Origin of the sequence: Noviherbaspirillum autotrophicum (assembly GCF_000818395.1) — a bacterium.
GTDB lineage: Bacteria > Pseudomonadota > Gammaproteobacteria > Burkholderiales > Burkholderiaceae_D > Noviherbaspirillum > Noviherbaspirillum autotrophicum.
In genome coordinates, this window is sequence record NZ_JWJG01000028.1 from 1140575 (window position 1) to 1196593 (window position 56019).

The following is a 56019-nucleotide window of genomic DNA, read 5'->3' on the forward strand; positions in this document are numbered from 1 at the left end:
CGCTGGCAACTGATTTCACGCTGTTATCATTCGGGGACAAAATGTGTCTCCGGATGAACAGAAACGGACCAACTTAAAGTAGTTTATTCACAGAGGTGAGGCTGTGCATCGCAGCAGAAAAATTTATTTTTATCTATTTTTCTGATGCGCATTCGATTTCTAAGTATTTGATTTTAAACGCGTTATTTTTTGCATTCCAATTTAGCATTTTGTTAAAACCCGCATAAAATCTGGCTTCGCGGGCTGTCAAGAGGGGTTTGTCCACAAAGTTATCCACAGACTTTGTGGATAGTTGAAAAACCACTTATGAAACGGGTAGTTAGATCATTTTCTAAGGAATCGCTTTAAGTTTTCGATGCGAGTATTTCATTACTCGCTAGTAACCCTCTCTCTTGACAGACATTGCAATGTCAACGGTAAAAATGCCTCATGGCTTTTATTAACGATCGTGCAAGAGATTCAGTTAACGTCAATGTGCGCAAGATCAGAGCGATGGAACTTAAAGGCGCCATTCCGGCACAACTTATTCACAAAAACAACTTGCATAGAAACTGCTACAACGCAACAAATTTTTTCTCTGAAATATTTTTTTGCTATTAACCTGATTTTTTAAGTCTTTGATTTTAAAGGACGTTTTTCTTGCTTTTCAATTGGGCAATTTGTTGAAACCCGCATGAATTCTAGGGTTTCCAGCTGTCAAGAGGAGCTTGTCCACAAAGTTATCCACAGAGTTTGTGGATAGCTGAAAAAACCCTTAAAAAACTAGGATTTATCTGCCTTCTTCAATCATTACATTAAGTCGTTTGTGACCCCTCGCATCCTTCGCCTCGCGCTCGATACCCCGCTGGACCGCTATTTCGACTATCGCTGGAATGGCGAAGGCGAGCAGCCGCAGCCCGGGCAGCTGGCCTTGGTGCCGTTCGGGCAGCGCAAGGTGGTCGGGCTGATAGTCGACGTCGATGACGCCACCGACGTCCCTGCCGACAAGCTCAAGGAGGTCATTGCGGTGCGCAGCCAGCTCGCGCCGTTGTCGCCTGAATGGCTGGCACTGTGCGCCTTCGCGGCCGACTATTATCAGCGTCCGCTGGGCGAGGTTGCCGTGCCCGGCCTGCCGAAAAACCTGCGCGCGGAAAAGACCACGTCGCTGGACCGAGCGCTGAAAAAGATCAGGCAGGCCGAGCGCGGCAACGACGCGGCGCCGCATGCCATGCCGGCACTGAACGATGCCCAGCGTGCGGCGGCCGATGCGATCGCGGGCGCGCACGGGTTCGCACCGACCCTGCTGTACGGCGTGACCGGCAGCGGCAAGACCGAAGTGTATCTGCACGCCGCCGCGCAGATTCTGGCGCAGGACGGGCAGGGCCAGGTGCTGATCCTGATCCCCGAAATCAATCTGACGCCCCAGCTCGAAAGCAATGTACGCGCGCGCTTTCCCGGCGTGACCGTCGCCACGCTGCACAGCGGCCTGGCCGAAGGCGAGCGCATGGCGAACTGGCTGCTGGGCCACCTGGGACAGGCCCGCATCGTCCTCGGCACGCGCCTGGCGATCCTGGCGTCGCTGCCGCACCTGAAACTGCTCATTGTCGACGAGGAGCACGACCCGTCGTACAAGCAGCAGGAAGGCTTGCGCTATTCGGCGCGCGACCTGGCGGTGTGGCGTGCGCGCCAGCTCGGCATTCCGATCGCGCTGGGTTCGGCCACGCCGTCGCTGGAAACCTGGCATCACGCGCAGTCCGGGCGCTACCGCAAGCTGGAGCTGCGCGAGCGCGCCGTGCGCGATGCCGTGCTGCCGCGCGTGCGCCTGATCGACATGGAGCGCGACAAGCCGGCCGAGGGCCTGACCTCGACCCTGGTCTCGGCGTTGAAGCTGCGCCTGGAGCGCGGCGAACAGTCGCTGTTGTTCTTGAACCGGCGCGGCTATGCGCCGGTGCTCGCCTGCGACGCCTGCGGCTGGATTGGCAACTGTCCGCGCTGCACTGCCTTCATGGTGCTGCACAAGCCCGAGCACCGCATGCGCTGCCACCACTGCAGCCTGGAGCAGCGCATCCCGAAGTACTGCCCGACCTGCGGCAACATCGATTTGCAGCCGCTCGGGCGCGGCACCCAGCGTGTCGAGGAGGGCCTGCAGCGTCTTTTCCCGCAGGCCCGCCTGCTGCGCATCGACGCCGATTCCACGCGCTTAAAGGGCAGCGCGCAAGCCGCGTTCGAGGCGGTGCACCGCGGCGACGTCGACATCCTGATCGGCACGCAGATGGTGGCCAAGGGCCACGACTTCCGCAACCTCACGCTGGTCGGCGTGCTCAATCCCGACACCGCCCTGTTTTCGCACGACTACCGCGCCAGTGAGCGGCTGTTCGCCCAGCTGATGCAGGTGGCGGGCCGCGCCGGCCGTGCCGCGCAAAAGGAGGGCGGCAATGCGAGCGAAGTGTTGATCCAGACGCGCTATCCGCAGCATCCGCTGTATGGCGCGGTGATGGCGCACGACTACGACCGTTTCGCCGGCGGCTTGCTCGAAGAGCGCGCCCAGGCCGGGCTGCCGCCGTTTTTGTACCAGGCGCTGCTGCGCGCCGAGGCGCGGGAATTGCAGACGGCGCTCGACTTTCTGCAACAGGCGGCCGAGTGTGTCGCGCATCCGGGCATCACGATCAATGACCCGATCCCGATGACGATGACGCGCGTGGCCAATGTCGACCGCGCGCAGTTGCTGGTGGAATCGGCGTCGCGCCCGGCGCTGCAGGCGTTCCTGAAGGTGTGGCTGGCGGCGCTGCGCGAAACCAAGACACGCGCGAAATGGTCGCTGGAAGTCGACCCGGTCGATATTTGATTTATGGCAGCGATTCGGTACGCTGTGAGACGCCGTTACCTTATCCGGAGAGTTCGATGAAGCCGTCATCCCCTTATGTGTTTTCGTTCCTGCTCGCCGCGTTTGCCGGCGCCGCGCACGCTGCCGCGATCCAGCCGCTGCGCGCCATCGCCCATCCCGGCGGCGCGCTCGAACCCGGCACCTACGCGTGCCGGCAGCAGTACAACCCCGCCGGCTACACCGACAAGGTGATCGAAGTCACCAGCGCCACCGCCTACGCCTACAAGGGCAGCCAGCGCTATCCCGGCGCGATGACCTATGACGCCCAAAGCGGCAAGATGGTATTCACCAGCGGCAAGCTGGCCGGCGCCTTCGAAGCCGTGTACGGGCGCCGCGACAACGGCTGGCCGATCTTCATCCTGATCGACCGCGAACTGGCGCCGAAGGCCGATGCCTATGATTACTGCGCGCGTCGCGCAGGCAAGTAAGTGCTCCGGGCTGCGCGACGGGGCTGAAGCGGGTCCGAAACTTTAAGCCGCCGCAACGTCCCGCCTGCCGGATGTCCTACAGTGGATGCATCCGAGGGGCGAGCATGATGCGATACCTTATTCTTCTTCCCGCATGGTGGCTGTCATCCGTTGCCGTGGCCGCGCCGCCGCACAGCGATTTCAGCGGCGTATGGACGGCCCTGGTCTGCCCTTCCGGCGTCAAGAACGACCCGGCCCGATGCGGCCATTTCGTTCTCGAACTGTTCCAGAAGCAGGACAAGCTGTGCGGCTCGCACCTGATCGCGACGCCGGATGCGGCGCAAATGGATGACGGCGCGGGCGGCGCTGGGGGAACGGGAGGCGGGCCGACGCTGACCGGCACCGTCGCCGCCGACAAGGCGACCGTGACTGTGGCCGGCAACCGGGGTGCGTCGCCGGCCGGCGTGCAAGCCGAACTGACACTCGGGCGCGGCACGCTGCAGTGGCATCGGCTCGACAAGCCTGCCAGAAACGACTTGCTGCCGGTGAACGTGCGTCTGACCAAATCGCGCGCCAAGACTTTCCTCAATCCTGTCTTTGCGCAACAGCTCAGTGCCGCCTGTTCGATGATTTCCATCCAGCCCGCCGACCACGAAGGAACGCCGGCAACCACACCGCCGCACCAGCAGTTGCACCCGGGACAAAGGACCGGGCTGGCCGAAAACGACCGCCACTTCTGACCAACCTGCTGGCCCACTACCCGTTGCAGAAACTAAGCGCGCCTGTCCGCGTCGAATAAACACAAGTGTCGTTTCCATTCGGCATAGGAGGCTGCTTGCGCGAACCGCTCTTCGAACCTTCGACTTCCCCGGTCTTGCAACCGGGCCGCAACTGCTGGCGCATCGAGCACGCCCAGCGCTTTTCCATGCTGGTCGACGCGGATGCCTATTTTCGCGCGGTGCGCGCCGCCATTCGCCACGCGCGCCATAGTATTTTCATCCTCAGCTGGGATATCGACAGCCGCGTGTGGCTGGTGCCGCAGGGCGCCAACGATGGCTGTCCCGAACCGCTCGGCGATTTCCTGCACGCCATCGTCGCCTCGCGCCCCGACTTGCACGCCTATGTGCTGAACTGGGACTTCGCGATGCTGTATGCGCTGGAACGCGAATGGCTGCCGGTCTACAAGCTGGACTGGCGCACCCACCGGCGCCTGGAATTCAAGATGGATGCGCGCCATCCAATCGGCGGCTCGCATCACCAGAAAGTGGTGGTGATCGACGACAGCGTGGCCTTCGTCGGCGGATTGGACTTGACGCGCAGCCGCTGGGATACGCCGGAACACGCCAGCGGCGAGCCGCTCCGGCATGACAGCGACGGCAAAGCCCATGCGCCGTTCCACGATGTGCAGGCCATGGTCGACGGCCGCGCCGCGCGCGCGCTGGGCGAGCTGGCGCGCGCGCGCTGGCATGCGGCGACCGGGCAGGAGCCGGTCGCGTTGTGCGAGGCCGGGTACGATCTTTGGCCGGAGCAGGTCGAGCCGGACCTGACTGACATCGACGTCGCCATCGCGAGGACCGAGCCGGCGTTCGAGGGGAGCCCCGGCGTGCATGAAGTGCGGCAGCTGCATCTGGACGCGATTGCCGCCGCGCGCCGCATCCTGTTTTTCGAAAACCAGTACTTCACTTCCGGCATGATCGCCGATGCGCTGGCTGCGCGCCTGGCCGAGCAGGACGGGCCGGAAGTGCTGATCGTGTCGCCCCGGACCCAGAGCGGCTGGCTGGAACAGGTGACAATGGGCGTGCTGCGCGCGCGCGTGCACCACCGCCTCAAGCAGGCCGACCGCTATGACCGCTACCGGATGGTGTGTCCGCAGATTCCCGGCCTGAGCGAACAATGCCTGAACGTGCACAGCAAGGTGTTCGCCGTGGACGACGACATGTTTTGCGTCGGCTCGGCCAACCTCTCGAACCGGTCGATGGCGCTCGACACCGAATGCAACCTCGTCATCGAGGCGCGCGGCGACGCGCCGCAGCAGGACCGCATCCGCGCCGCCATTGCGCGCCTGCGCAACCGCCTGCTGGGCGAGCATCTCGATAGCGCGCCGCAGGCGGTGCAGGACGCCATCGATGCGCACGGCAGCCTGCACCGCGCCATCGATGCGCTGCAGCATTCAGAGCGCACGCTGTGCCGGCTCGATCCGGCGGTGGCACCCGAATTCGATGCGCTCATTCCGCAAGAAGCCCTGTTCGATCCCGAGCGGCCGATCGAGCCCGACGAACTGGTCACGCAATTCGTGCCGCAGGAAGCGAGCAAGCCGCTGCCGGGGCGCCTGATCGGCCTGGGCATGCTCGGCATCGCGCTGGCCATGCTGGCCGTGGCGTGGCGTTTCACGCCGCTGGGCGAGTGGATCAACCTCGAATCGCTAGTGCGCTACGCGCATGAACTGGAGGGCTTTCCGCTCGCGCCGCTGGCGGTGCTCGCCAGTTATGTCGTGGCGGGCTTGCTGGTGGTGCCGGTGATGCTGCTGATTGCCGTGACCGGCATCGTGTTCGGGCCGTTGAACGGCACGATCTATGCCATCGCCGGCACCCTCCTGAGCGCGGCCGTGACCTACGGCGTCGGCCACTGGCTCGGGCGCGATACGGTGCAGCGGCTGGTGGGGCCGCGCATCAACCGCTTAAGCCAGCGCATCGCCAGGCGCGGCATCCTGGCCATGATGGTCATCCGTATCCTGCCGGTGGCACCGTTTTCGGTGGTCAACGTGGTGGCGGGCGCGTCGCATATCCGCTTTCGCGACTACATGATCGGCACCATGATCGGCATGGCGCCCGGCATCACGATGACGGTCACCTTCGTGCATCATCTGGCCGAAGCAGTGCGCCGGCCGAGCGCGGGAACGGTCGCGGTATTGGTGGTCGTGGTGCTCTTGATCATTGGTCTGGCAGTGGGCCTGCAGCGGCTATTGAAACGCAAGGAGGACCGCACGGCATGACGGATACGTTGAGCGCTCCCGTGCCGCCCGTGCAGCGCATGGCACCCGACCTCGATCCGTGGCCATTGACGATCGCCACTTACAACATCCATGGCGCGGTCGGCTGCGACGGCCGCTTTGCTCCCGAGCGGGTGGGCGCAGTACTGCGTGAAATTAATGCCGACGTGATCGCGCTGCAAGAGGTACCGCTCGGCGGCAGCCGCACCCCCAATGTGCTCGCCGCGCTGCAGAAAGCCACTGGCTATGCGGCGGCCGAAGGGCCGGCCTGCGATACGCACGAGCGGCGCTACGGAAATGCGGTGCTCTCCCGCTATCCGATCCTGTCGATGCGCATGATCGACCTGTCGTTCGGCAGCCGCGAGCCGCGCGGTGCGCTCGACGCCGACCTCGATTGCCATGGGAACATGCTGCGCGTGATCGCCACCCATCTCGGCCTGCGCCCGGCCGAGCGGCGCGACCAGATTCGCCGCTTGCTGCAGGTATTCGATACCGACGAAATGCCGGTGATATTGCTGGGCGATATCAACGAATGGTTTGCCTGGGGCCGCACGCTCAAGTCGCTGGTGTCGCATTTCCAGGCCGTGCCGGCGCCGGCCACCTTTCCGTCGCGCCGCCCGGTATTCGCGCTTGACCGCATCTGGATCCGGCCGCGCCATCGCCTTGTGCATGTGAAGGTGCATACCTCGTCGCTGGCGCGCGTGGCGTCTGACCACCTGCCGCTGATCGCGTACATCGACGGCTAGGCGCGCTCACTAAATGAAGCGCGCCGTATTCCTGCTGCAGGACTACAGGCGCCGGCTGGGGGCGCCGCGCGGCGTTTGCGGCAGGCTCCCGATCAAGTCTGGCGTATCGAGCGGATTGAAGTCACTCCAGTCGCCGTTGGCGATGGTTCCCTGCGCGCGTTCGAGATCGACCGCGCCGGCTGCGCGCAGCACATGGATGGCTTGCTGTTCCTGCGTGTCGTCGGCCACCGCCACCGCCACCATCATGCCGGACTGGCGCTGCGCCTGCGGGTCTTGCGCATCCATGGGCGTGTCGCCTTCCTTTTCCTTCATCTGCGACATGCTGCCGACCAGTCCACCGACGTGCGCCCCGACTAAGCCGCCGGTGATGGCACCGACCGGACCGAGAAATGGCACGGCAGCAACGCCGGCGGCGGCGCCGACGGCAGCGCCGGCTGCCACGCCCTTGCGCGATTGTTCCGCGCCGGGAGACTCCATGCGGTCGCCGCCGATCGGGTAAGCATCGTGTTGTCCTGCGGGATTAACGAAAAAGGTTGAAACGTCCTCGCGCGCGAATCCGGCGCGCAGCAGTTCTGCCACCGTGTCGTCGGCTTCGGATTGCTGCTGGAACCGGCCTGCAATGATGGTGCTGCTCATGGCTGCCTCCTGTGGCCTTGCTGTCACTAAAAAAGATATGAACGTGCACCGGCGCATTAGTTCGAAGCGTGCTGCCAGCCTGCGTGTAAGTTTTTCAGGAAGCTTGGTAAAAATGGATGGCGCCGACCCGGGCGAGCGCATGCATCGACGCGCATGGGCCGGCCTGCTACTTGCATGCGTGGAGTTCCCTTTTGACTGAATGGATGCAGCCCATGGCGCATTTCCACGACAACGGCAGCACGCATCCGGCCAGCGGGCCGCTGGCCAATGCGCGCATCATCGACGCCGCCGGCCATCAGGCGGCGATTGTTTCAACCCAGCATGTCGGCACCGAAGAGCAGGCCTGGATCCGCATTGACGGCGGCGCCCAGGTGCTGGTGCCGGTGAGCCTGCTGGCGCGCGAGGACGACGGCTCATTCCGCCTGCCTTTTACCTTCGGTAGCGGTGCGGGTGACGCCGCAGTCCAGATGTCTTTTCCGGTGATGGAAGAGCAGATGCAGGTGGCAAAGCGCACCGTCGACACCGGGCGCGGCATACGCCTGCACAAGACCGTGGCCGAGCGCGAACAGGTGCTCGACGAGCTGCTGCGGCGCGATGAACTGGTGGTCGAGCATGTACCGGTGGGGCGGGTCGTGCCGGACGCGGCGGTGCCGCAGGCGCGCTACGAGGGCGACACGCTGGTCGTGCCGGTGCTCGAAGAAGTGCTGACGGTGCAAAAGCAACTGGTGCTGAAGGAAGAGGTGCGCATCACGCGGCGCCAGCATCAGGTGCGCGAGCCGCACAGCGTGATGTTGAGGTCAGAGCAAGTCGCGGTGGAGCGGTTCGACGAAGGCCAGGATCGCGCGCCGCAGTAAACGCAAGGCAGGCACGGCTTATGCCTATGAAGCAGATTCAAGTCGAGGCGGCGGACCCGGCATTGAAGCGGCAACGCATGCTTGGGCGGGCCTGCCGGATGATCTTGTTTAATAGGAGAGACTGATCATGGAAAATACTGTAGTAGGCGTGTATGACAACTACACCCAGGCAGAAAACGCGATGAATGAATTGCTTGCCGCGGGATTTTCGCGCGATAACGTGCGACTCAATCCGGAAACCAAGGGCGGCACCCGCACTGCCGTCAGCGAGGGCGCGGATACGGGTGGCTCGGGCATCGGCCATTTCTTCCGCTCGCTGTTCGGCATGGAAGAGCACCGCGAGCATGGTGACATTTATTCGGAAGCGGTGCGCCGCGGCAGCTGCGTGCTGACCGTCGATGCCGCCAGCGAGGACATGCGTGACCGCGCCACCGAAATCATGAACCGGTACGATCCGGTCGACATCGACGAACGCGCCTCGCACTGGCGCAGCCAGGGCTGGGCCGGCTACGATGAAAGCGCGCCGATGCTGAGCGACGCCGAAATCGAGCGGGAGCGCGGCACCTATGCGGCGCGCAGCGACACGGGCATGAGCCAGACTGCTGCCACGTCGCAGAATCTGCGCGCGGACCAGACCACCGGCAAGGAAGGCACGCGCATCCCGGTTGTGGAGGAACAGCTGCGCGTTGGCAAGCGCGAAGTGCAGCGCGGCGGGGTACGCGTCTACCAGCGCGTGTCCGAAAAACCGGTGCATGAATCGGTCGAGCTGCGTGAAGAGCATGTGGATGTGCAGCGGCATGCGGTCGACCAGCCAGCCACCGAGGCCGATATGGCCGCCTTCAAGGAAGGTTCGATCGAAGTGCGCGAAATGGCCGAGGAGCCGGTGGTGTCGAAGACCGCGCGCGTGGTCGAGGAAGTCGTGGTCGGCAAGGATACGACGCAGCGCACGGAACAGGTCAACGATACCGTGCGCCGCACCGATGTCGAGGTCGAGCAGCTCGGCGCAGGCAGCGGCCGGCGCACCGACTATGCCGCTACGGGGACCAGCACCGACGATTCGGACTACCGGCGCCACTGGCAAAACGCCTACGGCTCGTCGGGTGGCCGCTATGAAGACTACGACGCCGCCTATCGTTATGGTTCGACGATGGCAGGCAGCGGTCGCTTCCAGAATTACCAGTGGCAGGATGTCGAGCCCCAGCTGCGCAGCGACTGGGAAACCCAGCATCCGGAAAGCACCTGGGACAAGGTGAAGGATGCGGTGCGCTACGGCGCTGAAAAAGTGAGCGGCCGCCACCACTGACGTCCGACCGCCGATGCCGGCTGGCCCTGCCTCCGTTCACCACGGAGGCAGGGCTTTTAATCATTCAGCGATTTAGTCCAGCTGGCCTTCTTCGGCCATTTGTCGGATCGTGCGGATCGTGTCGATGTCGGCTTCTTCGTAGGCGGAGCGGCGAAAGTCGTTGTACATCGCCTGCGCGCTGTCATCGGCGTCGCTTGCGCCGTCGTCGTATTCGAAGCGCACGAAGAATGCGCCCGGCTGCGGCTCCTCGATCGTCATCGTCAGGCTCGACGCCGGAATATCCTTTTGCTCCGGCACGTGGTAGACCACCCTTTCCTGAGGGTGGAACACGACCCTGTCATGTACGGTCACGTCGCCGTAATGCGATATGCGCATCAGCGTGGTTTCGGTCCGGTCGAGGATGACGCAGTTGTCCAGCCAGGGAATGAAGGCTTGCGGCGATTCCGCGCGCAACACCAGCCCGCGCCACAACTGGTCGCGCGACAGCGGTTCGATCAGGGGATTGAGCGGGTCGTTGATCTCGATGAGATGGGCGAATTTCATGATGCATGCTGCTGCGAGAGGTCGGTAACCTCCCAGTGTAGCGCTATCTTGCGCAATCCGGCAGCGGCTGGCATGGAATGGCGCCGCTTGCTTTCCCGTAAATTTCACAAGCTCAAAAAAACTGGGACCACTCCTCGACCCAGGCCGGCACGGCGTCGCGTTCCATCGGCCTGGCAATGTAATACCCCTGCGCATAGGTGCAGCCTAGGCCGCGCAGCAAGTCCCAATCCTCCCGCGTTTCCACTCCGACCGCCACCGAATTGCGCCGCATCTTGCGCGCCAGTTCCAGGCAGGAACTGAGCGCCAGGTGCATTTGCGTATTGTGCGCGGCCCCGGCGACGAACGAGCGGTCGATTTTCAGGTCCAGGAAAGGGATGCGCAGCAATTGCTGCAGGTTCGAATGGGCCGTGCCGAAATCGTCGATCGACAGACCGAAGCCGCGCATGCGCAGCCGCGCCAGATTCTCCAGGCAGACCGGCACGTCAGTCATCGCGATCAGTTCGGTAATCTCGAACGTCACGTCCTGCGGCGCGATGCCGTATTGGGTCGTGAGCCCGACGATCTTGTCCACCAGCCCCGCTTCGGCCAGCGAGCTGGCCGACAGGTTGATCGACACCGACAGCATCAGGCCGAGATCCTGCCAGGCGCGGCAGGCCGCGATCGATTGTTCGACCACGACCGAGGTCAGTTGATCCATGTGGCCGCAGGCTTCCAGCGTCGGGATGAACGCGGCCGGCGGCACCAGTCCGTACTGCGGATGGCGCCAGCGCGCGAAGGCTTCCACCGCGCGCACCTTGCCGGTCGCCAGTTCCACCTTCGGCTGGAACAGCGGCTCGAATTGCTGCTCCTGCAGCCCGTGGAGGATGTCTTCCAGGCGCAGCACCGGCAGGGCCTTCTTGATCGTGCCGTGCGCGTGCGGCGGCCGGTATCGCCTGATCACGTCTTGCAGGATTTCCGGCGTGGCTGGCTTTTCGAAGGCGCCGAGCAGGTTGATGCCATAGGCTTTCGACATGGTCTCGACCGAAAACAGCAGCGCCGAGCCGAGCGCGCTGACCAGCACGACCGCCCCCTGGTGCTCGGCGTTGGCCAGGTGGCGCATGAGCTCGATGCCATCCATGCCTGGCATGTTCAGGTCGACGAAGCTGATGTCGATTTGCCGGGTCCTGTCTTGCAGGATGCCGAGCGCGACTTGGCCGTTTTCGGCTTCGGCAATATGTTGCGCCCCCAGTCCGGCCAGCATGACCGTCAGCCAGCGGCGCTGGAATTCGTCGTCTTCCACGACCAGGAAATGCAAGTCGGCGATGTTGGCGGGGGCGCGGTCATTCATGGGATGCATTTCCAGGACAGTTTTTCCTTGCCTGCACGAATTTGAATCGCGAGCACGGCAAGCGCTGGCAACTACCTTGTTAATAGTTGCTTTGCGTCAATTATGCCTATGCTTGTGCGAGAGATGAAAGCACTTTGTCATGCGCGGCAGCAAAAGACGGTCACGCCGTGCCTGCCGCGCGACACTGCGCTGGTGCAGCTTTCCTGGACGGTGATAGGGGGGCACTTGCGGCGCGTCCCATAAAAGCGGGATTGTTGCCGCACCCGGCATTCGCTATAACGTTACACTTTGACAATAGCGTGCGCAGCGATGAAAACAGCCTACGACATACTTGCCCTCAAGCGCGACGCGGCGCCAATCGATATCGAGCATAACTATCACCATTTGCTCAATGCCCATGCGGCGTGCCATGCCGATGCCCGCCTGACGCAGGAAGACTTGCGCCGCCTGCGCGAACTGCGCCAAGCCTACCTGCTGCTGTCGTCGCCCTGCCAGCGCCTGCAGTATGATCGCACCCTGCTTGCGCGCGAACAGCGGCGCAGCCGCCGCAGCCATGCCTTGCACACGGTGCTCGCGGTACTATCGCTGCTGGGCGGCTTGCTGCTGATCGGCGCCGGTATCCATGCCAGCGGGCGCGGCGGCAGCGACCAGGCCGCCGCCCGGCCCCATGCGCTGGCCCAGGCAGCGCCGGCGCCGCACGACGAGGCGGGGCCGGCACGGCACGTCCACAACTAGTGCGGCTGCCTTACGCAGCGTGCTCGTCCAGGTAGGCGTGCACCAGCGCGCCGAGGGTCTGGACTGCTTCTTCGATCTGCGCGCTCCATTCGTTGCCGCAATTGAGCCGCAGGTAATTACCGAACTTGCCCGAAGCCGAGAACAGCGGCCCCGGCATGAACGCGATGCGCCGCGCGATGGCGCGCTCGTGCAGCCGCAGCGCGTCGACCTGTTCCGGCAGTTGAATCCACAGCACGAATCCCCCCTGCGGCTGCGATACTGAGCAGGCCGGCGGAAAGAATTCCGATACCGCGTCCGACATGCGCGCGATGCGCTGGGTCATGGCGCGCCGCATCTTGCGCACCTGGCTGTCGTAACTGCTGCTGCCGACGAAATCGGCCAGTACCGCCTGGAAGTAATGGTTGGTGCCGCCCGAGGCGACATTCTTCAATAGCGCGACCTGCTGCGCGTAGCGGCCCGCCACCACGTAGCCGACGCGCGCCGAGGGGCTGACCACCTTGGAAAACGACGAGCACAGCAACACGTGGCCGCTTTTGTCGTACGCTTTCACCGGCCATGGCCGCTCCGCTGAAAAGCACAGGTCGCCGTACACGTCGTCCTCGATCAGCGGGATGTCGTACTGCGTCATCAGTGCCGCCAGGCGCTTCTTGTTTTCGTCGGGCATGATGCAGCCGAGCGGATTGTTCGCATTCGGCACCAGCATGCAGGCTTGCACCAGCCCTTCGCGGATCGCCAGTTCCAGCGCATCGACCGACAGCCCGGTGGTCGGGTCGGTCGGGATTTCGAGCGCCTTCATGCCCAGGCTCTCGATCAGTTGCAGCAGCACGAAATAAGTCGGCGATTCGATCGCGATGGTGTCGCCGGGCCTGGCCACGGCGCGCAAGGCGAGGGCGATCGCCTCGGTGCAGGAATTGGTGGCGATGATCTCGCGCGGATTGAGCTGGCCCCAGTCGAGCGCGCGGCGGATGATCTGGCGGATGAAATTCGGCTCGTTGGTGTCGAAGCAGCCATCCTGCGTGAGCATGTCCGGCCGGCGGCGCGCCACGCTGCTCATCACCTGCTGCATGCGCTTGACCGGCAGCAGTTCGTCCGGCGGCCACGACAGGGCCAGCTGCAACGTGCCCGGCGCCTTGTTGGCGCGCAGCACCCGCATCAGCAGGTTGTTGATGCCGACATGGGTCGGCTCCTTGACGCAGTGCGCATCGGCGGCGGCAATCAGGCTGCGCGCGCGGTGCCGCACATAGAAGCCGGCCTGCGGCCTGGCATCGACCAGCCCGCGGTCTTCCAGCAGGCGCAGCGCCTGCATCACGGTGCTGATCGACAGGCGCTTCTGCTGCGACAGGTGGCGGATCGACGGCAGCCGGTCGCCGGGGACGAACACTTTGTTCGCGATCAACGCGCCGAGTTCATCGGCCAGGTTTTCATAGAGGTTGGCTTGGGCGGGCATGGTTTCATTCTGCAGGGGGGCGGACCCGCGACCAAGATACAGTTCGCTGCATTTTCGACCAGTACAGTTTGCGGGCATGCAAACTGTGATGGTAACAATTTCGAACCGCTGCGCCTGTCGCCGTCGCGCGCTTGCACGTACGCTGATCCCTCAACAGACGAAAGGAGCGATGCGATGCAACCGAAGATACTGGCAGCAACCCAGAGCAGGGTCGAATGCGAACTGCATGAAGGTTATCCGTTACGCCTGGTCGGCGCCCGGGGCCGCCGCGTGCAGTGCGTCGCCGGCATCCTGTGGATCACCGCCTGCAACCAGCCGGCAGATATCTTTCTCAAGCCGGGCCAGACTTTCGTGATTCCGAACGGCGGGCTGGTGCTGGCCGAGGCGGTCGGGCACGGCCGCATGCAGGTCGACCTGCCGCGCGCATTCCACTACGCGGCCTATCGCATGCCGGCCCGGCTCGCCCGCATGGTGAAGGCGACCCAGGCGGCGCTCCTGCGGCTGAGGTATTCCGCCTAGTCGTTGCGGCGCCGGTCGCGTCCGTGGCGCCGGCCGCGCGCCAAGAGCGGCAGGTCGAGCACGACGCGCGTGCCGTGGCCGGGCTGGGACAGCACTTCGATCTGGGCGCCGATCTGGCGAGCGCGCGCCGCGATGTTTTTCAAGCCCTCGCCGCGATGGGCGAGGCGCTGCACGTCGAAGCCCACGCCGTCGTCGCGCAGCTCGAAGCGGATGCTCTCTTCCTGCGCCCGCAGCGAGACGGTGCCGCACGTCGCATGTGCGTGGCGCGCGCTGTTGCTCATCGCTTCGCGCGCGATGTTGAGCACCTGGCGCGCCTCGTCCGGCATCAGCTGCGAGGCCGCCGCCGGATCGACATCGATCGAAAAGCGGCCGAGCTTCCTGGTTTCAATCATGCGCGCCAGTTCCGCCAGCTCGGTCTTGAGTTGCGACGCGCTTAGCAGCAGCGGCTCCTGCCCGCGGATGAACTGGCGGATGTCGCGCATGATGTTGCGCAAGGTGGCAATTTCCCAGGACAGTTCCCGCGCCGCGCTGCGCGCGTGGCCTTCCTCGATCAGGCGCTGGCTGTGCTCCAGGCTGAAGCTGACGGCGCAGATGGTTTGCAGGATATTGTCATGCAAGTCCTGCGACAGCTGCCGCCGCTCGGCCAGCACGGCGCGCAGCTGCTGCTCGCTGCGCTGCAGCGCGGTTTCATACTGCTTGTGCTCGGTGATGTCCTGCAGAATGCCCATCAGGCGTGCCGGACGGCCGCCGTCGCTGACCACTTCGGCGCGCGAGCGTACGGTGCGCTCGCGCCCGTCGGCCCGGATGACGCGGCACTCGATGTCATAGCTGCCCAGCTGCATGACGGTGGCGGTCACCGTGTCGCGCACGAATCGCACATCGTCGGGATGAACGAAATGCAGGAAGCGTTCATAGGTTGGGCGGATCGCGCCCGGCTCCATGCCTAGGATGCGGTAATGCTCGTCCGACCAGGTCAGCGTGTCGCTGTCGAGGTCCATTTCCCAGCTGCCGATATGGGCGACGCGCTGCGCTTCGGCCAGCAGATGCAGCTTTCTGGCGACATGCGCATCGGCAGCCCTGCGTTCGGTGCGCCCGGCGGGCGCATGCGGCGACTTGCGCAGTTGCGCGCGCGCCAGCCAGCCGCGCAGCGCCTGCCGCAGGGGGGCGAGGTTGCCGCAATACGCGGGCTGCCTGATCAGGTAATCGTCGAGGCCCGCTTTCATGGCGCCGACCGCGAAGGCGGTGCCGCCATCGGCGGCGAACATGATGACGGCGCATTCCGGCTGGCTGACCTTGATCGTTTGCAAGACCTCCAGTCCGTTCGCCCAGTGCGTGCGCGCATCGATGACGGCGGCGTCGGCGCCGCCGGCTGCCAGTGCGCCGACCAGGCTGTCTGCATCCACCACATGCTGCACCTGCAGGCCGGCGAATTCCTGCTGCAGTTCGCGTTCCATGAGAAGGCGAAACGCCGGATTGTCGTCGACCAGAAGAATGCGTTGTCTCGCGCTCATGAGCTCTCCAACGTCTCCGATCAGCTCCGTTATGCGGGGAGAGGGACGGCGACGTGCCACGCTTCTTATTGAATGAATATCGCGTGGGACTGAGGGTGGTGGGCCCGGTTCCGGCTGCATGCGCCATTCCTGCGCTTGCGCAAAGGATGCCTGGGCCGCCGGCGTGGCGGCGGCAATGCAACTAGTTGCCGAGTTGGTCCCGGAAGGCGCCGGGATTCATGCCGGTCCAGTCCTTGAAGGCATGGTTGAACGAGCTTTGTTCCTGATAGCCGAGCAGGAAGGCGATTTCCGCAATGCTCAGGTTTTTCTGTTTCAGGTATTCCAGCGCCAGCTCGTGCCGGGTCGCGTCCAGCAGCTGCTGAAAGCCGATGCCGGCGTCGTTCAGCTTGCGCTGCAGCGTGCGCGGCGTGATGTGCAGTTCTTGCGCAATCAGGGGCAGGCGCACGCGGTCCTGCTCCAGGTTGCTGACGATTGCCGCGCGCACCTGCGCGACGATGCCGCCTTCCCGCTGCGCCCGCTGCTTTTCCTTGAGCAAGCGCTCCGCATGCTGCTGCAGCACCGGGTACAGGCCGACATCGGCATTCGGCACCGGCCAGGACAGTAGGGCGGCGTCGAACCGGGCCACGTGCGCGGGTGCGCCGAAATGCACGTCGGGGCCGAAGATGCGCAGGTATTCGCTGCGGTCCGGCGGCGCTTCATGTGCAAACGAAACATGGACCGGCGGTAAAGCCTGCCCGGCGAGCCAGTTGCCGAAGACGCGGATGCCGGTAAATACGCTGTCGGCCAGATGGCGCGAGGCGCGCGGAAAGGCGCTGTGCCAGCGGTACTCGGCGATGTTGCCTTCGATCGATATTTCCGAGCGCCCCAGGTCGTGCGCCAGCGCCTCGTAGCGCATGGTCTGCTGCAGCGCCTGGCCGAAATCGCGGCAGCTCAGCAGGATCAGCCCGTAGACGTTGTAGGTGCCCAGCTTGACCCGCTCGCCGACATGCAGGCCGAACTGCGGATCGTTCGCCAGTTGCGCGCCGACGTCGAGCAGCCGCACGTAATCGCTCGCCGCCAGCGATTCCGGCAACGGCGACAGCGCTCCCGCCGGCAGTCCCGCCGCCTGTTCCAGCGCGCGTTCGCTCACGCCGCGCGCGGCCGCCGCCTCGATCAGCGGCTGCAGATACGTGCCGGCGACCAGGCCGCAGGAACGGCTATCGGCAAAAGCCGGGGCGGAAGGCGGAGTTGGCATGATCGGACAAGTGGACTGTCATGAATGCGCAATACACGGCCGGGGCCGTTCGTTAAGATTTTGTCAAATATCGATGCAGTATAACAAGTAAGGAAGACAGGATGAGACGCTGGAACGGCTGGGGTGACGACGCAATCGACTTTCCGCTCAATGAAGACATGCGCGCCTTTTTGCGGGACCGGGTTGGCGCGGGCACGCCGCCGACCGATGCCACGCTGGCGCAAGCTTGCCGCGCCGTGGCGCCGAGCCGGCTGCCGCCGCAACGCGGCATCGACACGGCGCCGGAAGTGCGGCTGCGCCATGCGCTCGGGCAAAGCCTGCCGGACTGGTTGAAGTTGCGATACGGAAAAGTCGATCGCGTGCCCGATGGCGTCGCCTTTCCAGAAAGCGGCGAACAAGTGCGCGAGCTGCTCGCCTACGCCAAGCAGGCCAGCGCGCTCGTCATTCCCTACGGCGGCGGCACCAGCGTCGTCGGCCACCTGTCGGTGCCGGACGCCGCCCAGCCGGTACTGACCATCAGCCTGGCGCGGCTGTCGCGCCTGCTGGACCTTGACCGACAGGCACAGCTGGCGACTTTCGGCGCCGGCGTGGCCGGTCCCGACCTGGAAGCGCAGTTGCGTGCCCACGGCTACACGCTCGGCCACTTTCCGCAATCCTTCGAATACTCGACGCTCGGCGGCTGGGTCGTCACCCGCTCGTCGGGCCAGCAGTCGCTGCGCTATGGCCGCATCGAGCAGTTGTTTGCCGGCGGAAAAGTCGAAACGCCGAGCGGCACGCTGGCGATCCCGAGCTTTCCCGCCTCGGCGGCCGGCACCGACCTGCGCGAAGTCGTGCTCGGCTCGGAAGGCCGCATCGGCATCCTCACCGAAGCGACCGTGCGCATCACGTCGCTGCCGCAGCGCGAAGCGTTCCACGCCGTGTTTTTCCCGACCTGGGCCGCAGCCGAAGATGCGGTGCGCTCCATCGCGCAAGCCAGGCTGCCGCTGTCGATGCTGCGCCTGTCCAATTCGATCGAGACGCTGACCATGCTCACCATGGCAGGCAAGAGCCGGTTGCTCAGCCTGATGCAAGCCTATCTGGGCTGGCGCGGCTGCCGCGGCCAGAAGTGCATGCTGCTCGTCGGCGCTTCCGGCGACGCCGCCGGCGTGGCGTCCGCCATTGGCCAGGCGCTGGAGGTGGCGCGCCGCTTTCACGGTGTGCATGTGGGCGAGGCGATCGGGAAAAAATGGAAGCACAACCGCTTTCGCAACGTCTATCTGCGCAACGCCTTGTGGCAACACGGCTATGCGGTCGACACGGTGGAGACTGCCGTCGACTGGCCGCGCGTGGGCGCGATGATGCACGCGGTCGAACAGGCCGCGCGCGATGCGTTTGCCGCTTGCGGCGAACGGGCGCACATCTACACCCACCTGTCGCATATGTATGCGCAGGGCGCGAGCGTCTACAGCACTTTCGCCTACCGCCTGGCCGGCAGCTACGAGGCCGACCTGGCGCGCTGGCAGGCGTTGAAAGGTGCGGTGTGCGACGCCATTGTCGCCACCGGCGGCACCATCAGCCACCAGCACGGCGTGGGCATCGACCACGCGCCGTATCTGGCGGCGGAAAAGGGAACGCTGGGCCTGGGCGCGATGCGCGAACTGTGCCGCCACTTCGACCCGAGCGGCATGATGAATCCCGGCAAACTGCTGGCCGCCTAAGGAGATCGTTATGTGGCAAACCAACTGGCGCGACGAGGCCTGCGACACGCTGACCGGCCGCAAATGGGACGTGGTCGTCATCGGCGGCGGCATCACCGGCGCCGGCATCCTGCTGGAAGCGGCGCGCAACGGCTTGCGCGCGGTGCTGGTGGAGCAGCGCGACTTCGCCTGGGGCACCTCGAGCCGCTCGTCCAAGCTGGTGCACGGCGGGCTGCGTTATCTGAAGGAAGGCAAGCTCTTGCTCACGCGCGACTCGGTGCATGAGCGGCAAAAGCTGCTGCAGGAAGCCGCCGGACTGGTCGAGCCGCAGAGCTTCGCATTCGCCGACTACCGCGGCAGGAAGCCGGGGCGCCGCATGTTCGAGCTGGGGCTGGCGCTGTACGACCGGATGGCCGGCCAGCGCGCGCGTCATTACTTCCCGCCCGACGAATTCACCCTGCTCGCGCCGCACATCGCCACCGCAGGTCTCGACGGCGGCCTGTGCTACATGGATGCCAAGACCGACGACGCGCGCCTGGTGCTGCGCGTGCTGCAGGAAGCGCTCGCCTGCGGCGGCACTGCGCTCAACTACATGGCGGCGCGCCGGCTGGTGCGGCGCAACGGCCAGGTGTGCGGCGTCGAGCTGGAGGATACGGTCAGCGGCGCGCGGCACGCCGTCGAGGCGAAAGTCGTCATCAGCGCCACCGGCGCCTGGGCCGATGCGATGCGCGGGGCGAAGAACAACGGCCACAAGCTGCGCCCGCTGCGCGGCAGCCACCTGGTGCTGCCCGCATGGCGCCTGCCGGTGGCGCAGGCGGTGAGCCTGATGCATCCGCAGGACGGGCGCCCGGTGTTCGCGTTTCCATGGGAAGGCGTCACCCTGGTCGGCACCACCGATGTCGACCACCGCGCCGACATGCGCTTGGAAGCCGCGATCACGCCTGGCGAAGTGGCTTACCTGCTGGCGGCGCTCGACTTCCAGTTCCCGCAACTGGGCATCACGCGCGACGACATCGTCGCCACTTACGCCGGCGTGCGCCCGGTGATCGACAGCGGCAAGGCCGATCCGTCCAAGGAAGGGCGGGATCACGCGGTATGGCTGGAGGATGGACTGCTCACCGTCACCGGCGGCAAATTGACCACCTTCCGCCTGATCGCGCAGGACGCGCTCAAGCACGCCGCGCCGATGCTGGGCGGCTGGCAGCTCGACCGGCGGCCGCAACCGATCTTCCGGCCCGTGCCGGCGCTGGCGTGGCATCCACAGCTGGGCGCGTTCCAGCGCCGACGCCTGGCCGGGCGCTACGGCTGCTATGCCGCCATGCTGGTGGCCGACGCGCGCGAGGGCGAGCTGGAGACGATCGCCGGCACCGACACCCTGTATGCCGAGCTGCGCTGGGCCGCGCGCATGGAAGCGGTGCTGCACCTGGAAGACTTGCTGCTGCGGCGCACCCGCCTCGGGCTGCAGTTGCGCGACGGCGGCATCGAATTGCTGTCGAAGATACGCGCCATCTGCCAGCCGGAACTGAAGTGGGACGACGCGCGCTGGGCCAGCGAGCAAGCCGCCTATCTGGCGTTGTGGCGGCAGCATTACAGCGTGCCATGCGAGAGTGCGCCGGCGGCGCAGAAAGCCGCCTGACGGGCGGCCAGGAGGAGACATGTCCAAAGAATACATACTGGCGATCGACAACGGCACGCAAAGCGTGCGCGCGCTGCTGTTCGACCTGCACGGCCACATCGTCGCCAAGTCGCAGGTGCAGCTGGAAGCCTACTTTTCCGACCAGCCCGGCTGGGCCGAGCATGATGCCGAAGGCTACTGGCAGGCGCTGTGCACCGCCTGCCAGCGGCTGTGGGCGCAAAGCGACATTCCGAAAAGCGCGATCGCGGGCGTGGCCGTCACCACCCAGCGCGGCACCGTCATCAATCTCGACCGCGAAGGCCGCCCGCTGCGCCCGGCCATCGTCTGGCTCGACCAGCGCCGCACCGAGCAGGTGCCGCCCATCAATGCGCTGTGGCGCGCCGCGTTCAAGCTGGCGCGCGTGAGCGACACGATCAAATTCTTCAGCGGCGAAGCCGAAGCCAACTGGATCAAGGCGCACCAGCCCGAGATCTGGGCCAAGACCGACAAGTACCTGCTGCTGTCGGGTTATCTGAACTACCGCCTGTGCGGCGACTTCATCGATTCCATCGGCTCGCAGGTCGGCTACATCCCATTCGACTATAAGGGCTTGAAATGGGCCGGCAGCTTCGACTGGAAATGGCAGGGGCTGCCGGTCGAGCGCCACATGCTGCCGGAACTGGCCGCACCCGGCAGCATCATCGGCGAGATCACGCCGGACGCCGCCGCCGCCACCGGCATTCCCGCCGGTACGCCGCTGGTGGCAGCCGCCGCCGACAAGGCGTGCGAAGTGATCGGCGCCGGCTGCATCGCGCCGCACGTGGGCTGCCTGTCCTACGGCACCACGGCCACCATCAACACCACCAGCAAGAAATACGTCGAAGTCACGCCGTTCATCCCGCCGTATCCGGCCGCCGTGCCCGGCGCCTACAGCACCGAAGTGCAGATCTTCCGCGGCTACTGGATGGTGAACTGGTTCAAGGAACAGTTCGGCCACCTGGAAAAGAGCGTCGCCTCGCAGCAGGGCGTGGCGCCCGAGGAATTGTTCGACGAACTGGTGAACTCGGTGCCGCCCGGCTCGATGGGCTTGATGCTGCAGCCGTACTGGACGCCCGGCATCAAGGTGCCGGGGCCGGAGGCGAAAGGCGCGGTCATCGGCTTCGGCGACGTGCACACGCGCGCCCACTTCTACCGCGCGATCCTTGAGGGGCTGGCGTATGCGCTACGCGAGGGCAAGGAGCGTATCGAACAGCGCAGCGGCGTTTCCATCACCGAGCTGCGCGTGTCCGGCGGCGGCTCGCAAAGCGACGCGGCGATGCAGCTGACGGCGGATATCTTCGGCCTGCCCACCGCGCGCCCGCACGTCTATGAAACCTCGGGTCTGGGTGCGGCGATCGACGCCGCCGTTGGCCTCAAGCTGCACGCCGATTTCGGTAGCGCCATCAAGGCCATGACGCGCGTGGGCCGCGTATTCGAGCCGCAGCCGCATCACCGGAAGATCTACGACGACCTCTATCGCCGCGTGTACCGGCAGATGTATGCGCGCCTGCAGCCGCTGTACAAGGAAATCCAGAAGATCACCGGATACCCGCGCATGCACTGATCCCGATTCAACGCCCACCACAACAAAAGGAGAGAGACAACATGGATAGAAGACGTTTTCTGAAAGGCGCGGCCTATTTCACGGTCGCTTCCGCCGCCGGCAGCATGCTGTCGGCCTGCGGCGGCATCCTTGCGAATCTGCCGAAGGGGACATTCGATTTTCCGCTCGGCGTGGCCAGCGGCGACCCGAAGGAGTCCAGCATCGTGTTCTGGACGCGCTGCGTGCTGGCCAACCCCGCGATACTGAAGGACACCGGCTACACCGCCGACAAGCTCGACCTGGTGCTGCAGGTGGCGACCAACGCCGGCTTCGAAAAGCTGGTCGCGTCGGTCAACCTGAGCACCGCCAGCGTCTACGACTACACGGTGCGCGCCAAGGTCACCGACCTCAAGCCCGACACGCGCTACTTTTACCGCTTCGTGTGCGGCAAGGATGCCAGCCCCGTCGGCCAGACCCGTACGGCCCCGGCAGCGGCCGCCGACGTGCAGTCGCTGCGCTTCGCGTGGCTGACCTGCCAGGACTGGAGCGTCAACCACTGGGCGGCGATGGAGCTGCTGGCCGAGGAAGATGTCGACTTCCTGGTGCACCTGGGCGACTACATCTACGAGTCGGTCGGCGCGTCGTTCCAGGCTGGCACTGCCGAGCCCGCGCACGCGCAAATCACGCTGCCCGACGGCCAGGCCTTGCGCTCCGGCGTCTGCGCCGCCAGTCTCGCCGACTACCGCACGCTGTACCGCACCTACCGCAGCGACAAGCGGCTGCAGGAGCTGCACCGCAAGTTCCCGATGATCGCGATCTGGGACGATCACGAGTTTTCCGACGACTGTTGGCGCGACCATCAGACCTATTCCAACGAAAACAAGCAGCAGACCGCGCGCCGCCGGGCCGCCAGCCAGGCCTGGGCCGAATACATGCCGATCGACTGGGGCGACGTGTCGTTCGACCTGGCCAACGAGGCATACGACAATATCCGCATCTACCGCGACTTTAAGTTCGGCAAGCTGATGCACCTAGTGATGACCGACGAACGCCTGTACCGCGACGACCATATCGTCAGCGAGGCGCTGTATGCGTCGATGGTCGGCCACGACCCAGTCAACGGCAACGATTCGATCGGCAGCCGCTATTTCGTGCCGCAGCCGCTCTTGGCGCAGGCCGAGGCGCAGGAAACGGCCGCGATGCAGCGCGCGCCGGCCATGCTCGGCCCGACGCAGACGCAGTGGTGGAAGGACACGCTGAAGAATTCGGGCGCGGCCTGGAAGGTGTGGGGCAACGAAGTCACGCTCAACCGCATGTGGCTCGACCTGCGCAATCTGGCGCCGGCGCCGTACAACCAGCTCTACATCGTCAACGCCGACGCCTGGGACGGCTATCCGTCGCACCGCGCGGAACTGATGTCGTACCTGAAAACGGAAAACATCAACAACGTGGTGGCGATCACCGGCGACCTGCATGCATTCCAGTGCGGCGTGATCCGCGACAATCCCGATCCGGCGCTCGGCACGCCGGTCGCGGTCGACTTCGTTGCCGCCGGCATCAGCAGTTCGTCGTTCTACCAGTACCTCAAGGATGGCGCGGGCAATACGCCCCTGGCGCCGCTGGTGGCCACGCCGGAAACCTTCGATCAGGTCATGCGCGCCAATAATCCGGACTTTGCGTACACCGACCACAATGCGCAAGGCTATGCCATCGCCACGGTCACCCCCGGCGCGTTCACCGTCCTGTTCAACAAGGTCAAGCCCTTGAACAGCGACGGCACCAAGCCGGCCGAGCCGCTGGCCAAACGCACGCGCATCACCGTGCAGGCGGGTACAACCAGCCCGCTGGTGGAAGACAACGTGGCGTGAGTCCTTGCCCGGCTGCCGCCATCTCCGGCATCCCGGCCGGAATGGCGGAGATGGCGCAAGCCTCAATCCAGCGTCTGCCGGTACCGCTTCAGCGCGACCAGCCCGGCCGCCAGCATGAACAAGGCGATCGGCCAGACTTGCGGCGCGATTTCCGCCGCGCCGTTCCCTTTCAGCATGATGCCGCGCACGATGCGCAGGAAGTGCGTCAGCGGCAGGATTTCGCCGACGGCCTGGGCCCAGGCCGGCATGCCGCGAAACGGGAACATGAAGCCCGACAGCAGCATCGACGGCAGAAAGAAAAAGAAGGTCAGCTGCATGGCCTGCAGCTGATTTTTCGCGATGGTGGAAAAGGTGAAGCCGATCGCGAGATTGGCCGCCATGTAGACCACCAGCGCGGCCGACAGCAGCGCCAGGCTGCCGATCATCGGTACGTCGAACAGGATCCAGGCCGCCAGCAAAATCACTGCGGTCTGCACATAGCCGATCAGGATGTAGGGCGCGATCTTGCCGACCATGACTTCCAGCGGACGCACCGGCGTGACCAGCAGGTTTTCCATGGTGCCGCGCTCGCGCTCGCGCGTCATCGCCAGCGCCGTCATCATCACCATCGTCATGGTCAGGATTACCCCGATCAGGCCGGGCACGATGTTGTAGCGCGACACGCCTTCCGGGTTGTAGCGGCGCTGTGCGCGGATGTCGAACGGTGTGTCCGACGGCGGCACCCGCCCGACCGGATTGTGCGCGAGCACCTGGCGGCTGATCGCATTGATCGTCGCCAGCGCATTGCCGGACGCGGACGGATCGGTGGCGTCGGCCGCCAGCAGCACTGCCGGATTTTCCCCGCGCAGGATCTTGCGCGAGAAATCGGGCGGGATCACCAGCAGGAATTGCACGCGCCCTTCATCGAGCAGGCGGTTGCCTTCCGCCTCGCTCGCCGGGCGCGCGGTGACGCGGAAATAGGAAGAATTTTCCAGGCTCGCTACCAGGCTGCGCGAAAACTCGCTGTGGTCCGCCGACACCACCGCCAGCGGCAGGTGCTTGGGATCGGTATTGATCGCATAGCCGAACAGCACCAGCTGCAGGATGGGCACGGCGACCATCATCGCGAACGTCAATCGGTCGCGCCGGATCTGGCGGAATTCCTTGATCAGGATGGCGAGAAAGCGCGACCAGTTCATCATGAATAATTGTCCTCGGACTGCTGCATCAGCGCGATGAACACGTCTTCCAGGCTGGTGGCCACCGGCGTAATCTGCAGGCCGCTGCCGCGATACGGAGCGAGCGCGGCGTCGAGCGCCTGTTGCGAGGCGCCGCTGGCGTGCAGCGTGGCGCCGAACGACGCGGCATTGATCGCCGGATCGGCGCGCAGTGCCTGCGCTACCTGCGCCAGGTGCGGCCCGCTGATTTCGACCGTGGCCAGCCCCGCCTGCGCAATAAGTTCGTCTGCGGTGCCGTGCGCCAGCAGCTTGCCGTACGCGATATAGGCAAGCTGGTGGCAGCGCTCCGCCTCGTCCATGTAGTGCGTCGATACCAGCACCGTCAGGCCGTTTGCCGCCAGCGCATGCAGGTGGTCCCAGAATTCGCGCCGCGCCTTCGGATCGACGCCGGCGGTCGGCTCGTCCAGCAGCAGCAGCTGCGGCTCGTGCAAGAGGCACGCCGCCAGCGCCAGGCGCTGCTTCCAGCCGCCGGACAGCGCCCCGGCCAGCTGGGTGCGGCGCGCGGCCAGCCCGAGCTGCTGCAGCGTTTCGTCCACCTTGCGCCGGCGCTGCGGCACGCCGTACACGCGCGCGACGAAGTCGAGGTTTTCCTCGATCGAGAGGTCGTCGTACAGCCCGAAGCGCTGCGTCATGTAGCCGACCTCGGGCTTGATTCTGCGCGCCTCGGTGCGGATGTCGAAGCCAAGGCAGGTGCCGCGCCCGTCGTCGGGAGTGAGCAGGCCGCACAGCATGCGGATGGTGGTGGTCTTGCCGCTGCCGTTGGGGCCGAGAAAGCCGTAGATGCGGCCGCGCGCCACCTGCATGTCGACGTGGTCGACCACGGTGCGCCCGCCGTAACGCTTGGTCAGGCCGTGCACGTCGATGATGGCCGGCGCGCCGTTCATCATTTGCTCCCGCTGGCGCCGGCCAGCCGGATTTCCACCGGCTGGCCCGGATGCAGCATCGGCGCGTATTCCGGCTTCGGGCGCGCCTCGACCATGAACACCAGCGATGCGCGGTTTTCCTTGCTGTAGATGAGCGGCGACGTGTATTCCGGCGCGCTCGACAGATAGCTGACGGTGGCCGGGATCGCCGCCTTGCAGCCGTCGCATCGCACCGTCACCTCGTGCCCGAGCTGGAGCGTGGGCAGCACCGGCTCCGGCACGAAAAAGCGCAGCTTGATGTTTTGCGGCGGCAAGAGGCTCACCACCGGGCTGGCGGCCGGCACGAATTCGCCTTCGCGATACAGGACGTCGGCCACTTCGCCCGCCACCGGGATGCGCTGCGTCTTTTGCTCCAGCCGCCATTCGGCCTGCGCGAGCTGGGCCTCGGCCGTTTTCAGTTCTTGCTGCGCCGCCTCGATCTCGTCGGGCCGAGCGCCGAGCTGCGCCACGCGCAGCTGCGCCTGCAGCTCGTTGAGACGGCCTTGGTCGCGCTCGGCTGCGGCGCGCGCTTCGTCGAGTGCCGCCGGCGACAGGAACTTGTCGGACACTAATTTACGCACGCGCGCCAGACTGCTCGACGAGAGCTGGCGCGCCGCCTGGGCCTGCGCCAGCTGCGCGCGGATCGCGGCGATCTCGTCGGGGCGCTTGCCCTTCTTCAGGTTCGCCAATTGCGCCTGCGCGCGCTGCACTTGAAACGCCGCTTGCGCGCGTGCGGCGCGCTCGCTTTCCTGTTCCAGCACATAGGCCGGCGCATTCTGCGACGCACGGTCGCCGCGCTGCACGTACAGCTTTGCCAGCGTGCCCGCAATCGGCGATGCCAGCCGCACGTAGTCTGCCTCCGCGTAGCCGGGAAAGCCATCGGCCGCCTTGTCCGCGCAGCCGGCCAGCAGCGCGACCAGCAGTCCGGCCAGCCATATCGCAGGTATCGTTTTCATGCCGCACTCCGGTCGGGGTTGGACAAGCCGCGCAGCGCCAATTCGATGCGCTGCTCCATGGCCTTTTTCGATAGCACGTCGCGCCGCATGGCGCTGCCCGCGCGCAGCGGCAGCATGCCGGTGTCCAGCGCCGCCACACCCAGCAGCTGGGGCGCCATCACCGCACCGGCGAGAAAGGCGATCGCTTGCGGCAGCGGCAGCGGCACGAGATGGCCGCTGCGCTGCGCCTCGCCGATCAGGCTGGCCATGATGCCGAGATGGCGCGGCACGTTCGCCTGCAGGAATTCGGCGGCGACGCGCTCCCCGGCCAGCGCGTCGGCGAAGATGCGCAGCAGCAGTTGCTGGCGCGTGCGGCCGAAGCGGGCAAGCACCTGCAAGGCGCCGCGCAGGTTCTGCAGCGGCGAATCGGCGGAATGCGCCTTGATGGTAAGTTCGGAAAACATCTGTTCGTACATGTGCGCCAGCAGCGTGCGGATGAAGTTGTCCTTGCTGCGGAAGTGGTAGTGGAACATGCCGAGGTTGACGCCGGCATGCTCGGCCAGCTTGCGCGCCGACAGGCCGCGGCAGCCGGTTACCGGCAGCAGCTCGAAGCCGGCCTGCAGCAGGCGCTGGTCGATGTTTTGGGAGGGGCGGGCCATGGAATTATTATACGATCGACCAATAATAACGCAATGACAAGCGCCCCTGCGCCGCGTTGCACGGCGCGCCCGATGGCAAGCGATTTATTGTCGTAGCGAACTCGCAACTCTCCCGTCCGTGCCGCATTGCACTGCTACAATGGCTCGCTTTGCTTTTCCGGTTTCCATATGTCCCACGCTCCGCACCACGCCACACATGGAATGAATCGTCCGCAGGGTGAAGCCGTCCTGTACATGGAGGGACCGTGCCTGGTGCTGGCAGGCGCCGGTTCCGGCAAGACGCGCGTGATCACCACCAAGATCGCGCACCTGATCGAAAACTGCGGCTACGAAGCGCGCAATATCGCGGCGGTCACCTTCACCAACAAGGCCGCGCACGAGATGCAGGAGCGCATCGCCAAGCTCCTGAAAAATCCGAAGGAAGCCAAGCACCTGACTGTTTGTACCTTCCACTCGCTCGGCATGCAGATTCTGCGGCGCGAAGCGAAGGAGCTCGGCCTGAAGGACCGCTTTTCGATCATGGACAGCGACGACTGTTTTTCGCTGGTGCAGGATCTCGCGATGACCACCGACAAGCAGCTAATCCGCCGCATCCAGAACGAGATGTCGCTGTGGAAGAATGCGCTGATCGATCCCGACACTGCAATCAAGCAAGCCGTCATCGAAGAGCAGGCGGAAGCCGCGCGCATCTACCGCAATTACGTCGCCACGCTGTCGTCCTACCAGGCGGTCGACTTCGACGACCTGATCCGGTTGCCGGTCGAACTGTTCCGCAACAATGAAGAAGTGCGCGACCGCTGGCAGCGCAAACTGCGTTACCTGCTGGTCGACGAATACCAGGACACCAACACCTGCCAGTATGAACTGGTCAAGCTGATGGTCACCGGTGTCGGCAAGAAGCCGATGTTTACCGCCGTGGGCGACGACGACCAGGCGATCTATGCCTGGCGCGGCGCGACCATCGAAAACCTCAAGCAATTGCAGGTCGATTTCCCCGACCTGAAGGTGATCAAGCTGGAGCAGAACTACCGCTCGACCACGCGCATCCTGCAGGCGGCCAACGCCGTGATCGGCAACAATCCGAAGCTGTTCGACAAGCAGCTGTGGTCCGAGCACGGCCTGGGCGAGCCGATCAAGGTGATGGCGATGCAGGACGACGAGCAGGAGGCGGAGCAAGTCGCGATCATGATTTCTGCGCACAAGTTCGAGCGCCGCACCAAGTTTTCCGATTACGCAATTCTCTATCGCGGTAACCACCAGGCGCGCGTGATCGAGCAGGCGCTGCGCAAGGAACGCATCCCGTACACGATCTCGGGCGGCCAGAGCTTCTTCGACCGCGCCGAGATCAAGGACATCGTGTCCTACCTGCGCTTAGTCGCCAACAGCGACGACGATCCCGCCTTCATCCGCGCGGTGACCACACCGAAGCGCGGCGTCGGCCAGTCGACGCTGGAAGCACTGGGCGCGTTTGCCGGCCAGTGGCAGTGCTCGCTGTTCGAAGCGGTGTTCAAGGGCGGTCTCGAAGCGAAACTGGCTGACCGCCAGCTCAATCCCTTGCGCGAATTCTGCAACTTCATCAACGGGCTGGAGGCGCGCGCTTCCAAGCGTGGCGAAAACGCCGCCGAGCTGCTCGACGAGATGATGAAGGAGATTAATTACGAGTACTACCTGTACGACACCTTCGACGACCGCCAGGCGCAGAGCAAATGGCAGAACGTGCTCGACTTCACGAACTGGCTGAAAGAAAAGGGCACCGGCGGCAAGGATGGCACCGCCGAGGAAAAGAGCTTGCTGGAGCTCACGCAGATGGTGGCCTTGATGACCATGCTCGAAGGCCGCGACGAGGAGCCCGATGCGGTGCGCATGTCGACCCTGCATGCGTCCAAGGGCCTCGAATATCCGCACGTGTTCCTGGTCGGCGTGGAAGAGGGCATCCTGCCGCACAAGGGCGACCCCGACGCGCCCGTCGAAACGCTGGCCGCGCGCATCGAGGAAGAGCGGCGCCTGATGTACGTCGGCATCACGCGCGCGCAGAGGAGCCTGCACATCACCTGGTGCAAGCGGCGAAAGCGGGCGCGCGAGAGCATCAACTGCGACATGTCGCGCTTCATCAAGGAAATGAAGCTCGACGAGGGCGACGCGTTGCCACAGGAAGAGGAAGTGATGACGCCAAAGGACCGGCTGGCGAACCTGAAGGCGCTGCTGTCCAAGCCGAAGGTGGCGTAACGAGACGGGGCAGGGGCGGCAGGCTATTCCACTGCCTGTGGATGCTTGATGATTGGCAATGATGCAAACCGGAAATATACTTCCTGTTACATCCTGTTTCAAATCAGGATGCATCCTCGCCAACAATCACAACAAGAAAGCTTCCCATGCCCGGCTCTCGTGTTCGCCTTGCCCCGTTGCGTGCCGCCAGCGTCGCTGCCGCCATCGTTTTCATGTCCGGTTGCGCCGGGCCGAAGTACACGGTGGACGACGGCAGCCCGGTCGATGAAAAGCTGCTCGCCGCCATCCGCATCTACGGCCAGGGCCATCAGGCCACTCGGCCCGCCATCGTCAAGACAGCCCAGCTCAACGACAAGGATTGCGACAAGCAATGGGAGTTGCCGTTCGTGGTCGCCAGCTCGTACGACCTGCCGCGCGAAAAGAAGATCGCCTGGATGCGCGGCCTGGCGGTCGATGAGCGCCTGTCGGTGATCGCTGCCGCCCCCGAGTGCGGCCTGGCCCCGGGCGACAAGATCGAGCAAGTGCACGGGTACCAGCGGGAAAACACCCAAAAGATGCTCATCGAGCTGATCGAGCGGCGCGACAGCGGGAGCCCGTTCGAGCTGAAGCTGTCGGACGGGCGCGTCGTCAAGGTCGCGCCGGTCGAGGTGTGCCGCGGCCATTTTCAAATCGCTCCTCCAGAAGGAGGGCCCGCGCAGGATTATCACTGGCTGCAGTCGACCCATCCGCTTTCGGCTTTCTCGCCCAGGCTCACGCCCGACGAAGCCTTGTGGAGCGTGCTGTGGACGCAGGGCCTGTCGGAGGAAGCCGGCGCGCGCATGAAGGTCTATCACTACGGCCTGAAGGTCGTGAAGACCGGCATGACCATTGCGAGCGTCGCCAGCTTCGTCAGCGGCGTGGGGGCTGCCGCCCAGGCGGCCAATGCGGCTGCCAATGCCGCCGCCACCAGCGCGGCGAGCGCTGCCGGCAATGCCGCCGCCCAGGCCGCAGCGCAGGCCGCGGCCAAGGCGCTGGCGCAGCAGATGGCGGACAATGCGCGCCAAAGCGCGATCAACGCCGCGCAAAAGCTGCTGCGCCAACAGGCGCAGGAAGTCGCGCTCAACTCGGTCAAGGCCGCCGCCATCTTCAAGGACAGCCTGTCCGGAATTTCCTGGGTCGCCGGCACCGGCTTCTACATGGCCGACAAATGGGCGTTCGACCGCATGGAAGCGCTCGGCGCGGACCCCATGGCTGCCTTCACGCTGCACTACAAGCTTGCCTCCAGTTCGCTGTCGCAGAACGCCTTCGTGTTTGACGAGGAAAGGCTCAAGCTGATCAGCGAAATGGCGCAGAAGAAGGGCCTGGCCGAGAAGGTGAAGCTGGCCCTGGCCGGCGAGGATCCCGATGCGCCGCCGGCCGTGACGGGGGCGATCGCGGATGCCGGAACGACCGAACTACGTTCCCTGGACGACGCGCCTGTGGCGCAGCAAGCGCAAGAAGGCGCGGTCGCGCACACCGAGGCGGTGCCGCCGATGACAGCGGCCGGCTCTTGAGCGCGGCGCCTGCCCCCGATGCGCTGATCCGGGTAGAATTCCCTTAATCAAGAACGTCCGATGGTGCCGCGCCGGCGCCTGGCAAAACACGCCAACGAGACGCCATGCGAAAGGGAGCAATGCAAGACCTGTCCGATTTCAGCGCATCGCGCCGCTACACCGAAGCGCTGGCGGTCGCGCTGCACGAGCGTGACCCGTACACCAGCCTGCATTGCGACCGCGTCATTGCACTATCGATGGAACTGGGCGCCGCGTGCGACCTGCCCGGGAACGAACTGGCGATGCTGGCGGTGAGCGCGTCCTTCCACGACATCGGCAAGATCGGCATTCCGGACTACGTGTTGCGCAAGCCCGGCGGCTTCACGCCCGACGAATGGGAAATCATGAAAACCCACCCGGCGCGCGGCGAGCGCATCCTGCGCGCCACGATGCTGCCGGACGCAGGCATGATCGGCACCGTGGTGCGGCATCACCATGAACAGTTCGACGGCAGCGGCTACCCGGACGGGCTGGCGCAACACGACATTCCGCTGATGTCGCGCATCCTGTCGGTGGCCGACAGCTACGACGCGATGGCATCGTCGCGCGTCTATCACCGCAAGCGCACGCACGACGAAGTCCTCGCGGTCATGCAGACCGAAGTCAACCGCAAGTTCGATCCTGCGGTGTTCGAACAGTTTGCGCGCGTCATCGAACGCAGCGCGTCGCGCACGCAATAGTTTTGCAATAGCCACGTCAGTGTTCGCGCCATTGCGGCGCTATTTCGCGCCTTTCGCACTGCCGAGCTGCTTTTCGAACGCGACATCGAGCTTGCTGACCTTGGCCTTCTTCTGCGGTCCGGTCTTGTTCGCAAATTCCACGAATTCCTCCAGCGTCAGGTCGGCGCTGATCTTTTCGGGCGCGCCGCCGCGCGCCGCGCGCAGCAGGTAAAAGAATCCGCTGGCGGTCATCCCCAGCGAATAACGGTACTCGGTGTCGCGCGCATTGAGCCGGGTGACGGCGGCGCTGGCTTTGGTGGATCTCATCGATGAACCTCGCATCCGATGCACATGGTGTTGACGATGACAGGGGCACTTCGTTCATCGCACCCCTATGCGATGGTCCGTCATCGTGATGTCATTTGCTAAAGGCAATATGCCGGCAGTCACAAATATCCCAAGGGTGGCTTTTTGCCCGTCGCTGCAAGGCGCACGGGCTTTTTCTCATGGCCTCGGCCGCTGCTGTCGTGTCATTACAACACATCAGTGAGCATTTCCCAAGGTCATCAAATTGTCATGTTGGCTAGGTAAAGTCGCCTTCGATTTGTTTTCCTTCATGGAAAGTAAATACGCAAAGACACTCGTTGCTGAGTGTGCGTGAGTGGCGACCGGCCCCGCGAAAAATCGGCCGGCACCTGCTCCTTCCTGGTTTAACTCACATGGAACTTCAAACAATGAAAAAATCGCTCGTTTCCCTCGCCGTGCTGGCCGCCTTCGCCGGCGCCGCTTCCGCCCAGACCAACATCAACGTCTATGGCGTGGCAGATGCCGCCCTCAGCTACAAGGATAACGGCCAACCGAACAATTCCAAGACCTGGGCCGTCGACAGTGGCCAGCTGTCGGGCAGCCGCCTCGGCTTCAAGGGCAGCGAAGACCTCGGCGGCGGCTTGTCTGCCATCTTCACGCTGGAAAACGGCTTCACCATTGACGACGGCCAGCAAGCCCAGGGGCGCCTGTTCGGCCGCCAGGCGTTCGTCGGCGTGCAGGGCGGCTTCGGCGCCGTCAAGCTCGGCCGCCAGTACAACCCGATCCGCGTCGCCGTCGAAGGCATCGACCCGTTCCGCCTCGGCATGGGCAGCTGGGCCGGCAACGTGCTGAGCCTGTACGGCGAACGCGCCGACAACACCCTCAACTACACCAGCGCCAACTTCGGCGGCTTCACCGGCCAGATCGCCTACAGCTTTGGCGAGCAGGCTGGGAGCACGTCCCTCGGCCGGCAGCTCGGCTTGTCCGGCACCTATGCCAACGGCCCGCTCACCGCAGTGCTGGCTTACCACAACCAGAATTTGCTGACGAACCCGGCGGCACCTGCGCTGCCCGCAGACAACGGCTCGGCCAAGACCACGCTGTTGGGCGGCACCTACAACTTCGGCCCGGCGACCCTGCACGCAGCCTACGCATGGGACAAGGGCAATCCGGCTACCGGCGCCGACAACGTCGACAACCGCGACTGGATGCTGGGTGCATCCGCGCCGGTTGGCCCCGGCACCGTGCTGGCTTCCTACATGAAGCGCGACGACCGCCTGGCCGCCAACAAGGATGTCAAGCAGTGGGCGCTGGGTTACACCTACGGGCTGTCCAAGCGCACGACGCTGTACACCTTGTTCAACCATATCGACCGCGAGAACGTCACGCCGTCGACTTCCAAGCAGTTCAGCGTCGGCGTGCGCCACACGTTCTGATCGCGCCTGGCGACAGGCCGGTGAACGGTTGACGCGGCGGGGCTCATGCTTGAGCCCCGTTGCCGTTTCTGCACGCTGCGCGCGGCGCGCCGGCCGGTTGACATTGCCTTGCGCCTGGTCCATGCTCTCGTGCCTTGCCATCTCCATCCAACGAGGAGGAGCGAACGTGACCACCGAAGAGCGCCTGATCGAACTCGAAATCAAGCTGGCCCGCCAGGATGACCTGGTCGAGACCCTGAACAAGACAGTCTACCGGCAGCAAAAGAAGATCGACGAGCTCGAAGCGCTGTGCACGGCGCTGGCGCGGCACGTGAAGGATTTGCGTGCGGCGGCCAACGAGGGCAGCTCCGCGCACGAACGACCACCGCACTATTGATGCCATGAGCGACACCGATAAAGACTTGCTGCGTACCAAAATTAACGGCGAAACCGCGCGCTTTCAGTGGAAGGAGCTGCAGCGCTTCTTTGCAACGGGAGCCGTGATCGCGGTCAGCCCCGAACTGGACCTGGTGGAAGTGGCGGTGTGCATCGCCAATGACGACAAGGATGCCGTGGCGCGCTGGATGGACGAGGGGCGCCTTGGCAAGGTCAGCGACGAACAAGCCAGCGCCTGGCTCGACGCCGACATGGCGTTGTGGACGGTCGTGGTCAAGCCGTGGATTTTGGTGCAGCAAGAAAAGGCGCACTAATTCAGCGTCGCATCTTCACGCCGCAGCTTTGCAATACCGCCGTATCGTTATTCCGCAGTCTGTCCATGTCCAGTAGAGTTGCACGCGACAACAACCTGATTGTCTATTCCCTTCTCATTGTCTCGCTCGTGCTGGTCGTCGGCTATGCCGGCGCCTGGTGGTACCGGCAGCACATGGAGCGCCTGCACAGCCAAGTCGCGTACTCGCCCCCGCTGGAAGTCGCCGTCAGCAACCAGGACTACAGCGTGGCTGCGACCCTGGCGATCAAGACCAGCGCGGCCGACAGCGACCTCGCGCAACCAGCCAGGCGCGTGCTCGAGGAACTGGCTCGCGAGCGCCTGAGCGACGCCGATCCCAAGCGGCTGCTCGCGCCCAACGGCCTGAAGGCCTGGCAGGAAGCGCTGCGCGACGCGAGCAATGCGCGGCTGCATACGGATAAGGTGCAGGAAGTGCTGGTCACCGACTTCGTGTTCTCAGCGCTGTAGGCGCGCCCGGCGGCCGAGCCAAACGCGCTAGCCGCGCAGGCGGTTGTGCACCGCCGTGGCGGCGATCGCCGCCTGTCCCATGGCCACCGTAATCTGGTTCAGCCCGGCGACGATGTCGCCGGCGGCATACAGCCCGTCCACCGAGGTCTGCTGGTGGCTGTCGACCAGCAGCTCGCCGTTGTCGGTGCAGCTCGCGCCAAGCATTTGCGCCAGGCCCGAATTGACCAGGGTGCCCAGCGCCACATACACCACGTCGAAATGTTCGAACTGGCCGTTGTCGAGCCATACCGTCATCGCACCGCGCTCGTCGAACGTCAGCCGCGCCACCGTATGTGGCACCGCTCGCACCGACGAGCGCGCCAGCCGCGCGCGGTCCTCGTCCGTCATGCGCAGCTCGCCGTGCAAGGCAAACAGGCTGACGTCGGCCGTGAAGTGATTCAGGAACAGCGATTCTGCCAGCCCGCTCTTGTCGCGTCCGAGCACCGCGATTTTCTTGTCGATCGCTTCGTAGCCGTCGCAGATCGGGCAGTAGCGCACGCAGCCCTGCGCCACCGCGCGCTTGACGTCGGGCAGGGTGGGCTCGACGTCAAGCACGCCGGTGGCCAGGATGACGGTACGCGTGCGCCATTGCGCCCGGTCGACTGTCACCGCAAAGCAGCCATCGTCGCACCGCTCGATGTGTTCGGCCACGCCGGCGGTGACGCCGATGCCGTAGTGCGTGGCCTGCGCGCGCAGCCGCTGCAGGATGTCGTCGCCGTGAATGCCGCCGGCAAAGCCCGGATAGTTGTGCGACGTCGGAATCGACAGCAGGCGGCTGGCGCCGGAGTCGATCACGGCGATGCGGCGCCGAAAGCGCGCCAGGTAAATGGCGCAGGTCAGGCCGGCGGCGCCGGCGCCGACGACGACGCAGTCGAGTGGCTCGGCTTGTTCCAAGGGCAGTCCTTTCTTCGGGGTCCGGCCGCCTGCCTCAACGCCGCTGCTGCGGCCGCCCGGCCGGCTGGCGTGGCGTGCCTTGCGGATGTTCCGAGCGTTCCACGTCGGGTTCCTCGTCCGGTCCGATAGTCTCGATATGGTCGGTATCGATGTCGCTGCCCATCTCGATATCGGAGTCGCGCCCGGCGGTGGCCCGTTCGCCGGTGCCGCTCGAATCGCTGTCGCTGTCGAGCTCGGCGTCGCCGATGTCCGGTCCGGCGGTCATGTCCCGGCGTCCGCTGTCGGGGTCTTCATACGTGCCCTTGTCCAGGCCGATGTCGGCTTCGTCCGACCAGCGCAGACCGCCTTGCACGTCGCTGCCGCTGTCGGAAATGTCGCTGGGGCCGAGCGCACTCGTGCCATGGCCCTTGCCGAGCTGGCGGTCGCGTTCGGGGCTGTGGTCCGGGTCCAAAGTGCTGGTTGCCATGATGTACTCCTGTGGGATTGAACAACGTCTGCCTGTATCAGGCAGGTGGCATATCCATGCAATATGCATGCCCCTTGCCGGCAGCGAAGTGTTGCCGCGATACCGGGTCGCGGCATGATGGCCGTTACGATAGCCATGCGGTAAGTATGTAAAGGGGTGTAACAGCGCGGCGGCGCGGCTGGCAGCAGGGCCGAGGGATGAGCGAAATGAATTGTTACTTGTTTGTCGGTTTCGTTTGCACTTTCCGGCGGCGATGCCGGAACCATGCACTTATCAGCCTTGTCATTTTGTTATGCGCCGGCGTATTGCGCCGGATTTTCCCTTTTTTACAGGAGAACATATGACGAAACTGCACAAATTCTTGCTCGGCTGCACTATTGCCGCCCTCGCCAATCTCGCGTCCGCCCAATCGACCGACTCGTCCGGCGCCGCAGCGCCGGCAGCCGGCACGACCAGTTCCGGCGCAACGGCCGGTTCGACCGCTGGTTCAACCACTTCCGGCAGCACCGATCCCTTCGTGCAGCGGCGCGAAGAAAACAAGCAGGCCAAGGACGAGTACAAGCAGAAGACCAAGGCCGCCAAGGAAGACTACAAGGCAGCCAAAAAAGCAGCCAAGGAAGATTACAAGGCCGCGAAAAAGGAATCGCGATCCGAGCTGAAGGCGTCCGGCGCCACCTCGGCCGCCACCCAGCGCATGGATGGACGGGAAATGGAAAGCTCGGGCAAGTAACGCCCGGCAGCCTCTCCAAAATGGTCAGCGCCATCGCATCAGCGATGGCGTTTTTTTATGCCGGCGCGCAGAGCGGCTACAATGAACGGCCCCGTCGTTCATGCCTGCACGCTTTTCCGTGACGCCACCCCTGCGAAAGATCATCCACTGCGACTGCGATTGCTTTTACGCGGCCGTGGAGATGCGCGACGATCCCTCCCTGCGCGGCAAGCCGCTGGCCGTCGGCGGGCGGCCCGAGCAGCGCGGCGTAGTGGCCACCTGCAACTACGAGGCACGGCGCTTCGGCGTGCGCTCCGCCATGGCCATGGCGCAGGCGCTGGCCCGCTGCCCCGGCCTGATCGTGCTGCCCCCGGCAATGGACAAGTACCGTGCCGCGTCGCGCCAGATCCTGGCGATCTACCGCGACTACACCGATCTGGTCGAGCCGCTGTCGCTCGACGAAGCTTACCTGGACGTGACCGACTCGCCGCACTTCAAGGGCAGCGCCACGCTGATTGCGCAGGACATCCGCGCGCGCATCGCCGACACTGTGGGGATCACCGCCTCGGCCGGCATTGCGCCCAACAAGTTCCTGGCCAAGATCGCCAGCGACTGGAACAAGCCCAACGGCCAGTTCGTGGTCCGGCCGCAGGACGTCGACGCCTTCGTGGCCGAACTGCCGGTCGACAAGCTGTTCGGCGTCGGCCGCGTCACCGCCGCCAAGCTCAACAAGCTGGGCGCCTACACCTGCGCCGACCTGCGCGCCTGGTCGATGCTCCAGTTGCAGCACCATTTCGGCAAGTTCGGCGCCAGCCTGTACGGCCTGTGCCGCGGCATCGACCGCAGGCCGGTCGACCCCAGCAGCGAGCGCAAGTCGGTCAGCGTGGAAGAAACCTACGTCACCGATCTGCCCGACCTCGACGCCTGTCGCCACGAACTGCCGGCGTTGATCGAGATGCTCGTCAAGCGCGTGCGGCGCGTCGACGCCGAGCGCCATATCCATAAGCTGTTCATCAAGATCCGCTTCGACAATTTCCGTCGCACCACCGCCGAGTGCGTCAGCGCCCACATCGACCTGACGCAATGCCACGCCTTGCTGGAAACCGCATGGCAGCGCGGCCGGCGACCGGTGCGCCTGTTGGGCGTGGGCGTGCGCCTGGAGGAGGACGAGGATGCGCTGCAGCTTGGCTTGTTTGCCGAACTGACGCCTGATATCTGATCCGTCACACGTCAGCCGATTCCTATTGCAAGGCGGGAAGCCGCTTTGTATATTGAACTTTCCATATTTCAATTTTTGACAAGAGCCGGGCAAAAACACCGGTCGAGGGGGAGTCATGCGGATCGTTCGTTGCTTGCAAACCGGCTTGGCCATCGGGGCCTTGCTGCTGAGTGTCGCCGCCGCAGCCCAGGTGATCGACGCCGAACGGCTGGCCCACATCGACGCCCACGCACTGGCCGCGCCCGCCGAAGCGGAAGCCTCGCCGCAGCAGCTGGCGCAATACCTGGTGCAGCCGGCCCAAAACGACGCCGAAAAGGCGCGCGCCATCTTCCGCTGGATCGCCGACCGCATTACGTACGACGTGAACGCCTACTTCCACGAAAAGCTGGAAAAAGTCGACGCGCAGCAGGTGCTGGCGCAACGCGGCGCCGTCTGCGACGGCTATGCGACGCTGTTCGAGGCGCTCGGCAGGGAGGCCGGGCTGGACGTCATCAGCATCAAGGGGTATGCCAAGGCTTACGGCTATTTTCCGGGCCAGGTGCTCGACAAGCCGAACCATGCCTGGAATGCGGTCAGCATCGACGGCCAGTGGCGCCTGATCGATTCGACCTGGGGCGCCGGCTACGTGCGTGACGGCCAGTACGTGAAAACGGTGTCCGAAGTGTTCTTTCTGGCCGCGCCCGAGCAGCTGATGTTTTCGCATTTCCCGGAGGACGAGCACTGGCAGCTACAAGCCACGCCGCACCTGACCAAGCCGCAGTTCGAGGCGCTGCCGACGCTGGAACCGGCCTTTTTCCATACCGGCATTGCGGGCGAACAGGTGTGGCAAACGCTGCAGAACGCCGGCTTCAAGGGCAGCTTCGTGCGCACCTTCGACATGCCGTACCGGATGGTGCAGGTGCAGCAGGCGCCGCTGGCCTATCACCTCGGCCTGAACCAGCCGCAGAACTTTTGCATCCAGACCGGTGCCTTCGAAAAGATGTCGGTGCTGCTGAACGACCAGTGGACCGAGATGCACAAAGAGGGGAGCGTCTTCAGGCTCGATTTCACGCCCGCCGCCAACGGCACGCTGATGGTGGTCGGCAAAAAGCCGGATGCGGCCAACTACACGGCGATCTTGTCGTACGTGGTCGAATAGATGTTCCTGCAACATATTCCGCGCGCTTGTAAGCATGCGGACAGCCTGTAGAATGGGTGCTTTTTGCGCGCCCGCCATGTGGTTCAAGAACCTTCAGATTTACCGCCTCACCGCCCCCTGGACATTGTCTGCCGAACAACTGGAAGCCAGCCTCGCACCGCAAGCCTACGTGCCGGGTTCGAGCCTGGAAATGCAAACTCAGGGCTGGACCTCGCCGCGCGACAATGGGATGCTGGTGCACACCGTTAACCGCCAGCTGCTGCTGCAGCTGTGCACCGAAAAGAAGCTGTTGCCCTCGACCGTGGTCAACCAGGTCACCAAGGCGCGCGCGGCCGAGCTGGAAGAACAGCAAGGCTTCAAGCCGGGCCGCAAGCAGATGAAGGAATTGAAGGAGCAAATCACCGATGAGCTGCTGCCGCGCGCCTTTTCGATCCAGCGCAGCACCCGCGTGTGGATCGACCCGGTCAACGGCTGGCTGGTGATCGACGCGGCGTCCAGCGCACGCGCCGACGAAGTGTTCAAGCTCTTGCTCAAGTCGCTCGACACCTTGCCGTTCGCCGCGCTGCGCACCGAGCGCTCGCCGCTGTCGGCCATGACCGACTGGCTGGCCGCCGACGAGGCGCCGGGCGGCTTCACCGTCGACCAGGATACCGAATTGCGCGCCACGGGCGAAGGCAAGGCAACCGTGCGCTACGTGCGCCACACGATTGAAGCCGACGACGTGCGCAGGCATATCGCCGCCGGCAAGCAGTGCACGCGGCTGGCGATGACCTGGAGCGACCGCGTGTCGTTCGTGCTGACCGAGTCGCTGGCGGTCAAGCGCGTCGCGCCGCTCGACGTGTTGAAGGAAAATACCGATTCCTCGATGCAGAACGACGATGAACGCTTCGACACCGATTTTGCGCTCATGACCGGCGAACTGGCCAAGCTGATGGCCGACCTGGTGCAGGCATTGGGCGGGGAAGAGCAGCAGAAGAAGGCGGCGTGACCGATTCCCTCTTCCATCTATGGGGGAGGGAAGTGACGGACGAAAAAAAAGACGAGCCCGAAAGCTCGTCTTTTTCATGTTGGCGGAGTGGACGGGACTCGAACCCGCGACCCCCGGCGTGACAGGCCGGTATTCTAACCAACTGAACTACCACTCCTGAAAACTGCTCATGTCCGCTGCCGGACACGCGACGTTTATCACCACGTCTGAAGGGGCCGAAGTGTACAGCAGTTTCCGCGTTTTGGCTAGTACAATGAAACCGCCCCCTTCCAACTCCACCCGAATGCAGGCAAGCCATGATTGAATCCGCCACCGAAACCGCCTTGTTCCCGCCGATCGAGCCCTACCGCAGCGGCATGCTGGCGGTCGACGACCTCCATACGCTGTACTGGGAAGAATGCGGCAACCCCGACGGCGTGCCGGTGCTGTTTTTGCACGGCGGGCCGGGCGGCGGGCTGTCGCCGCGCCAGCGCCGCTTTTTCGATCCGGCGCATTACCGCATCGTGCTGTTCGACCAGCGCGGCGCCGGCCGGTCGACGCCGCTGGGCGAATACCACAACAACACCACGCAATTGCTGATTGCCGACATCGAGCGCCTGCGCGCCATGCTCGGCATCGATCAATGGCTGGTGTTCGGCGGCTCCTGGGGATCGACCCTGGCGCTGGCCTACGGGCAGGGGCATCCGCAATGCTGCCTGGGCTTCGTGTTGCGCGGTATTTTTCTGTGCACGCGCGCGGAAATCGACTGGTTCTTGAACGGTATCCGCTGGTTTTTCCCGGAGGTCCATGCGCAATTCGTCGCGCCGATTCCGCCGGACGAACGCGCCGACCTGTTGCAGGCGTACGCCAGGCGACTGTTTTCCGAGGACCCGGCCGTCTATGCGCCAGCCGCGCGCAGCTGGAGCCGCTATGAGGGCAGCTGCCTGTTCCTGCGGCCGGACCCGGCCGCCATCGACGATTTCAGTTCCGATGCGGTGGCCCTGGGGGTGGGGCGGCTGGAAGCGCATTACTTCCTGCATGACGGCTTTCTGGCCGACGATCAGCTGATCCGCAACATCGGCCGCATCCGTCATGTGCCCGCCGTAATCGTGCAGGGCCGCTACGACGTCGTGTGCCCGCCGCTGTCGGCGCTGCGCCTGCATGAAGCGTGGCCCGAAGCGCGGCTCCACATGGTCGACGACGCCGGGCATTCCGGCTACGAGCCCGGCATCGCCGCTGCACTGGTGGCGGCCACCGGGCAGTTCAAGCGGCAGCAGCGCTTCGACTGATGACCGGCCCTAGGCCCTAGTGGCGCACCCGTTCCTCGATTTCCGCCATCACCGCCGCCACCATCTTTTTTACCTGCGCTTGCACCAGCGGCTGCCCGACTAGGGGCGGCAGGAAGAACTTCGGTGCCAGCTCGCCGGCATAGGTGATCAGCGTGCCGTTGGCGCCGGCCTGGGACGTTTCCGCCAGCGCCCAGTGCGCACGGTAATGCCGCATGTCGCCCGACACCAGCGCGACGTCGATGGCGGAAAACGGCTGCTCGTCGATGTGCACCACCATCTGCACCGAATGTGACATGAAGAGAAAGCCGGCCTGGCTGACTTGCTCGACCATGGCGTCATGCGGTCCGCGCGTCAGCACCTTCGAATGCACCAGGTCCGGCACGAACTCGGTCAAGTGCTCGTAATCGGTGAGCACCTGCCATGCCTGCTGCGGCGTCGCCGCCACGAACTGGCGCGCATTCAATTGAAACGACGGGAAACCGAGTCGGCTCATGCGGATAAGCGGTTGATGACAGGGCAAGATGCGCCTGGCGAAAATGCAGGCAGGGCCACCCCTGCAGCATAGGAAATGCGCCTCAACATGCAAGGCGCCCGTGCTAGTTGTAACCGTGCGTAAGAGTGCTTTTCGCTAGTTTTCAGTCTGGATTAAGTTGATACTGAAGAAGTTTCTTAGAAATAACTGTACCGCCCGCAAGAGGCTGGATCGGTTATCTCGTTGCGGAGGAGATCGTCCCATGAAAAGCAGGATCCTGTTTTGTCTGGCCACAGTGGCTCTGGCGGCATGTACCACGCCCGGCGGCGACGCCGGCAGCGGCAAGGCGGCCGACAAGGGGGCGCAGCGCGGCACTTCCGGTGCGCTCACCCTGGATAGCTACAAGCGCGACATCGCGCAGCGCATTACCCATAACAATGCCGTCAAGGTCTACAGCGGCCGGCCGCAAGCGCTGCTGCGCTCGGTGGTGGTGCTGCGGTATGTGGTCGATGCGCACGGCAATCTGGTCAAGAGCGACATCATGCGCTCCAACCGCGACCGCGAAACCGAAGCGACCGCGCTGGCGAGCTTGCGCAACAGCGCGCCGTTCCCGCAACCGGCAGCACACCTGCTGCGCCACGGCCGCCTGGAAATGTCCGAAACCTGGCTGTTCAACAACGATGGCCGCTTCCAGCTGCGCACCATCGCCGAGCCGCAGATGGATAGCTAGAAATGAAAATGCCATGCACTGCGACCGCAGCGCATGGCATCGGGAGAAATGCTTCGCTTAGCGCAGGAAGCGCCCGTCCTTCGAGATCACCGTCAGCTCGACATAACGGTGGCCGAGGTGGCTGTTCTTCGTGTAGTTGATGGTGAAGCCATCGTAATCCAACTTGCCCATGGTTTCGAGCGACTCGACCAGGCGTTCGCGCGTCAGGTTGCGTCCGGCGTGGCGCAAGCCGTCGACCATCACCTTGGCCGTGATGAAGCCGCCCATCGATGCGAACGACCAGTTCTTGACCCCCATCTTTTTCATCACTTGCTGGTATTCCTGCACGATGCGGCTGGTGGCCGAGAACGGGAACGGCGATGTCTGCGACACCACCACGCCCACGCCATCCTTGCCCAGCGCCTTGATCGCCGACTGCGACGCCATCACCGACAGCGCAAAGAACTGCATGCCCACGGCGCGCTCGTTGTACGTCTTGATGAAGTCAAACGAGGCCTTGCCAGCGGTGATCATCACGATCGCTTGCGGCGCCACCTTGATCAGCGAGTCGACCGCCTTGGCAGCGTCCGAGCCGGTATTGTCGATGCTGGCCGTGCCCGCCAGCTTCAAGTTGTGGGCCGCCGTGATCTGTTCCAGTGCGATCAAGCCTTCCTTGCCGAACGGGTTGTCCTGGTACACCACGCCGATCTTCGTGATGCCGCGCACCGTCAGGTGCTCGACGATCTTGGCCAGCTCGTCGGAATAGCTGGGGAGGGTGTGGAACACCAGCCGGTTGAACGGCTGGCGCACCAAGTTCGAACCGGATGCCAGACCAAAGTTGGGAATGCCGACTTGCTGGATGAGCGGCATGATCGCCACATTGGCCGGCGTGCCGAGCACGCCGAACAGAGCCAGTACCTGGTCTTTTTCGACCAGCTGCTTGACGTTCATTACCGCCTTTTGCGGGTTGTAGCCGTCGTCCAGGGCAATCAGCTTAATTTTGCGGCCATGGATGCCGCCTTGCGCATTCACGTAGTCGAAGTACGCCTTGGCACCGGCGCTCGCTTCCATGCCCAGTTCGGCCAATGGACCGGTCAATGACGTGGTCTGGCCCAGCAGGATTTCATCGTTGGTCACGCCTTGCGCAGATGCCTGCAGGCTGAATGCCGCGGCAGCGGCCAGCACCATGGTGCGAAATAAGCGGGAAATCATCATTTAGTCTCTCCGGAGGGGGCATGGTTTTTCTTATACAGATACGACCGTGCAATAGATGGAGGTAATTGTCAATAGGAAAAAGTTTCTAAACGACATGGTGCGGCGCGGCATGGCAACCGGAGAAATGGCGGAATTTCGGCTTGTCATTGCGTTATTGCTGCCTGCTGTAAAAACTGCCGCAGCCGGTTACACATTTTTACATTGTCAAAAAATCTTTTCTTTTCAGGCGCTTGTCAAAGCTTCAATCGGATCCTCCCCTGGGGACCGTCATCTTGGCTGAACGTGCATGCAGGCGCTGCATCCAAGCTGCTGCATCGATGATGTTGTTTAATTAACTTAAGGAGCCATTCATGAGGTCAAAAACTATTCGATCGCTGTCATTCGTCCTGGTCGCATCGGTGTCTTCGGTTGTGCTGGCGCAAACCTCTTCCGGCACGAGTTCCTCCACCGGTAGCGGTATGTCCAGCAGTTCCAACAAGAACGACGCCGGCACGTCGGGCAGCACCGGCACTTCCGGCAGCTCCGGCACCATGGGCAGCGGCGCATCCGGTTCGTCCTCATCCACGCCGAGCAGCTCGCCCTCGTCCAGCAGCGACACGTCCGGCAGCTCCGGCACCATGGGCAGCGGCGCATCCGGTTCGTCCTCATCCACGCCGAGCAGCTCGCCTTCATCCAGCAGCGGTGCTTCCGGCAGCTCCGGCACCATGGGCAGTGGCGCATCCGGTTCGTCCTCATCCACGCCGAGCAGCTCGCCTTCATCCAGCAGCGACACGTCCGGCAGCTCCGGTGCGATGGGCAGCGGCGCATCCGGTTCGTCCAGCACCACCACCAGCCCAGGCATGACCAGCGGCAGCCGCTCGCGCGGCGATACCTCCGGCGCCAGCGGCACCGACCAGCCTGCAGCTTCCGGCGCGGCTGGCAGCACCGATACGACCGCCACCGATCAGGCCCCGAAAAAGAAGACAGCAAAGAAGCATAAGAAAGCCAAAAAGTCACATAAGGCGAAGTCTTCTTCCGCACCGGCGGCATCCGACAGCTCTGGTAGCTCCGGTTCGTCCAGCACCGGCAGCGGCGCTGGTTCTTCCGGCTCGAGTTTGGGTAATCAACCCGGGAAGTAAGAGCTCTTTGGCATGCATGCAAAAAGCGGCTTGCGGGCCGCTTTTTTCATGAAAATTATTGTGTGGCGCGAACGACGCTGGCATGAATCCAGTTTGTCGGCGCAGGGCGAATCTGTTTAAATGGGAATATCCTCTTGGCACTGCTGAATCATGAATTCCAATTCCCGTATGCTGGCCGCCGCAGCCTATTCGCGCCCCTTTAAACTGTATCGCTATTCGCAGCGCCAATGGCTGGAGCGTTCGCTGCAGTTGGGCGAGTTTCGGCTGTGTCCGGCAGGGGAGGTGCAGGCCGCCACTTCTCATCAGGATCAGATCCTGCCGTTCGGTTCGCGTCGTTCCGCGCCGTCGACCAACTATCTGACGCTGAGCCTGGCCAACGCTTGGGATGACAGCTTGTTCGATACCTTTGCCGGTGCTGATTGCTGTCTAGTCATTCACCAGGCTGAAGAATTCGGCGAGCGCATCCATCGCGCGGCGCAGCGCGCATTGCCCAGCTGGGCCGGGATTGATGCAGCCGTTTCTTATGGAGTGCCGAGTCCCCTGGGCGGTGCCTTTTCCAAAGGCAAGCAGCAGGCAGCGGAAAAGGAGTGGCTGTTTGCCTGGCGCCCGATGCAGCCGGAGCTGCTTGCGCACCCGGTGGTGATCCGGATTGGCAGCATCGAAGGAATCGCCGAATTGCGAAGCAGGGCTGCTTGAGGGCTTGATCCGCAAATACGTCTTTTATGCCAGGCAGGCGCGCTTGCCGTAGCAATCAGAAATAGCTTTTGCCGCAGCTTGTTACTACACTGGCAAGAGCGACGAACGGTCGACCGGACGGCTGAGGGCGGTCGACGTCATCGCCCGTGCCATCCTGCGCTCACGCGGGCGCTCCATCGATAGTCAATGCAATGCAACTGAAGCTGCGTGCCTCCATCGTGCTGGCAGTCATCGTCGGTTTGCTGATTCCGGCATCGGTCATGAGCGTCCTTACGCTGCGCCAACTTGAAAGCGTGCTGACCCAGCGCCTGACCGCCGACCATCGCCGCCTGGCCAATATTCTCGCGCTCGGCATGCAAGAACCCTTGTGGAACCTGAGCTATGAGTCCGGCCGTCCGCTATTCGATTCTTTGCTCAGCGACGAACGGGTGTCGGCCCTGCGGGTGCGCGACAAGAAGTTCGGTACCTTTCTCGAACAGGAATATCCGGAGCGGCAGCGCGGACGTCAGTTCAGCCTGACGCGCGACGTCGTTTACAACGGCAACGTGATCGGCTACGTGACTGTCGAGATGGACAGCGGCCAGCTCGATGCGGAAGTCGCGCGCAATCGCACCTTTTTCGCAGTGACGGTGTCCGGGCAGTTGCTGTTGTCGCTGGTGTTGATCGTATCCCTGTTGCAGGCGCGGCTTCTGGCGCCGCTGCGTCGCCTGATGCGGGAATCGCAACGGCTGGCACGGCGCCAGTTGTCCGATCCCTTCGTGTGGCGCGGCAACGATGAATTGAGTAGCCTGGGTAGTAGCTTGGAAAGCACGCGTCAGGCATTGCAGGCGCTGTTCGATGAAATCGAAAGCAAGAACCGTGAGTTACAACGCGACATCGAGCGACGCGCTGCCACCGAACAGGAATTGCAGCGCCATCGCGGTCATCTGGAAGAACTGGTCAAGGAACGCACCACGGAATTAACGGTAGCCAAGGAGCGGGCAGAGGTTGCCAACCAGGCCAAGAGCGCATTTTTAGCCAGCATGAGCCACGAATTGCGCACCCCGCTCAACGCGGTGCTTGGCTACGCGCAATTGCTCAAGCGCGACGAGAATCTGACGGAGCGGCAAATTGCCAGTTTGAATACGATTCAGCAAAGCGGCGAGCACTTGCTGACCCTGATTACCGATCTGCTCGACTTGGCCAAGATCGAGGCCGGCAAGTTCGAGCTGTATGAAAGCACGCTCGACTTGCCGATGTTCCTTCAAGGTATTGTCGATATCATCCGCGTGAGGGCGGAACAGAAGGGACTGTCCTTCGTCTGCAGTGGCGCGGACCGGGTGCCGCACAACGTGATGGCCGATGAAAAGCGCTTGCGCCAAGTGTTGCTCAACCTGCTGGGCAATGCCGTCAAATTCACCGATCAGGGCCAAATCAGCTTGCGCGTGGACAGCGTACCGCTCGAGCCCGGACAGGTGCGGCTGCGCTTCGAAATCGGCGACACCGGCATCGGCATCCGGCAGGAGCAATTTGACACCATTTTCGAGCCGTTCGAACAGGTCGGTGAAGTGCAGCGCCGTTTTGGCGGCACCGGGCTTGGCTTGTCCATCAGCCGTCAGCTGGTGCGCTTGATGCATGGCGACATTCAGGTCAGCAGTCAGCCGGACAGGGGCAGCACCTTCAGCTTCGAACTGGCGGTCGCATTGGCCGAGCCCTCGGCCGTGGGCAAGCGCGGCGTAAACGGTTCCCACGGGAGCCCCCGCCAAGTGCTTGCTAGCACCGACAAGCCAGCCACACGCCACGCGACGCGGATGACCAGCCCGCCACTGCATGAAATGCAGCATCTGCACCAGCTCGCCTTGGCCGGCAACATGCGCGATATCCGGCACTACGCGCAACACTTGGCTGAACTCGACGAGCGCTATCGGCCGTTTGCCGACAAGCTGCAGGAGCTGGCGCGCGACTATCAATCCAAGGCAATTCTGGCGCTGGTCGAGCAGCATCTCGATCTGGACCAGACATCCTGAGGATGCGGCACCGCAGGTCGGGTGCACTTCCTCCCTACCAATTTCCGCTGTGCCTGACATGAATCAAGTAAATAGCCGGAGGCGTAAGTCACGCTGTGCTTGCTTGATGATGAATACTTTACATTAAGTAAATTACCTGAGATAAAGAGAGTATGCCCCCACGACAGCCGTGCTTGTCTCCGGGGGCCATCCCGCGAGTTACGCGTGTCGTGCCGGGTGCCGGCGCCGCGCTTTTTTAAAGGAGTATCGCCATGCTGAACTCGAACGTCAAAACCGCCAAAAACGACATGAAGACCTTGGTAAAGGATGCGCAGGAACTGTTTCTCGAAGCCGCTGCCGCCACTGGCGCGCAGGCCGACGAGCTGCGCAACAAGGGCTTGATGATGCTCGATGCCGCGATGGAAAGGGCACACGAAGTGCAAGCCATCGCGCTGGAAAAAGGCAAGCAAGCGGCGCAGACCACCGATGAATTCGTACATGAGCATCCGTGGAAGGCGATTGCCGTGTCGGCCGGCGTCGGCTTGCTGGTTGGCTTGCTGATTTCACGAAAGTAATTGCTGCACATGGATAGTCAATCATCCGGGCCGGGACAGGCCGGCGCCGCGCAGCCCGGTCTGGTTGCCGGTCTGGGCGGGATGGCAAAAAACGCCTTGGCCTTGCTGATAAGCCGGGTCGAACTGGCGGCATGCGAGCTGGGCGAAGCGCGTGACAATCTGGCGCGCCTGCTGCTGGTCGGCGCACTGGGCGTGCTTGCCTTGTGGCTCGGCGCGGCTTGCTGGACAGCGCTGATCGTCGTGCTGGCCTGGGATGCGCTGGGCTGGAAGATTTTGCTGCTGGTGGCCGCCTTTTATACCTTGCTGGCGCTGGCGATCCTGCGGCATGCGAGATCCATGCTGGAGCGGGACAAGCTGTCGATGCCGGCCACGCTGGCCGAGCTGCGTGGCGACCGCGACGCTTTGTTGTAAGTTGTGCGAGGAACTGTTGTGAAGCCTGCCGATCGCAAAAAGCAGCTCATTGCCGAAGGCCGTCTCTATCGTGCCGAGGTGATGATCGCCAAGGAAACTGTGTGCGCCAACCTGCAGCCGGAAACGCTGGCCAAAAATGCGATGACGCGCGTTGCCGTCATCGCGATGTCGCTGTTGCAGAAGCGAAGCGGTCTTGCTGCCTCCAGTGTGAATTTGCCGGCCCTGCTGCCGCTGGCACTCCGCGGCATTTCCGTACTGGCAAGGAAAAAATCCTTGCTGAAAGCATCCCTGATTGCCGGCAGCGTCGCCGGCACCGTTGCGCTCCTGATGAAAATGAAGCGGGCGGCTTCAGATCAGGAGCAAGACGATCCGAGCGGCTGATCGCGCAGCCAATTTATCGATTTGTAACTTGCCGAACTTACATCTTCCTCGTGGGTCCAATTCTCACTTTTTCACATCATGAGGAAATGTATATGCGCAATCGACTCAGCACGGCGTCCGACGCTTGCAAGCCAGCTTTGTCGGTACTGGTGGCAGTGCTTGCGCTTACCGCTTGCGCCAACATGAATGAGGTTCAGCGCGGAACCGCCACCGGTGCGGGCATCGGTGCAGGCGTGGGAGCGGTACTGGGTGCCGCTACCGGCGATGGCGGCGGACGCAGGACAGCCACGGGGGCTGCCATCGGCGGCGCGGCCGGCGCCGTCATCGGCAATATCTGGTCGGCCCGCATGGAGCAGCAAAAGCGCGCCATGCAGCAGGCAGCCCAAGGCACTGGCGTGCAAGTCACGCAGACGGCGGACAATCGCCTCAAGCTCGATATTCCGACCGACATCTCGTTCGACACCAACCGTTCCGACATCAAGCCGAACTTCCGGCCCATCCTGGACAAGTTCGCCTCGACCCTGGTCGAAAATCCGTACTCCAAGATCACGATCATCGGGCATACCGACAACACCGGCAGCGATGCGATCAACGATCCCCTGTCGGTCAATCGCGCTGCCCGTACCCGCGATTACCTAGCCGCGCGCGGCGTGGCATCCAATCGTTTCACCGTCGAGGGGCGGGGCTCACATGAGCCGTTGGTGCCCAATGATAGCGATGCCGATCGCGCGAAAAATCGCCGCGTCGAAATCTTCGTCGCCGAGTCGCAGGCAACTGCCCAGGCGCCACAGTCATCCGGCGGCGGGCCTGCGCCTGGGACTGGAACCCGATCCGGGGCCGGCGGCGGCTACTTGCTGCCGTCGCGATAAAGCGGGCATAAAAAAAGCCGACCCACAGGTCGGCTTTTTGGTTCGATGCAGCGCGTTTATTTCGCTGCTGCAGCCATGTAATCGACGGCAGCCTTGACTTCGTCATCCGAAGCCGACGCACCGCCCTTGGGCGGCATCATGCCGCTCTTGCCCTGGAAACCCTTGATGGCATGTTCATACAGGGTGGCAGAGCCTTGCTTGATGCGCGGCGCCCATGCTGCCTTGTCGCCAAACTTCGGTGCGCCTGCAACGCCGCCGCCATGGCAAGCCACGCAAGTGCTGTCATACAGCTTCTTGCCTGCATCGGCAGCCGCCGGAGCTGCTGCGCCGGCAGCGGGCGCACCCTTGACTTCCGGCTCCTTGAGCTTGCCGCCGGACTGGTTGGCCATGTAGACCACGGCGCGCGCGACTTCGACATCGTTCAGATCCGGGTTGCCGCCCTTGGCTGGCATGGCGCGGATGCCCTTGACGGCATGGTCGATCAGCGTCGATTCGCCTTGGGCGATACGGCCGGACCAGGCAGCGGCGTCGCCAACCTTCGGTGCGCCGGCAGCGCCGGTTGCGTGGCAGGCGGCGCATACGGCCTTGAATACGGCTTCGCCGGATTGCAGCTGCTTTGGCGCGCTCGCGTCTTTCAGTGTGTAGCCTTCATCGGCCACCGGTTGCAGACGTGCGGCAATCGCTTCCGGCGACTGGGCGGCCGAACCGGCGCCGACCTTGTCAGCATTGGATACGTACTGGACCAGCAGGACGATGCAGATGATCGGGACCAGAAAGCCGGCCACTACGGCAGCGATGAGCTGCTTCGGCGTTTTGATCGCGGATTGGTGTTCGTTGTGTGCGTCGCTCATTATTCCCTCAGGGCAATTGTCGAAACCGGTGGGCAGGTGCAGGAACTGGCTTGAATGCTGCAGCGCAATACCTTGCAAAACCCTTGATTATAGTCGGAAAGACCCCGGTTTGGAACGAAAAAAGCAATGGTTTGCATGGACGTCACGACAGAAAGACGGTATCCTTCATGCCTTCTTTTATGCATCCCTCTACGCGGCTGTAGCTCAGTGGATAGAGTATTGGCCTCCGAAGCCAAGGGTCGTGGGTTCGATCCCCGCCAGCCGCGCCATTCGATTCGATAACTCTTGACAGAAGTTATTGATCCTCGCTGTTTTTCCCCATTGTTTCGTCAGGAAGTCGTCCGGACTGGTTCTTCGATCTGGCCATTTTCGTCACGCGCTTCTTGTGCCTCGCGTTCACCGTTTCCGCTCTCCTAACGGCTTGATAGCCGTTGCTGCCCTTAGATAGTTGCAATAATTACAACCACCCCGATTTGGATGCTGCCCAAAACAGGCGCCGTTATGCCCACTATCGTTTTCCAACCGAGGGTGCAGGCGCATTAAAGGATAGATTAAAGACTGATTATGCATGTTAAAAAGTTCTGTAACCTATTGAAAACAAATGTTTTTTTCAATGCGTCTCACGCTCGAAAAACGCCCTGTCCGCGCTCGGCATACGAATCGTGCTCGCTTGGCATACGGTCCGTTCTCTCTGGAAAAACGATGCTCCACGCTTGAAGGACGACGGGTAGCCACGCGTGGAATACGATACTTGGCGGGCGATTTTTGCCATACGGATACCTTTTATCGCTCGAAAAACGATATTTCGGCTACCGCAATCGGAAAAATCACGCTGGAAATACGATAGCGAAGCCTCTCCACGCTCGGAATACGTGCCCCACCCGCGTGAAGCGTTGGATTGGCTGGCTTCGCAGGGGTTTTTTATGCTCGTGAAACCACGCTCGAACAACGATTGTCGGGCGAATTTCTGGAGCAAACTGCTTGCCACGCTCGAAAAACGAGGTTTCCCCCCGCTTTCTGCCTGTTGAACTGACCGTTGCGGGCCGTTGTAACGGGGCGCTTGGCTCTTCGCCACCATCCAGGCCTCGCTTGAAATACGAACCTGCCGCTGGCTAGCGCCGGAACCGGCTTTTCCACGCTTGAAAAACGTGTGTGTTGGCAAAAGCGGGGCGATTTTGGTTCCGCCATCTCGCTCGAAAAACGTGTGTCATCGCTCCAACAACGAGCCCCCACGCTCGAAAGACGAGTGGGGCCATGCTACCTTTGCCATCCGTCAACAAATCTGCCTGGAATCAGACATGCCCGCCACCGCCACCAAGCCCAAGTCGCTCAGCGAAGTGCTCCTCAAGATCGAGGCAACGATCGCCAACAGGAAGAAAAGGACGGCGGCCGGGCAGGCGGAAATGGCGTTTGGTGACGGCGATGGCGTGGCGGCTGCCGAGGTGCGCGGCGGCGTCGAGGATGCGTTGGACATCATCCAGCTGCCGCTGTGGGAAAACCAGGTGCGCGGCTTGCCGAACCCGCTGGCACGTTCGGCTCTGTTTAGCGTGGCGCGCCAGAACGAGCCGCGCCAGCATCTGAAGGAGCGACCGATCACCTCGGTCAAGGGCGTCGAAATTTTCTATACCGGGGAAGAGCTGCGGCAGGACGACGAAGACGTGTTCCTGAATCTGGTGCACCTGGCGCGCAGCCAGCCGCTGGGCCATGAAGTGTCATTTACCGCTTACTCGATGTTGAAGTCGATGGGCTGGCCCACGTCGTCGCCATCCTACGAACGGCTGCGCCTGTGCATTTTGCGGCTGACCGCCAACGCCGTCGAGATCCGCTTCGATGCCGGTTCCGGCAAGCGCGGCTACGGTGGCACACTGGTGCAGGAATTCACGTTCAAGGATGAGGAAGACCGGCACTGGAAAGTGCGCCTGAACCCAAAGCTGATCACGCTGTTTGCGTCTGACGCCTATACCCAGCTCGACTGGCGTCAGCGCCTGAAGCTGCGCTCGCCGCTGGCCAAGTGGCTGCACGGGTTCTACTTCACGCACCGCGAGCCGTTCGGCTATAAGGTCGAAACGCTCAAGGGGTTGTGCGGGTCGTCCGCGCACCAGCTTTACCACTTCCGCAATGGCTTGAAAAAGGCGCTGGACTTGCTGGTGGAAGAGGGATTTCTGAAATCCTGGCGCATCGATCCGGTTACGGACGTGGTCACCGTCCTGCGCGCGACGCGCTCCCAAGCTTTGCAGTAACACCGGCAAGGGCCGAAAAAAAACCCGCTTGCCTTGCGGCTAGCGGGTTGAAATCCAATTCAAGGAGAGTTGGAGGAGACAGATGCATATTACTGCGGTGCAGCAAACGTTTCCGCTTTATTGTGCGAATAACAGATATTCGCCATTTCAATAACTTGCTGCAAAAAGGCAAAAAAAAGCCCGGCACGCTTGTGGCGGGCGGGCTGTTGTCTCTCTCCATCCTGACGTGGATTTTTTATACTGCGGGCGAATATTACCCTATCTAGGGCAGAAATCGATGAATTTCCGCAGGACTCAAAAGGTTTCTCTTTAACATACTAACGGCTCGCAAGGTCATTGCTTTTTATATTTCTTAGTGGCAATTTTTCAGGTACGCTGTCTCGCACGCTTTCCTTGCTCCTCATGAGGGTAAGGAAATAGGCCGGGCGGTCGCCGTTTCATTCTTGCGCCTGCCCGTTATTGTCAGCAGACAGGTGCGTTTTCCGCGGAAGCGCAACCGCCGCGTGAAGCGAATAAATCGATACGGCCTTGACGCAAACCGTGCGCAGGGGCGGATATGCTTTCTTTCCATGGGAGACAGAGCGGGAAAGAAGTTTTGTGATCCGCACGAGCCGGAGCAGGGAAAGACTGTACCTGCACAGATGGCCGGAGGCTAAGAATATGAATAACTTGATTGCGCTCTCCGCAGACTATTACTGGGAACAGGACCCGGAATGTCGCTTTACGCGGCTGCAAGGCACGGGCGCACATTCCATTATTGCAGCCGATGACTTGTCGCAGGCGTTGGGAAAGGCGCCATGGGATATCGCGGGAATCGTGCCGCAGGATGCGGCCTGGACGGCGCTCAAGGAAATCGTCGCGCGTCGTGACATGTTTCGCGACGTTGAATGGCTATGGAGCGCCGGCGCCGCCGGCACTCGCTACCTCAGCGTAGCGGGTGAACCAATCTTCGATGGCGAAGGCCGCTTTGCCGGCTACCGGGGCATCATGCGCGACATGACCGCGCAAAAGAGCAGCGAAGCGGCACTGCGCCGCTTTCGCGCGGCGATGGATGCGTCGGGCGATCCGATCTTTCTGATCGACCGCGAAACGATGCGCATCATCGATGCCAACGACATCGCCTGTCATGCCAGCGGCTACAGTCGCGATGAACTGCTGACGCTGGGGCCGCCCGATTTCCTGCTGTCGGACCGCGCCGAGATCGAGCGCGATTTCGATGCCGTCATCGCGAGCGGGCAGGGCATGACCAGCGAATGCAGCGCGCGCGACAAGGCTGGAAATATCTATGTCTTCGAGCTGCAGCGGCGCGCCATCCGATTCGGCGAGCGCTGGGTGATTGTCACCATCGGCCGGGATATCACGCGCCGCAAGCGGGCCGAAGAAGCTGCAGTGCAACTCGGCCAGATGTACGCGGCCATCAGCGGCACCAACGAAGCCATCCTGCATGCACGCAACCCCGAGGAACTGTTCCAGCGTGTCTGCGAAGTCGCCGTGCACAGCGGCCAGATCGTTACCGCCTCGGTCCTGCTGCCCGACCCGCAGTCGGAGTGGGTGCGCGTGGCGGCGGTGGCCGGCTCCGGTGCTGAGACGCTACGCAGCCTCCACATCTCCTTTGACGAAAGCAAGCCGGAAGGGCGCGGCGTGGCAGGGCCGGCGTTTCGCACCCAAAAGGCATGCATCATCAATGATTTCCTTAACGATGAGCGGGTGCGGCCGTGGCGCGCCGCCGCCGGCAAGGAGCACGCCGCATCGTGCGCGGCGCTGCCCCTGATCCGTGGCGGCCAATCGGTCGGCGTGCTGCTGCTGTATTCGCGCGAAACCTATGCGTTCGACGATGAAATCGTGCAGCTGCTGGAACGCATGGCGCGCAACATCGTGTTCGCGCTGGACAATTTCGAGCGTGAAGTCGAGCGCCAGAAGGCGCTGGAAGCCTTGCGCGCCAGCGAAGAAAAATACCGCAGCATCCTCGAGAACATGGATGACGGTTACTTCGAGATCGACCTTGCCGGCACCTATATGGTCGTCAACGACGCGCTGTGCCGGCTGCACGGCTGCAGCAAGGACGAAGCGCTGGGGATGAATTACCGCGACTATATGGATGCCGACACGGCGCAAACAGTGTTCCGGGTATTCAATGAAGTATTCCGCACCGGTCAATCCGGCGAGCTGGCCGAATATCCGGTGTGGCGCCAGGATGGCACGCGCTGCGTGGCCCAGACTTCGGTGCAGCTCATCGTCGATGCGCGCGGCACGCCGACCGGATTTCGCGGCATCTCGCGCGACATTACCGCGCGCAGCAGGGCGCAGGAAGCGCTGCGCGCCAGCGAAGAGAAATACCGCTCGATCCTGGAGAATATCGAAGAGGCATATTACGAGGTCGATATTTCCGGCTGCCTGCAGATGTGCAACGAGGCATTCTGCCGCATGTTCGGCTACACCATGACGGAAGTGATCGGCCTGAACTACCGCCAGTACCATTCGCCGGACGAATCGATGTATGTCTTCGCCAATTTCAACGAGGTGTTCCGGACCGGCATCACGAAGAAGGGGATCGACTGGCGCCTGCTGCACAAGAATGGCGACATGGTCATGTGCGAGGGATCGATCCATCTGGTGCGCAATGCCTGCGGCGAGCCGGTGGGCTTTCGCGGCTTCCTGCGCGACGTCACCGCGCGCCGCGAAATGGAGGCGGCGCTGCGCGAGAGCGAAGAGCGTTTCCGCGACTTGACCGAACTGTCGTCCGACTGGTACTGGGAGCAGGACAGCGACTTCCGCTTCATGCAGATCAACGGCGACGTGCTCGGCAAGACCGGCATGGCGGCATATGACTATCTGG

Annotated in this window: 53 protein-coding genes and 2 tRNA genes (1 of these 55 running past the window's edge); 37 read left to right on the top strand and 18 right to left on the bottom strand. The window is 63.4% G+C overall.

Annotated elements, in window-relative coordinates:
• Nucleotides 1-805 precede the first annotated feature (805 nt).
• The 5 genes from TSA66_RS06560 to TSA66_RS06580 all read left to right on the top strand — a co-directional run bounded on the left by TSA66_RS06560 (nt 806) and on the right by TSA66_RS06580 (nt 7005).
• A complete protein-coding gene (locus tag TSA66_RS06560) occupies nt 806-2824 on the top strand; it encodes a primosomal protein N' (protein ID WP_094298994.1) in 2019 nt (672 codons plus the stop codon).
• 56 nt (nt 2825-2880) lie between these two features.
• Nucleotides 2881-3291: a hypothetical protein gene (locus TSA66_RS06565; protein WP_040039459.1), complete on the top strand. Its 411-nt coding sequence runs from the start codon at nt 2881-2883 to the stop codon at nt 3289-3291.
• Nucleotides 3292-3395: 104 nt separating this feature from the next.
• The gene (locus TSA66_RS06570; RefSeq protein ID WP_040039460.1) at nt 3396-4010 is read left to right on the top strand and encodes a hypothetical protein; all 615 of its coding nucleotides are present in this window, start codon (nt 3396-3398) and stop codon (nt 4008-4010) included.
• 95 nt (nt 4011-4105) lie between these two features.
• Nucleotides 4106-6262 carry a VTT domain-containing protein gene (locus TSA66_RS06575; RefSeq protein ID WP_052452148.1) on the top strand — a complete coding sequence of 719 codons (2157 nt, stop codon included), beginning with the start codon at nt 4106-4108 and terminating at the stop codon, nt 6260-6262.
• Nucleotides 6259-7005: an endonuclease/exonuclease/phosphatase family protein gene (locus TSA66_RS06580; RefSeq protein WP_084199376.1), complete on the top strand. Its 747-nt coding sequence runs from the start codon at nt 6259-6261 to the stop codon at nt 7003-7005. Before TSA66_RS06575 ends, TSA66_RS06580 begins: the two co-directional genes overlap by 4 nt.
• Before the next feature lie 42 nt (nt 7006-7047).
• Here the strand turns inward: TSA66_RS06580 and TSA66_RS06585 are convergent, their stop codons facing one another.
• The gene (locus TSA66_RS06585; protein WP_052452149.1) at nt 7048-7641 is read right to left on the bottom strand and encodes a glycine zipper domain-containing protein; all 594 of its coding nucleotides are present in this window, start codon (nt 7639-7641) and stop codon (nt 7048-7050) included.
• On the opposite strand from TSA66_RS06585, the gene TSA66_RS26785 reads away from it, so the two are divergent.
• From TSA66_RS26785 to TSA66_RS06595, 3 genes are all read left to right on the top strand, one after another.
• Nucleotides 7625-7840, top strand: a complete 216-nt coding sequence (locus tag TSA66_RS26785) for a hypothetical protein (RefSeq protein ID WP_157691624.1) — start codon at nt 7625-7627, stop codon at nt 7838-7840. The two genes, TSA66_RS06585 and TSA66_RS26785, sit on opposite strands and share 17 nt — an antisense overlap.
• A gap of 13 nt (nt 7841-7853) precedes the next feature.
• A complete protein-coding gene (locus TSA66_RS27635; protein WP_232429420.1) occupies nt 7854-8495 on the top strand; it encodes a YsnF/AvaK domain-containing protein in 642 nt (213 codons plus the stop codon).
• 127 nt (nt 8496-8622) lie between these two features.
• Nucleotides 8623-9798 carry a YsnF/AvaK domain-containing protein gene (locus tag TSA66_RS06595; protein ID WP_040039462.1) on the top strand — a complete coding sequence of 392 codons (1176 nt, stop codon included), beginning with the start codon at nt 8623-8625 and terminating at the stop codon, nt 9796-9798.
• Between the two features lie 72 nt (nt 9799-9870).
• Here TSA66_RS06595 and TSA66_RS06600 read toward each other — a convergent pair whose 3' ends face one another.
• Together TSA66_RS06600 and TSA66_RS06605 are read right to left on the bottom strand one after the other, a co-directional pair.
• Complete coding sequence (locus TSA66_RS06600; protein WP_040039463.1) at nt 9871-10341, bottom strand: SRPBCC family protein; 471 nt, start codon at nt 10339-10341, stop codon at nt 9871-9873.
• A gap of 112 nt (nt 10342-10453) precedes the next feature.
• Nucleotides 10454-11668 carry an EAL domain-containing response regulator gene (locus tag TSA66_RS06605; protein WP_040039464.1) on the bottom strand — a complete coding sequence of 405 codons (1215 nt, stop codon included), beginning with the start codon at nt 11666-11668 and terminating at the stop codon, nt 10454-10456.
• A 309-nt stretch (nt 11669-11977) separates the two neighbouring features.
• On the opposite strand from TSA66_RS06605, the gene TSA66_RS06610 reads away from it, so the two are divergent.
• Nucleotides 11978-12403 carry a hypothetical protein gene (locus tag TSA66_RS06610; protein ID WP_040039465.1) on the top strand — a complete coding sequence of 142 codons (426 nt, stop codon included), beginning with the start codon at nt 11978-11980 and terminating at the stop codon, nt 12401-12403.
• A gap of 10 nt (nt 12404-12413) precedes the next feature.
• On the opposite strand, the gene TSA66_RS06615 is transcribed toward TSA66_RS06610, so the two are convergent.
• Entirely contained in the window at nt 12414-13850 is a 1437-nt protein-coding gene (locus TSA66_RS06615; RefSeq protein ID WP_040039466.1) for an aminotransferase-like domain-containing protein, read from the bottom strand.
• 174 nt (nt 13851-14024) lie between these two features.
• Between TSA66_RS06615 and TSA66_RS06620 the strand changes: the two genes are divergently transcribed.
• Nucleotides 14025-14369, top strand: a complete 345-nt coding sequence (locus TSA66_RS06620) for a DUF2917 domain-containing protein (RefSeq protein ID WP_052452150.1) — start codon at nt 14025-14027, stop codon at nt 14367-14369.
• Here the strand turns inward: TSA66_RS06620 and TSA66_RS06625 are convergent.
• Entirely contained in the window at nt 14366-15880 is a 1515-nt protein-coding gene (locus TSA66_RS06625; protein ID WP_040039467.1) for a hybrid sensor histidine kinase/response regulator, read from the bottom strand. The two genes, TSA66_RS06620 and TSA66_RS06625, sit on opposite strands and share 4 nt — an antisense overlap.
• Nucleotides 15881-16061: 181 nt before the next feature.
• The gene (locus TSA66_RS06630; protein WP_040039468.1) at nt 16062-17114 is read right to left on the bottom strand and encodes an AraC family transcriptional regulator; all 1053 of its coding nucleotides are present in this window, start codon (nt 17112-17114) and stop codon (nt 16062-16064) included.
• A gap of 101 nt (nt 17115-17215) precedes the next feature.
• Between TSA66_RS06630 and TSA66_RS06635 the strand changes: the two genes are divergently transcribed.
• Genes TSA66_RS06635 through TSA66_RS06650 form a run of 4 tightly spaced genes read left to right on the top strand, consistent with a single transcriptional unit; the run spans nt 17216 to nt 23855 of the window.
• Nucleotides 17216-18811 (top strand): FAD-binding oxidoreductase, encoded by a 1596-nt coding sequence (locus TSA66_RS06635; protein ID WP_040039469.1) that lies wholly within the window; start codon nt 17216-17218, stop codon nt 18809-18811.
• 10 nt (nt 18812-18821) lie between these two features.
• Nucleotides 18822-20426 carry a glycerol-3-phosphate dehydrogenase/oxidase gene (locus TSA66_RS06640; RefSeq protein ID WP_052452151.1) on the top strand — a complete coding sequence of 535 codons (1605 nt, stop codon included), beginning with the start codon at nt 18822-18824 and terminating at the stop codon, nt 20424-20426.
• Between the two features lie 19 nt (nt 20427-20445).
• Nucleotides 20446-22008 (top strand): FGGY-family carbohydrate kinase, encoded by a 1563-nt coding sequence (locus TSA66_RS06645; RefSeq protein ID WP_040039470.1) that lies wholly within the window; start codon nt 20446-20448, stop codon nt 22006-22008.
• Between the two features lie 41 nt (nt 22009-22049).
• A complete protein-coding gene (locus tag TSA66_RS06650; protein WP_040039471.1) occupies nt 22050-23855 on the top strand; it encodes an alkaline phosphatase D family protein in 1806 nt (601 codons plus the stop codon).
• Between the two features lie 62 nt (nt 23856-23917).
• Here TSA66_RS06650 and TSA66_RS06655 read toward each other — a convergent pair whose 3' ends face one another.
• The 4 genes from TSA66_RS06655 to TSA66_RS06670 are packed head-to-tail and all read right to left on the bottom strand — an operon-like array spanning nt 23918 to nt 27568.
• Nucleotides 23918-25033 carry an ABC transporter permease gene (locus TSA66_RS06655; protein ID WP_040039472.1) on the bottom strand — a complete coding sequence of 372 codons (1116 nt, stop codon included), beginning with the start codon at nt 25031-25033 and terminating at the stop codon, nt 23918-23920.
• Nucleotides 25033-25956, bottom strand: coding sequence for an ABC transporter ATP-binding protein (locus tag TSA66_RS06660; RefSeq protein WP_040039473.1), 924 nt, complete (start codon nt 25954-25956; stop codon nt 25033-25035). Before TSA66_RS06660 ends, TSA66_RS06655 begins: the two co-directional genes overlap by 1 nt.
• Nucleotides 25956-26930 carry an HlyD family secretion protein gene (locus TSA66_RS06665; RefSeq protein WP_040039474.1) on the bottom strand — a complete coding sequence of 325 codons (975 nt, stop codon included), beginning with the start codon at nt 26928-26930 and terminating at the stop codon, nt 25956-25958. Before TSA66_RS06665 ends, TSA66_RS06660 begins: the two co-directional genes overlap by 1 nt.
• A complete protein-coding gene (locus TSA66_RS06670) occupies nt 26927-27568 on the bottom strand; it encodes a TetR/AcrR family transcriptional regulator (protein ID WP_040039475.1) in 642 nt (213 codons plus the stop codon). Before TSA66_RS06670 ends, TSA66_RS06665 begins: the two co-directional genes overlap by 4 nt.
• A 168-nt stretch (nt 27569-27736) precedes the next feature.
• On the opposite strand from TSA66_RS06670, the gene TSA66_RS06675 reads away from it, so the two are divergent.
• The 3 genes from TSA66_RS06675 to TSA66_RS06685 all read left to right on the top strand — a co-directional run bounded on the left by TSA66_RS06675 (nt 27737) and on the right by TSA66_RS06685 (nt 32045).
• Nucleotides 27737-29794: a UvrD-helicase domain-containing protein gene (locus tag TSA66_RS06675; protein WP_040039476.1), complete on the top strand. Its 2058-nt coding sequence runs from the start codon at nt 27737-27739 to the stop codon at nt 29792-29794.
• Between the two features lie 146 nt (nt 29795-29940).
• Nucleotides 29941-31326, top strand: a complete 1386-nt coding sequence (locus TSA66_RS06680; protein WP_040039477.1) for a hypothetical protein — start codon at nt 29941-29943, stop codon at nt 31324-31326.
• Between the two features lie 119 nt (nt 31327-31445).
• Nucleotides 31446-32045 (top strand): HD-GYP domain-containing protein, encoded by a 600-nt coding sequence (locus TSA66_RS06685; protein ID WP_040039478.1) that lies wholly within the window; start codon nt 31446-31448, stop codon nt 32043-32045.
• A 39-nt stretch (nt 32046-32084) separates the two neighbouring features.
• On the opposite strand, the gene TSA66_RS06690 is transcribed toward TSA66_RS06685, so the two are convergent.
• Complete coding sequence (locus tag TSA66_RS06690; RefSeq protein WP_040039479.1) at nt 32085-32351, bottom strand: hypothetical protein; 267 nt, start codon at nt 32349-32351, stop codon at nt 32085-32087.
• 407 nt (nt 32352-32758) lie between these two features.
• Here TSA66_RS06690 and TSA66_RS06695 point away from each other — a divergent pair, with 407 nt between their 5' ends.
• The 4 genes from TSA66_RS06695 (at nt 32759) to TSA66_RS06710 (ending at nt 34940) form a co-directional block, all read left to right on the top strand.
• A complete protein-coding gene (locus tag TSA66_RS06695; RefSeq protein ID WP_040039480.1) occupies nt 32759-33766 on the top strand; it encodes a porin in 1008 nt (335 codons plus the stop codon).
• Nucleotides 33767-33932: 166 nt separating this feature from the next.
• Nucleotides 33933-34142 carry a SlyX family protein gene (locus TSA66_RS06700; RefSeq protein ID WP_040039481.1) on the top strand — a complete coding sequence of 70 codons (210 nt, stop codon included), beginning with the start codon at nt 33933-33935 and terminating at the stop codon, nt 34140-34142.
• 4 nt (nt 34143-34146) lie between these two features.
• A complete protein-coding gene (locus TSA66_RS06705) occupies nt 34147-34455 on the top strand; it encodes a DUF2288 domain-containing protein (protein ID WP_040039482.1) in 309 nt (102 codons plus the stop codon).
• A 65-nt stretch (nt 34456-34520) separates the two neighbouring features.
• Complete coding sequence (locus TSA66_RS06710; RefSeq protein ID WP_040039483.1) at nt 34521-34940, top strand: hypothetical protein; 420 nt, start codon at nt 34521-34523, stop codon at nt 34938-34940.
• Nucleotides 34941-34967: 27 nt separating this feature from the next.
• Here the strand turns inward: TSA66_RS06710 and TSA66_RS06715 are convergent, their stop codons facing one another.
• Nucleotides 34968-35873 carry an NAD(P)/FAD-dependent oxidoreductase gene (locus TSA66_RS06715; protein WP_040039484.1) on the bottom strand — a complete coding sequence of 302 codons (906 nt, stop codon included), beginning with the start codon at nt 35871-35873 and terminating at the stop codon, nt 34968-34970.
• Between the two features lie 34 nt (nt 35874-35907).
• The gene (locus TSA66_RS06720; protein ID WP_040039485.1) at nt 35908-36339 is read right to left on the bottom strand and encodes a hypothetical protein; all 432 of its coding nucleotides are present in this window, start codon (nt 36337-36339) and stop codon (nt 35908-35910) included.
• Nucleotides 36340-36679: 340 nt separating this feature from the next.
• On the opposite strand from TSA66_RS06720, the gene TSA66_RS26535 reads away from it, so the two are divergent.
• The 4 genes from TSA66_RS26535 to TSA66_RS06740 all read left to right on the top strand — a co-directional run bounded on the left by TSA66_RS26535 (nt 36680) and on the right by TSA66_RS06740 (nt 40393).
• Entirely contained in the window at nt 36680-37069 is a 390-nt protein-coding gene (locus TSA66_RS26535) for a hypothetical protein (RefSeq protein WP_198358729.1), read from the top strand.
• A gap of 100 nt (nt 37070-37169) precedes the next feature.
• A complete protein-coding gene (gene dinB / locus TSA66_RS06730; protein WP_040039486.1) occupies nt 37170-38267 on the top strand; it encodes a DNA polymerase IV in 1098 nt (365 codons plus the stop codon).
• A 115-nt stretch (nt 38268-38382) separates the two neighbouring features.
• Complete coding sequence (locus tag TSA66_RS25420; protein ID WP_052452153.1) at nt 38383-39405, top strand: transglutaminase domain-containing protein; 1023 nt, start codon at nt 38383-38385, stop codon at nt 39403-39405.
• 76 nt (nt 39406-39481) lie between these two features.
• The gene (locus tag TSA66_RS06740) at nt 39482-40393 is read left to right on the top strand and encodes a recombination-associated protein RdgC (protein WP_040039487.1); all 912 of its coding nucleotides are present in this window, start codon (nt 39482-39484) and stop codon (nt 40391-40393) included.
• An 80-nt stretch (nt 40394-40473) separates the two neighbouring features.
• On the opposite strand, the gene TSA66_RS06745 is transcribed toward TSA66_RS06740, so the two are convergent.
• A tRNA-Asp gene (locus TSA66_RS06745) sits at nt 40474-40550 on the bottom strand.
• A 139-nt stretch (nt 40551-40689) separates the two neighbouring features.
• Between TSA66_RS06745 and pip the strand changes: the two genes are divergently transcribed.
• Nucleotides 40690-41661 carry a prolyl aminopeptidase gene (gene pip / locus TSA66_RS06750; protein ID WP_040039488.1) on the top strand — a complete coding sequence of 324 codons (972 nt, stop codon included), beginning with the start codon at nt 40690-40692 and terminating at the stop codon, nt 41659-41661.
• A gap of 16 nt (nt 41662-41677) precedes the next feature.
• Here the strand turns inward: pip and TSA66_RS06755 are convergent, their stop codons facing one another.
• A complete protein-coding gene (locus TSA66_RS06755) occupies nt 41678-42154 on the bottom strand; it encodes an SRPBCC family protein (protein WP_040039489.1) in 477 nt (158 codons plus the stop codon).
• A gap of 241 nt (nt 42155-42395) precedes the next feature.
• Between TSA66_RS06755 and TSA66_RS06760 the strand changes: the two genes are divergently transcribed.
• Nucleotides 42396-42863, top strand: coding sequence for an energy transducer TonB (locus tag TSA66_RS06760; RefSeq protein ID WP_040039490.1), 468 nt, complete (start codon nt 42396-42398; stop codon nt 42861-42863).
• A 57-nt stretch (nt 42864-42920) separates the two neighbouring features.
• On the opposite strand, the gene TSA66_RS06765 is transcribed toward TSA66_RS06760, so the two are convergent.
• Nucleotides 42921-44057 carry an ABC transporter substrate-binding protein gene (locus TSA66_RS06765; protein ID WP_052452154.1) on the bottom strand — a complete coding sequence of 379 codons (1137 nt, stop codon included), beginning with the start codon at nt 44055-44057 and terminating at the stop codon, nt 42921-42923.
• Nucleotides 44058-44112: 55 nt separating this feature from the next.
• On the opposite strand from TSA66_RS06765, the gene TSA66_RS26790 reads away from it, so the two are divergent.
• Nucleotides 44113-44337: a hypothetical protein gene (locus TSA66_RS26790; protein ID WP_157691625.1), complete on the top strand. Its 225-nt coding sequence runs from the start codon at nt 44113-44115 to the stop codon at nt 44335-44337.
• A 51-nt stretch (nt 44338-44388) separates the two neighbouring features.
• Here TSA66_RS26790 and TSA66_RS06770 read toward each other — a convergent pair whose 3' ends face one another.
• Entirely contained in the window at nt 44389-44997 is a 609-nt protein-coding gene (locus TSA66_RS06770) for a hypothetical protein (RefSeq protein WP_157691626.1), read from the bottom strand.
• A 328-nt stretch (nt 44998-45325) separates the two neighbouring features.
• Between TSA66_RS06770 and TSA66_RS06775 the strand changes: the two genes are divergently transcribed.
• The 6 genes from TSA66_RS06775 to TSA66_RS06800 all read left to right on the top strand — a co-directional run bounded on the left by TSA66_RS06775 (nt 45326) and on the right by TSA66_RS06800 (nt 50092).
• Nucleotides 45326-45871: a hypothetical protein gene (locus tag TSA66_RS06775; RefSeq protein WP_232429421.1), complete on the top strand. Its 546-nt coding sequence runs from the start codon at nt 45326-45328 to the stop codon at nt 45869-45871.
• Nucleotides 45872-46062: 191 nt separating this feature from the next.
• Complete coding sequence (locus tag TSA66_RS06780; RefSeq protein ID WP_040039491.1) at nt 46063-47877, top strand: ATP-binding protein; 1815 nt, start codon at nt 46063-46065, stop codon at nt 47875-47877.
• A gap of 251 nt (nt 47878-48128) precedes the next feature.
• Entirely contained in the window at nt 48129-48431 is a 303-nt protein-coding gene (locus TSA66_RS06785; protein ID WP_040039492.1) for a DUF883 family protein, read from the top strand.
• A 9-nt stretch (nt 48432-48440) separates the two neighbouring features.
• A complete protein-coding gene (locus TSA66_RS06790; protein WP_040042290.1) occupies nt 48441-48842 on the top strand; it encodes a phage holin family protein in 402 nt (133 codons plus the stop codon).
• 18 nt (nt 48843-48860) lie between these two features.
• Nucleotides 48861-49223 carry a hypothetical protein gene (locus tag TSA66_RS06795; RefSeq protein ID WP_040039493.1) on the top strand — a complete coding sequence of 121 codons (363 nt, stop codon included), beginning with the start codon at nt 48861-48863 and terminating at the stop codon, nt 49221-49223.
• A gap of 92 nt (nt 49224-49315) precedes the next feature.
• A complete protein-coding gene (locus TSA66_RS06800) occupies nt 49316-50092 on the top strand; it encodes an OmpA family protein (RefSeq protein ID WP_084199384.1) in 777 nt (258 codons plus the stop codon).
• A gap of 56 nt (nt 50093-50148) precedes the next feature.
• On the opposite strand, the gene TSA66_RS06805 is transcribed toward TSA66_RS06800, so the two are convergent.
• Nucleotides 50149-50943 (bottom strand): c-type cytochrome, encoded by a 795-nt coding sequence (locus TSA66_RS06805; RefSeq protein WP_040039494.1) that lies wholly within the window; start codon nt 50941-50943, stop codon nt 50149-50151.
• Nucleotides 50944-51136: 193 nt separating this feature from the next.
• Between TSA66_RS06805 and TSA66_RS06810 the strand changes: the two genes are divergently transcribed.
• The 3 genes from TSA66_RS06810 to TSA66_RS25425 form a co-directional block, all read left to right on the top strand.
• A tRNA-Arg gene (locus tag TSA66_RS06810) sits at nt 51137-51212 on the top strand.
• Between the two features lie 1029 nt (nt 51213-52241).
• Complete coding sequence (gene trfA, locus TSA66_RS06815; protein ID WP_052452156.1) at nt 52242-53183, top strand: plasmid replication initiator TrfA; 942 nt, start codon at nt 52242-52244, stop codon at nt 53181-53183.
• A 660-nt stretch (nt 53184-53843) separates the two neighbouring features.
• A protein-coding gene (locus tag TSA66_RS25425; protein WP_052452157.1) for a PAS domain S-box protein crosses the window boundary here: on the top strand, nt 53844-56019 show its 5' portion. Its footprint extends 755 nt past the window's final position; the window shows 2176 of its 2931 coding nt (coding positions 1-2176); its start codon is at nt 53844-53846; its stop codon lies beyond the right edge, outside the window.

Excerpts from the sequence above, each read along its gene's own strand:
- TSA66_RS06565 (WP_040039459.1), top strand. The coding sequence starts at position 2,881 with ATGAAGCCGTCATCCCCTTATGTGTTTTCGTTCCTGCTCGCCGCGTTT.
- TSA66_RS06570 (WP_040039460.1), top strand. The coding sequence starts at position 3,396 with ATGATGCGATACCTTATTCTTCTTCCCGCATGGTGGCTGTCATCCGTT.
- TSA66_RS06580 (WP_084199376.1), top strand. The coding sequence starts at position 6,259 with ATGACGGATACGTTGAGCGCTCCCGTGCCGCCCGTGCAGCGCATGGCA.
- TSA66_RS26785 (WP_157691624.1), top strand. The coding sequence starts at position 7,625 with ATGATGGTGCTGCTCATGGCTGCCTCCTGTGGCCTTGCTGTCACTAAA.
- TSA66_RS06585 (WP_052452149.1), bottom strand. The coding sequence starts at position 7,641 with ATGAGCAGCACCATCATTGCAGGCCGGTTCCAGCAGCAATCCGAAGCC.
- TSA66_RS27635 (WP_232429420.1), top strand. The coding sequence starts at position 7,854 with ATGGCGCATTTCCACGACAACGGCAGCACGCATCCGGCCAGCGGGCCG.
- TSA66_RS06595 (WP_040039462.1), top strand. The coding sequence starts at position 8,623 with ATGGAAAATACTGTAGTAGGCGTGTATGACAACTACACCCAGGCAGAA.
- TSA66_RS06600 (WP_040039463.1), bottom strand. The coding sequence starts at position 10,341 with ATGAAATTCGCCCATCTCATCGAGATCAACGACCCGCTCAATCCCCTG.
- TSA66_RS06605 (WP_040039464.1), bottom strand. The coding sequence starts at position 11,668 with ATGAATGACCGCGCCCCCGCCAACATCGCCGACTTGCATTTCCTGGTC.
- TSA66_RS06610 (WP_040039465.1), top strand. The coding sequence starts at position 11,978 with ATGAAAACAGCCTACGACATACTTGCCCTCAAGCGCGACGCGGCGCCA.
- TSA66_RS06615 (WP_040039466.1), bottom strand. The coding sequence starts at position 13,850 with ATGCCCGCCCAAGCCAACCTCTATGAAAACCTGGCCGATGAACTCGGC.
- TSA66_RS06620 (WP_052452150.1), top strand. The coding sequence starts at position 14,025 with ATGCAACCGAAGATACTGGCAGCAACCCAGAGCAGGGTCGAATGCGAA.
- TSA66_RS06625 (WP_040039467.1), bottom strand. The coding sequence starts at position 15,880 with ATGAGCGCGAGACAACGCATTCTTCTGGTCGACGACAATCCGGCGTTT.
- TSA66_RS06630 (WP_040039468.1), bottom strand. The coding sequence starts at position 17,114 with ATGCCAACTCCGCCTTCCGCCCCGGCTTTTGCCGATAGCCGTTCCTGC.
- TSA66_RS06635 (WP_040039469.1), top strand. The coding sequence starts at position 17,216 with ATGAGACGCTGGAACGGCTGGGGTGACGACGCAATCGACTTTCCGCTC.
- TSA66_RS06640 (WP_052452151.1), top strand. The coding sequence starts at position 18,822 with ATGTGGCAAACCAACTGGCGCGACGAGGCCTGCGACACGCTGACCGGC.
- TSA66_RS06645 (WP_040039470.1), top strand. The coding sequence starts at position 20,446 with ATGTCCAAAGAATACATACTGGCGATCGACAACGGCACGCAAAGCGTG.
- TSA66_RS06650 (WP_040039471.1), top strand. The coding sequence starts at position 22,050 with ATGGATAGAAGACGTTTTCTGAAAGGCGCGGCCTATTTCACGGTCGCT.
- TSA66_RS06655 (WP_040039472.1), bottom strand. The coding sequence starts at position 25,033 with ATGAACTGGTCGCGCTTTCTCGCCATCCTGATCAAGGAATTCCGCCAG.
- TSA66_RS06660 (WP_040039473.1), bottom strand. The coding sequence starts at position 25,956 with ATGAACGGCGCGCCGGCCATCATCGACGTGCACGGCCTGACCAAGCGT.
- TSA66_RS06665 (WP_040039474.1), bottom strand. The coding sequence starts at position 26,930 with ATGAAAACGATACCTGCGATATGGCTGGCCGGACTGCTGGTCGCGCTG.
- TSA66_RS06670 (WP_040039475.1), bottom strand. The coding sequence starts at position 27,568 with ATGGCCCGCCCCTCCCAAAACATCGACCAGCGCCTGCTGCAGGCCGGC.
- TSA66_RS06675 (WP_040039476.1), top strand. The coding sequence starts at position 27,737 with ATGTCCCACGCTCCGCACCACGCCACACATGGAATGAATCGTCCGCAG.
- TSA66_RS06680 (WP_040039477.1), top strand. The coding sequence starts at position 29,941 with ATGCCCGGCTCTCGTGTTCGCCTTGCCCCGTTGCGTGCCGCCAGCGTC.
- TSA66_RS06685 (WP_040039478.1), top strand. The coding sequence starts at position 31,446 with ATGCAAGACCTGTCCGATTTCAGCGCATCGCGCCGCTACACCGAAGCG.
- TSA66_RS06690 (WP_040039479.1), bottom strand. The coding sequence starts at position 32,351 with ATGAGATCCACCAAAGCCAGCGCCGCCGTCACCCGGCTCAATGCGCGC.
- TSA66_RS06695 (WP_040039480.1), top strand. The coding sequence starts at position 32,759 with ATGAAAAAATCGCTCGTTTCCCTCGCCGTGCTGGCCGCCTTCGCCGGC.
- TSA66_RS06705 (WP_040039482.1), top strand. The coding sequence starts at position 34,147 with ATGAGCGACACCGATAAAGACTTGCTGCGTACCAAAATTAACGGCGAA.
- TSA66_RS06710 (WP_040039483.1), top strand. The coding sequence starts at position 34,521 with ATGTCCAGTAGAGTTGCACGCGACAACAACCTGATTGTCTATTCCCTT.
- TSA66_RS06720 (WP_040039485.1), bottom strand. The coding sequence starts at position 36,339 with ATGGCAACCAGCACTTTGGACCCGGACCACAGCCCCGAACGCGACCGC.
- TSA66_RS26535 (WP_198358729.1), top strand. The coding sequence starts at position 36,680 with ATGACGAAACTGCACAAATTCTTGCTCGGCTGCACTATTGCCGCCCTC.
- dinB (WP_040039486.1), top strand. The coding sequence starts at position 37,170 with ATGCCTGCACGCTTTTCCGTGACGCCACCCCTGCGAAAGATCATCCAC.
- TSA66_RS25420 (WP_052452153.1), top strand. The coding sequence starts at position 38,383 with ATGCGGATCGTTCGTTGCTTGCAAACCGGCTTGGCCATCGGGGCCTTG.
- TSA66_RS06740 (WP_040039487.1), top strand. The coding sequence starts at position 39,482 with ATGTGGTTCAAGAACCTTCAGATTTACCGCCTCACCGCCCCCTGGACA.
- pip (WP_040039488.1), top strand. The coding sequence starts at position 40,690 with ATGATTGAATCCGCCACCGAAACCGCCTTGTTCCCGCCGATCGAGCCC.
- TSA66_RS06755 (WP_040039489.1), bottom strand. The coding sequence starts at position 42,154 with ATGAGCCGACTCGGTTTCCCGTCGTTTCAATTGAATGCGCGCCAGTTC.
- TSA66_RS06760 (WP_040039490.1), top strand. The coding sequence starts at position 42,396 with ATGAAAAGCAGGATCCTGTTTTGTCTGGCCACAGTGGCTCTGGCGGCA.
- TSA66_RS06765 (WP_052452154.1), bottom strand. The coding sequence starts at position 44,057 with ATGATGATTTCCCGCTTATTTCGCACCATGGTGCTGGCCGCTGCCGCG.
- TSA66_RS26790 (WP_157691625.1), top strand. The coding sequence starts at position 44,113 with ATGGAGGTAATTGTCAATAGGAAAAAGTTTCTAAACGACATGGTGCGG.
- TSA66_RS06775 (WP_232429421.1), top strand. The coding sequence starts at position 45,326 with ATGAATTCCAATTCCCGTATGCTGGCCGCCGCAGCCTATTCGCGCCCC.
- TSA66_RS06780 (WP_040039491.1), top strand. The coding sequence starts at position 46,063 with ATGCAACTGAAGCTGCGTGCCTCCATCGTGCTGGCAGTCATCGTCGGT.
- TSA66_RS06785 (WP_040039492.1), top strand. The coding sequence starts at position 48,129 with ATGCTGAACTCGAACGTCAAAACCGCCAAAAACGACATGAAGACCTTG.
- TSA66_RS06790 (WP_040042290.1), top strand. The coding sequence starts at position 48,441 with ATGGATAGTCAATCATCCGGGCCGGGACAGGCCGGCGCCGCGCAGCCC.
- TSA66_RS06800 (WP_084199384.1), top strand. The coding sequence starts at position 49,316 with ATGCGCAATCGACTCAGCACGGCGTCCGACGCTTGCAAGCCAGCTTTG.
- TSA66_RS06805 (WP_040039494.1), bottom strand. The coding sequence starts at position 50,943 with ATGAGCGACGCACACAACGAACACCAATCCGCGATCAAAACGCCGAAG.
- trfA (WP_052452156.1), top strand. The coding sequence starts at position 52,242 with ATGCCCGCCACCGCCACCAAGCCCAAGTCGCTCAGCGAAGTGCTCCTC.